46 protein-coding genes, 1 tRNA gene, 1 other RNA gene and 1 pseudogene (1 of these 49 running past the window's edge) are annotated in these 57671 nt (G+C 42.0%); 32 read left to right on the forward strand and 17 right to left on the reverse strand.

The annotated features are described in order from the left end of the window. Positions 1-87 (reverse strand): annotated as a pseudogene (locus tag FQ082_RS11135) (IS1595 family transposase); the annotation flags it as partial. A gap of 133 nt (positions 88-220) precedes the next feature. Between FQ082_RS11135 and FQ082_RS11140 the strand changes: the two are divergent. The 4 genes from FQ082_RS11140 (at position 221) to FQ082_RS11155 (ending at position 6953) form a co-directional block, all read left to right on the forward strand. Next, on the forward strand, positions 221-1861 hold the full coding sequence (locus FQ082_RS11140) for a hypothetical protein (protein ID WP_262498214.1): 1641 nt from the start codon (positions 221-223) through the stop codon (positions 1859-1861). Between the two features lie 188 nt (positions 1862-2049). Then, positions 2050-3072, forward strand: a complete 1023-nt coding sequence (locus FQ082_RS11145; protein WP_149493145.1) for a cell division protein ZipA C-terminal FtsZ-binding domain-containing protein — start codon at positions 2050-2052, stop codon at positions 3070-3072. 185 nt (positions 3073-3257) lie between these two features. Next, on the forward strand, positions 3258-5333 hold the full coding sequence (gene ligA, locus FQ082_RS11150) for an NAD-dependent DNA ligase LigA (RefSeq protein ID WP_149493146.1): 2076 nt from the start codon (positions 3258-3260) through the stop codon (positions 5331-5333). Positions 5334-5336: 3 nt separating this feature from the next. Beyond that, complete coding sequence (locus FQ082_RS11155; protein WP_149493147.1) at positions 5337-6953, forward strand: DUF2971 domain-containing protein; 1617 nt, start codon at positions 5337-5339, stop codon at positions 6951-6953. Between the two features lie 48 nt (positions 6954-7001). Here the strand turns inward: FQ082_RS11155 and FQ082_RS11160 are convergent, their stop codons facing one another. The 4 genes from FQ082_RS11160 to FQ082_RS11175 all read right to left on the reverse strand — a co-directional run bounded on the left by FQ082_RS11160 (position 7002) and on the right by FQ082_RS11175 (position 11657). Further along, on the reverse strand, positions 7002-7532 hold the full coding sequence (locus FQ082_RS11160) for a hypothetical protein (RefSeq protein ID WP_149493148.1): 531 nt from the start codon (positions 7530-7532) through the stop codon (positions 7002-7004). Between the two features lie 273 nt (positions 7533-7805). Continuing rightward, positions 7806-8216, reverse strand: a complete 411-nt coding sequence (locus tag FQ082_RS11165; protein ID WP_149493149.1) for a hypothetical protein — start codon at positions 8214-8216, stop codon at positions 7806-7808. A gap of 334 nt (positions 8217-8550) precedes the next feature. Next, a complete protein-coding gene (locus tag FQ082_RS11170; protein ID WP_149493150.1) occupies positions 8551-10998 on the reverse strand; it encodes a YgiQ family radical SAM protein in 2448 nt (815 codons plus the stop codon). 191 nt (positions 10999-11189) lie between these two features. Next, positions 11190-11657: an Lrp/AsnC family transcriptional regulator gene (locus tag FQ082_RS11175; protein ID WP_011512726.1), complete on the reverse strand. Its 468-nt coding sequence runs from the start codon at positions 11655-11657 to the stop codon at positions 11190-11192. 254 nt (positions 11658-11911) lie between these two features. Here FQ082_RS11175 and rarD point away from each other — a divergent pair, with 254 nt between their 5' ends. Further along, the gene (rarD, locus tag FQ082_RS11180) at positions 11912-12922 is read left to right on the forward strand and encodes an EamA family transporter RarD (RefSeq protein WP_149493151.1); all 1011 of its coding nucleotides are present in this window, start codon (positions 11912-11914) and stop codon (positions 12920-12922) included. A 104-nt stretch (positions 12923-13026) separates the two neighbouring features. Here the strand turns inward: rarD and smpB are convergent, their stop codons facing one another. Continuing rightward, on the reverse strand, positions 13027-13503 hold the full coding sequence (smpB, locus tag FQ082_RS11185; protein WP_011512728.1) for an SsrA-binding protein SmpB: 477 nt from the start codon (positions 13501-13503) through the stop codon (positions 13027-13029). A gap of 254 nt (positions 13504-13757) precedes the next feature. Between smpB and coaD the strand changes: the two genes are divergently transcribed. From coaD to FQ082_RS11250, 13 genes are all read left to right on the forward strand, one after another. Then, positions 13758-14270, forward strand: a complete 513-nt coding sequence (gene coaD / locus FQ082_RS11190; protein WP_020442709.1) for a pantetheine-phosphate adenylyltransferase — start codon at positions 13758-13760, stop codon at positions 14268-14270. Positions 14271-14341: 71 nt separating this feature from the next. Next, complete coding sequence (locus FQ082_RS11195; protein WP_011512730.1) at positions 14342-14590, forward strand: YfhL family 4Fe-4S dicluster ferredoxin; 249 nt, start codon at positions 14342-14344, stop codon at positions 14588-14590. Between the two features lie 55 nt (positions 14591-14645). Beyond that, complete coding sequence (gene bioA / locus FQ082_RS11200) at positions 14646-15950, forward strand: adenosylmethionine--8-amino-7-oxononanoate transaminase (protein WP_149493152.1); 1305 nt, start codon at positions 14646-14648, stop codon at positions 15948-15950. Between the two features lie 2 nt (positions 15951-15952). Then, positions 15953-16672 (forward strand): dethiobiotin synthase, encoded by a 720-nt coding sequence (bioD, locus tag FQ082_RS11205; RefSeq protein WP_149493153.1) that lies wholly within the window; start codon positions 15953-15955, stop codon positions 16670-16672. A 65-nt stretch (positions 16673-16737) separates the two neighbouring features. Next, positions 16738-17101: RNase P RNA component class A (rnpB, locus tag FQ082_RS11210), an RNA gene on the forward strand. A 175-nt stretch (positions 17102-17276) separates the two neighbouring features. Next, a tRNA-Met gene (locus FQ082_RS11215) sits at positions 17277-17353 on the forward strand. A gap of 408 nt (positions 17354-17761) precedes the next feature. Further along, a complete protein-coding gene (lepA, locus tag FQ082_RS11220) occupies positions 17762-19558 on the forward strand; it encodes a translation elongation factor 4 (RefSeq protein ID WP_011512733.1) in 1797 nt (598 codons plus the stop codon). A 55-nt stretch (positions 19559-19613) separates the two neighbouring features. Further along, positions 19614-20516, forward strand: a complete 903-nt coding sequence (gene lepB, locus FQ082_RS11225; RefSeq protein ID WP_149493154.1) for a signal peptidase I — start codon at positions 19614-19616, stop codon at positions 20514-20516. A 159-nt stretch (positions 20517-20675) separates the two neighbouring features. Beyond that, positions 20676-21071 (forward strand): DUF4845 domain-containing protein, encoded by a 396-nt coding sequence (locus tag FQ082_RS11230; RefSeq protein WP_149493155.1) that lies wholly within the window; start codon positions 20676-20678, stop codon positions 21069-21071. Positions 21072-21224: 153 nt separating this feature from the next. Then, complete coding sequence (gene rnc / locus FQ082_RS11235) at positions 21225-22022, forward strand: ribonuclease III (RefSeq protein ID WP_020442714.1); 798 nt, start codon at positions 21225-21227, stop codon at positions 22020-22022. A gap of 304 nt (positions 22023-22326) precedes the next feature. Then, entirely contained in the window at positions 22327-23343 is a 1017-nt protein-coding gene (gene era, locus FQ082_RS11240; RefSeq protein ID WP_011512737.1) for a GTPase Era, read from the forward strand. 56 nt (positions 23344-23399) lie between these two features. Next, complete coding sequence (gene recO, locus FQ082_RS11245; RefSeq protein WP_149493157.1) at positions 23400-24164, forward strand: DNA repair protein RecO; 765 nt, start codon at positions 23400-23402, stop codon at positions 24162-24164. 91 nt (positions 24165-24255) lie between these two features. Then, positions 24256-25050 (forward strand): pyridoxine 5'-phosphate synthase, encoded by a 795-nt coding sequence (locus FQ082_RS11250; RefSeq protein WP_188018950.1) that lies wholly within the window; start codon positions 24256-24258, stop codon positions 25048-25050. Positions 25051-25087: 37 nt separating this feature from the next. On the opposite strand, the gene FQ082_RS11255 is transcribed toward FQ082_RS11250, so the two are convergent. Then, positions 25088-25675 (reverse strand): prepilin-type N-terminal cleavage/methylation domain-containing protein, encoded by a 588-nt coding sequence (locus tag FQ082_RS11255; RefSeq protein ID WP_149493158.1) that lies wholly within the window; start codon positions 25673-25675, stop codon positions 25088-25090. 570 nt (positions 25676-26245) lie between these two features. Here FQ082_RS11255 and FQ082_RS11260 point away from each other — a divergent pair. From FQ082_RS11260 to mscL, 3 genes are all read left to right on the forward strand, one after another. Next, positions 26246-27427 (forward strand): OmpA family protein, encoded by a 1182-nt coding sequence (locus FQ082_RS11260; RefSeq protein WP_149493159.1) that lies wholly within the window; start codon positions 26246-26248, stop codon positions 27425-27427. Between the two features lie 353 nt (positions 27428-27780). Next, positions 27781-29628, forward strand: a complete 1848-nt coding sequence (typA, locus tag FQ082_RS11265; RefSeq protein ID WP_011512742.1) for a translational GTPase TypA — start codon at positions 27781-27783, stop codon at positions 29626-29628. A 256-nt stretch (positions 29629-29884) separates the two neighbouring features. Then, complete coding sequence (mscL, locus tag FQ082_RS11270) at positions 29885-30334, forward strand: large conductance mechanosensitive channel protein MscL (RefSeq protein WP_149493160.1); 450 nt, start codon at positions 29885-29887, stop codon at positions 30332-30334. A gap of 99 nt (positions 30335-30433) precedes the next feature. Here the strand turns inward: mscL and FQ082_RS11275 are convergent, their stop codons facing one another. From FQ082_RS11275 to cysM, 6 genes are all read right to left on the reverse strand, one after another. After that, the gene (locus FQ082_RS11275) at positions 30434-30874 is read right to left on the reverse strand and encodes a hypothetical protein (protein WP_020442721.1); all 441 of its coding nucleotides are present in this window, start codon (positions 30872-30874) and stop codon (positions 30434-30436) included. 300 nt (positions 30875-31174) lie between these two features. Further along, entirely contained in the window at positions 31175-32098 is a 924-nt protein-coding gene (gene mutM, locus FQ082_RS11280) for a bifunctional DNA-formamidopyrimidine glycosylase/DNA-(apurinic or apyrimidinic site) lyase (protein WP_149493161.1), read from the reverse strand. 39 nt (positions 32099-32137) lie between these two features. Then, positions 32138-34678 (reverse strand): RelA/SpoT family protein, encoded by a 2541-nt coding sequence (locus FQ082_RS11285; RefSeq protein WP_149493162.1) that lies wholly within the window; start codon positions 34676-34678, stop codon positions 32138-32140. Between the two features lie 368 nt (positions 34679-35046). Continuing rightward, positions 35047-36588: a 23S rRNA (uracil(1939)-C(5))-methyltransferase RlmD gene (rlmD, locus tag FQ082_RS11290; RefSeq protein ID WP_149493163.1), complete on the reverse strand. Its 1542-nt coding sequence runs from the start codon at positions 36586-36588 to the stop codon at positions 35047-35049. A 158-nt stretch (positions 36589-36746) separates the two neighbouring features. Then, positions 36747-37562: a 3'-5' exonuclease gene (locus tag FQ082_RS11295; RefSeq protein ID WP_149493164.1), complete on the reverse strand. Its 816-nt coding sequence runs from the start codon at positions 37560-37562 to the stop codon at positions 36747-36749. A gap of 87 nt (positions 37563-37649) precedes the next feature. Beyond that, entirely contained in the window at positions 37650-38606 is a 957-nt protein-coding gene (gene cysM / locus FQ082_RS11300) for a cysteine synthase CysM (protein ID WP_149493165.1), read from the reverse strand. Positions 38607-39008: 402 nt separating this feature from the next. On the opposite strand from cysM, the gene FQ082_RS11305 reads away from it, so the two are divergent. The 10 genes from FQ082_RS11305 (at position 39009) to tsf (ending at position 52105) form a co-directional block, all read left to right on the forward strand. Then, entirely contained in the window at positions 39009-42518 is a 3510-nt protein-coding gene (locus FQ082_RS11305) for an ATP-binding protein (protein WP_149493196.1), read from the forward strand. Positions 42519-42644: 126 nt separating this feature from the next. Further along, positions 42645-43457, forward strand: a complete 813-nt coding sequence (locus tag FQ082_RS11310) for a crotonase/enoyl-CoA hydratase family protein (protein ID WP_149493166.1) — start codon at positions 42645-42647, stop codon at positions 43455-43457. A gap of 197 nt (positions 43458-43654) precedes the next feature. Continuing rightward, positions 43655-44914, forward strand: a complete 1260-nt coding sequence (locus tag FQ082_RS11315; protein WP_149493167.1) for a multidrug effflux MFS transporter — start codon at positions 43655-43657, stop codon at positions 44912-44914. Positions 44915-45283: 369 nt separating this feature from the next. Then, positions 45284-46168 (forward strand): substrate-binding periplasmic protein, encoded by an 885-nt coding sequence (locus FQ082_RS11320; protein WP_149493168.1) that lies wholly within the window; start codon positions 45284-45286, stop codon positions 46166-46168. Positions 46169-46241: 73 nt separating this feature from the next. Then, positions 46242-48446 carry an ATP-binding protein gene (locus FQ082_RS11325; protein WP_149493169.1) on the forward strand — a complete coding sequence of 735 codons (2205 nt, stop codon included), beginning with the start codon at positions 46242-46244 and terminating at the stop codon, positions 48444-48446. A 20-nt stretch (positions 48447-48466) separates the two neighbouring features. Next, positions 48467-48829 carry a response regulator gene (locus tag FQ082_RS11330; protein ID WP_011512755.1) on the forward strand — a complete coding sequence of 121 codons (363 nt, stop codon included), beginning with the start codon at positions 48467-48469 and terminating at the stop codon, positions 48827-48829. Positions 48830-48875: 46 nt separating this feature from the next. Then, on the forward strand, positions 48876-49325 hold the full coding sequence (locus FQ082_RS11335; protein ID WP_011512756.1) for a chemotaxis protein CheX: 450 nt from the start codon (positions 48876-48878) through the stop codon (positions 49323-49325). Positions 49326-49366: 41 nt separating this feature from the next. Continuing rightward, positions 49367-49816: a chemotaxis protein CheX gene (locus FQ082_RS11340; RefSeq protein ID WP_020442731.1), complete on the forward strand. Its 450-nt coding sequence runs from the start codon at positions 49367-49369 to the stop codon at positions 49814-49816. A 353-nt stretch (positions 49817-50169) separates the two neighbouring features. After that, a complete protein-coding gene (gene rpsB / locus FQ082_RS11345; RefSeq protein WP_011279657.1) occupies positions 50170-50964 on the forward strand; it encodes a 30S ribosomal protein S2 in 795 nt (264 codons plus the stop codon). 256 nt (positions 50965-51220) lie between these two features. Next, entirely contained in the window at positions 51221-52105 is an 885-nt protein-coding gene (tsf, locus tag FQ082_RS11350; RefSeq protein WP_011512758.1) for a translation elongation factor Ts, read from the forward strand. 135 nt (positions 52106-52240) lie between these two features. Here the strand turns inward: tsf and FQ082_RS11355 are convergent, their stop codons facing one another. The 4 genes from FQ082_RS11355 to hflX all read right to left on the reverse strand — a co-directional run bounded on the left by FQ082_RS11355 (position 52241) and on the right by hflX (position 56565). Further along, positions 52241-53062 (reverse strand): lytic transglycosylase domain-containing protein, encoded by an 822-nt coding sequence (locus tag FQ082_RS11355; protein ID WP_149493170.1) that lies wholly within the window; start codon positions 53060-53062, stop codon positions 52241-52243. A gap of 592 nt (positions 53063-53654) precedes the next feature. Then, a complete protein-coding gene (locus FQ082_RS11360) occupies positions 53655-54344 on the reverse strand; it encodes an LrgB family protein (RefSeq protein ID WP_149493171.1) in 690 nt (229 codons plus the stop codon). A gap of 31 nt (positions 54345-54375) precedes the next feature. Continuing rightward, the gene (locus tag FQ082_RS11365) at positions 54376-54804 is read right to left on the reverse strand and encodes a hypothetical protein (protein WP_011512763.1); all 429 of its coding nucleotides are present in this window, start codon (positions 54802-54804) and stop codon (positions 54376-54378) included. 291 nt (positions 54805-55095) lie between these two features. After that, a complete protein-coding gene (hflX, locus tag FQ082_RS11370; protein ID WP_149493172.1) occupies positions 55096-56565 on the reverse strand; it encodes a ribosome rescue GTPase HflX in 1470 nt (489 codons plus the stop codon). Between the two features lie 413 nt (positions 56566-56978). Here hflX and FQ082_RS11375 point away from each other — a divergent pair, with 413 nt between their 5' ends. Further along, a protein-coding gene (locus tag FQ082_RS11375; RefSeq protein ID WP_020442736.1) for a lysophospholipid acyltransferase family protein crosses the window boundary here: on the forward strand, positions 56979-57671 show its 5' portion. Its footprint extends 108 nt past the window's final position; the window shows 693 of its 801 coding nt (coding positions 1-693); the start codon lies at positions 56979-56981; its stop codon lies off the right edge, out of view.

The following is a 57671-nucleotide window of genomic DNA, read 5'->3' on the forward strand; positions in this document are numbered from 1 at the left end:
GGCTGTTCTAGCGGTTACTTCAGCCGTGAAAAACTCTAACAGTCGTCGCTGTACTTTTTTACTTAGTTTACAACGGGTTATCTTCATAAAAGCAGTCTAGCATAGTGCTTATCTACTACAGCCCCTTAATCTAAGTAAGTTTGCTGGCGCGCAAAATGGTCAAAACGATAGCAATAGTCAATTTTTAACTCAGCGTTTACAGCAGCGCAGCCGTCTGCAAGTGTTAGAAGAGTTGCTTGATGAATTTGAAGCCAAAATCCAAAATCAGCAAAAGGCTATTGCTAATAACCAGCGTAACTATGATGCACTAACGGTTAGCTTAGAAGAAACCCGCGCGCAAGCTGAGCAATTGACCCGTGACCAGCATAAATATCAGCAGCAGCTCACTACTCAACGCGCTAATGCTGAGCGCCTACAAGCAGATAGCCAACGCTTAAGCACTGATAAAATAGCCCTTGAGCAAGAGCAGCAAGAGCTTAAGCAAGAACAACAAACGCTCACTCATGAGCAGCAAGATATTCAAAGCCAGATAGTAGCGTTAACACCGCAAATATCTGATGCTCGAGCGACAACGCAGCAATTACAAGCTGAGCGCAGTGAGTTAAGTCGCACCCGTCAGGCAGACGATGATGATTGGCAAGCATTGCAGCTGCGTATCCAGCAGAGCGAGATACGTGTAGAACATGGCGTAAGCAGCCTTATGCGTGCGACCGAGCAGCACGATAAGTCACTGCAAAGCGAGAAAATTTTACAGGCAAATTATGAACAGCAGCAAAATAAGCTGCCAGAACTGCAAGCAACCCTGCAAACAGTGCAAACGGCGCGTGATGAGCAGCAGACGTTATTAACAGGGCGCGAGACAGCATTAACGGCGCTTAAGCAAGAGTATAATCAGCAGCAGGTCGAGCTAGATACCCTGCAACATAAATTGCAAACTCAGCAAAGCGCGCTTGCCCATCACTCGACCGAGTTGGCACTAAGCGTGGCGAGGTTAGAGGATGCTAGCAGCCATACGCAAGAAGCGCTAGATGTGTACTCTAATGCGAGTCATAAATATAAAGCGCAGTCGGATATCTCTCAGCAGCCACAGCATCAGCAACAAGTGATGAGTGTCTCAAACTTATTGGCAGACTTTATCGCTCATGATCGCCGTGTGCGTCCAGACAAAATCGCAGAATTAGAATCTGAGCGTAATAAGCTTGAGCAGCAATTAAGCAAAATTGGCGCAGTTAATCTCGCCGCGGTGGCAGAATTGGCTGAGGTTAATGAACGTTTAGAGCCACTGGCGCAGCAGACAGCGGACATTGCTGCCAGTATGCAGACGTTGACCGAAGCGATTGCCTCTATTGACGAGACGACCAAGACACTATTTATGCAGACACTTGATGCGGTCAATAATGAGCTTGCTAACTTATTTGCCAAAGTCTTTGGCGGCGGGCAAGCAAGCTTAACGCTAAATACTGAGGATATGCCTGCTAATGCGTCAAAATCAGAACAGTGGCGGGCAGGGTTGACTTTGATGGCACAGCCAAAAGGTAAGCGTAATAGTCGATTAGCCGTGTTATCAGGCGGTGAAAAAACCCTGACCGCGCTGAGCTTAATTTTTGCGATATTTAAGCAGCATCCTGCACCATTTTGCGTGCTTGATGAGGTTGATGCGCCGCTTGATGATGCTAATGTCGCTCGTTTTACCAGTCTCATTCATGAATTAGCAGACGATTTGCAGTTTATCTTTATTAGCCATAATAAATTAACCATGCAAATTGCTGATGAATTAAAAGGTGTTACCATGCCAAGCGCAGGGATTTCTACCTTGGTCAGCGTATCGCTCGATGAAGCCGCACTTTATATTGCTGAATAGCAAAAATAGTGATAACTGGCAGCGATTGTCAGTGGTATAGTTAGGGGTCAGGGCAGAAGGTCACGCAAGTGTGTCAGCCTCACGGTAAACGATGACTATATGGTGACGATGTTAATTAGCCATGCTAGACTATTGCCATTTATTCCCTCTTATGTATTCTCTTTTGTCGTAGATTAGGATTATTTCTCATGACCGCTATTCAGTTTATATTGATCGCCATTGCTGCATTGATTGTGCTTGCTGGGCTAATTATGGTCATGCGTAGCTTTAAGCGTCGCAAAAATGCAGAAGCTGCCGCGGTCAATTATGACAAAAACGGTATTCCTATCATACCGCGTCATGAGCGCAATATCGTCGATCAGCCAGATTTAGACGACACGATCGCTGGCGAAACCAGTATCACGCCTGACCGCAGTTATCTGAATGCAGTCGTTGAAGATGCACCTTTGAGCCAAGCGCGTCAGCAAGACGATGTACAGTTGATGTCTGGATACGATAATGTCAGTAGCGATGTCAACGATAGCTATAGCCAAGTAAATGATGAAGATTATGCGCGCTGGCAGGCAGAGCAGCATAACGATAATAGCGAATTTACCTCTGCTGCTGAGCAAATGCATATTGAACAAGAGCCTGATGCGTTTTCAAGCTTGGTATCGGCAACTGACAGCCTGATGCCATCTATTGATACGGCAGAAGAGCCAAGTTTCAATGATAATAGCCCGATACTTGATCAGCATTTATCAGAGCCGGTCGATGATACGCAAAATGCACCACTTATCAATGCCAAAGACAATATCAATATCACCATCTTGCCGCACCAATATCGTGACCGTCCAGCAGCGTTGATTCGCGGTCGTGATTTATTGGCATTGATCGATAAATATGGTCTGCGTTATGGCGCGATGAATATGTTCCATCGCTATGAGCAAAAAGACGGTACGGGTATGCTATGGTTCAGTATGATGGGCATCACCGATAGTGGTATCGCGCCTTTTGATCCGCATAGCGTGGCGACCAATAGTTATAATGGCGTGGTGGTCTTCTTATCCTTACCGCATCCGCAAGCGCTGCGCAGTTTCGATAGTATGATGAGCATCGCTTATATGATGGCAAGCGATTTGGACGCTGTGATGCTAGATGAAGAGAACGACCCAATCACGCCTGAATACAAGCAACAATTACGCAACCAAGTGCGCGATTATGAAGGTTGATCGCTACCAAAGTTGATTAAAATCGATAAATAGTATCAGTACTAAAAAAGGCAAATAGCGCTTGTGACGTTATTTGCCTTTTTTTATTTTTCCGTTATCCTGTTTTTCTATAAAATTTTATCCGAGCAGCCTGCAAAATTGTTATCATATCGGCATCTTGAATTGTAAAGAAAAAGACACCGACTATGACTGATCCTATCGCACCGCTTACTTCTAAAGATATCCATAATGCCAAATCTACAGGCAATGATGATGCTATCGTCGCTAAAATGCGCTCGCTTATTAAAGCTCTGAAAATACATAATCATGCTTATTACGTACTCGACAATCCACGTATGGAAGACAGCGAATACGATCAGTTGCGTCGCTCATTGCTTGAGCTTGAAGAACAATATCCAGATCTAGTACAGCCAGATAGCCCCATCAATCAAGTCGGTGATATGCCGCTATCTGCTTTTACCCAAGTGACTCATGATATCCCCATGCTCTCGCTTGGTAACGTCTTTGATTATGACGAATTACATGGCTTTATGCGCCGCGTCAACGACCGTCTCAATGACGCGCAGAAGAACCCTGAATATGAGATGGAGCTAAAGCTTGATGGGCTAGCAGTGTCGCTCAAATACGCTTATGGCAAGTTTATGCAAGCGGTCACCCGCGGTGATGGACAAACGGGCGAGGATATTACCCAAAATGCCAAAACCATTCACAACTTACCGAAGTGGCTGCCCACCGCAAGCGATATTGAGCTGTTAGAGGTGCGCGGTGAAGTACTGATACCCAAAGCAGGTTTTGAGCGTTTGAACCGCCTTACTGAAGAAAAGGGCGACAAAACTTTTGCTAATCCACGTAATGCGGCCGCAGGCAGTTTACGTCAATTAGATCCATGCGTGGCGGACAACCGTCCGTTGGCATTCTATGCCTATTCAGTCAATCAAGGTCTTTCTGAGCATATCAAAACCCAATCAGCTGCACTAGAATGGCTAAAATTTCTAGAATTTGAGATCAGTACGGTAGAGGTAGTACAGAATCCACGCGAGGCGCAGGATTATTATGAATATATGGTTGAAACGCGTAACGATTTGCCGTTTGAGATTGATGGCATGGTTATCAAGGTCAATAGCTTGGCGTTGCAGCAGCAGCTTGGGTTTCTATCGCGTGAGCCGCGCTGGGCAACCGCTTATAAATTCCCTGCCGAAACCGTCATGACACGTTTGCACGCTATCGAATGGCAAGTCGGACGTACTGGCGCGATTACGCCAGTTGGTAAATTGCAACCCGTCAAAGTCGGCGGCGTGACCGTGAGCAACGTTACCCTGCATAACTTTGGCGAGATTCAACGATTGGATGTACGTGCAGGAGATATGGTCAGCGTCCATCGGGCGGGCGATGTCATCCCAAAAGTCACTCGCGTCTGGCATGAGCAACGTCCCGCAGATTCAGAACCGGTACAGCTACCGTCGACCTGTCCAGTATGCGACTCACCTGTGGTACTGCCAGAAGATGAAGCGTTGGCGCGTTGTACCGGTGGTTTATTTTGTCCCGCGCAGCAGCAAGAAGCACTTATTCACTTTGTCTCGCGTCGAGCGATGGATATCGATGGCTTGGGCGCAAGTTGGCTGGTTAGTTTCTTTGAGCATGGTTTGGTGAAGACCGTCGCTGATATCTATCAGCTGCATAAGCATCAAGAAGAACTGATTACCCTTGAGAAATTAGGCGAAAAGTCGGTACAGAACATCCTTAGTGCTATCGAAGCCAGTAAGCATACGACATTGGCGAGCTTTATTTATGCGCTGGGTATTCGCGGGGTCGGTGAGACGACAGCGCAGAATTTGGCGCAGCAATTTGGCGACCTCGATAGCCTAATGGCTGCTGATATCGATAAGCTACTGCAAACGCCTGACGTCGGCGCGATCACCGCTGAACTTGCTTACAAATTCTTCCGCGCACCGCATAATATCGAAGTCATCACGGCACTGCGCGAAGCTGGCGTGCATTGGAAAAAGGTTGAGCAAGTAGCGTCAGAGGGATTGCCGCTCGATGGGCAAACATGGGTCATCACCGGTGCGCTCGATAGCATGGCGCGCGATGAAGCTAAAGCCAAACTACAAGCACTGGGTGCCAAAGTCTCAGGTAGCATCTCGGCAAAAACCACTGCGCTACTGGCAGGGGGTAAGGCTGGCTCAAAAATGGCAAAGGCGGAAAAACTAGGCGTTAAGGTTGTGGGTGAAGAAGAGTTTTTGGTGTTGGTTGGGGAGTAGAGTATGAGTGTCGACAATATGGAAAATTTAGACGAAGAAACTCGTAAAAAAATTGAAAAGTTACTTAAGGTGACGCGTGAGAAAGATGGTAATGAGAGTTATGCCAGTGCACAAATTGATAAGGGTTTGATTTATTACAATCTTAATCAGCGTAAACAATCTTATGAATCTTTCAATAATATTAATAAGTCTGATAGCTTGACTCGTTATATGATGGCACAATTTGGTATGGGGGGTATGTTAGCTGGAGACAGTAAGTTTAATGAGGCGTTAAAAGTTTGGAGTAATATAAAAGGGTTAGGAGACTCTTTAGAGACTGCTGGTTTAAAGTTTAGAGTAGGTGTTGCTCTTTTAGAAGATAGTTTTTCTGAGTATGATGAAGCGAAGCAGTATTTTATCGAAGCGATAGAATATTATCCATATGAGTCATATTGTTACCAAAAAATATGTAATTTACTTTCAGATTCACGATTGAAGGTAGCTGGTAAAAAATCTTTGCAGCTATTAAATAAGACGTTGGAAATTGTGGAGATATTAAAGTTAGATTTTGAACCAGATTCTAGTGACAATAAATCCCCTGAGAGAAAACTTGCTCATTATACAAACACTAGTATTACTAACCTTTTATTAGAAAAGAATGAAGATGGTAGCCTACCAAGTTTTTTTCGTCTTAATACTATTAATAATGTTAATGATCCAAGCGAGGGACATTTATTAATAAACTATTTGAAAGGTATAAGAGAAAATTCTTTCTATGCACCAGATTTTGATAAAGATTTACATGCATTCATTAGCTGCTTTACATTCAATCATGATAGCCTTAATCAATTTCGACTATATGGAAAAGAAGCTGATAAAGAAGCTTCAGGTGTCAGTCTTGTATTTAAAAAGGAGTTTTTTCAGCTAGATAATTCTTTAGGAGGGCTATCTTTCCTATCCTTTGAAAGTAACATCCAGAGTGCAAATAGAGATATTTCTACTTTAGTAATTAATAAACATTCAAGTATGAAGGAAAGCTTGAGTAGTAAAACTAGAGTTAGCAAACAACCAGTAATGAGGTGTGTGTATATAGACCCCACTTCTAGTTATATCCAACTAGCTCAGCGAAATCGTATAACTTTTTTTCGTGAATTCGGTAATGAAACTGTAGTAGTACAAAATAGAGAAAAAAGTAAGGCAGAATATGAGTGGGAAGAGTATAAAAAATATATAGATGAGAAAACTGTTGCCTTTAGTGACGCTTTTCGTACTCTAAAAAGTACTTATGAATCTATAATAAAGGAGAAGAAAGCGATAGCAAGTGATGATTTGGAGTCGTCCAATAAAATCGATATATTGATAAACGAGATTCTTCTACCTTTAAAGTACTTAATCAAGCATTCTACTTTTCAAGAAGAGCAAGAGTGTCGAATGGTATATGTGACCTCAATAAATGCGCCTGAAGTTAATATTGCACATAAAAAGCTTCTATTTGTTGAGTACGAAGCTGAAGTAAAAGAGACTCTTAACAAAGTATATATTGCGCCCGCCGCAACTGAATATCAGCTTTACTTAGCTTGGCTACTCCGTAATACTGATGTCAAAATCGAACTCTCAAATAACCCTTATCGCCAAACTTAATATCTTTTAATGGCGTGTGATACGAAATAAAAAACACGCTATTAACTTCTACTCCACCACTTCTCCATGCGCCTTAACCTCACCCTTCTTACCATCAGGTTTAATCTCAATCGGTAACACCAACCCTTTTGCAAAATCCCCTGCCAATACATAATCATAGCTTCCAGCAGCGACATCAGGCGTGGTATGAATGACCATCTTCATATCTTTATCATCAGTCAATTCATGCGAGACATAGCTTTCACTGAGCTGATCCAAGGCTTTCGATAGCGCCTCATTACTAGCCATACTTACGGTCAGATTATGCTGAGCAGTAGCATTATCCACTTTGAAATACTCTGCATAATCGCGGACATTTTGACTATCAAGTGCAAACGGATATTGATAATTAGCGAGATCGGCTGGCTTTTCGCCGCTATCTATAACTGACCAATCTATCGTATTTGCTACCGCTGAGCCCGTTGTCGATACCACTGTATCCGTTTTTTTAGCCGTAGTATCCGTACTATTATCGCAGCCTGACAGCGCCCACATACTGGCAGTCGTAATGATGAGCATAGTTATAAGACGCTTTGGCATCGAGGTATCCTATTTATGATAAGTCATGAGATGTTTTGATAGAGGGGCTATTTTGACAGCTTTCTGTGTGCTTCTCTAGCGAAATGCAAAAAAGGATGCTTTTCACTCTAGCAATTTCTTATTCTAGTAAGTCAGATAAGAAGACGATTTTTCTATAAACCGTTTAACAGAGCAGCCATAAAAAAACAGCCATCTTTCGATGACTGTTTATAGTAATGCTAAGCTCAACAATTATAGATTTATCATTATTAATGAACGATTAAACCGAAATAACTATCTACCTACTTGGCAGTTTACTTGGTATTCTTTACCATTTGCCCATTTCATAGCGAAAATACCTTTGTCGTCTTTCATGTGCCATGCATAGACCACTTCTGTGTTTGATTCATTCACATAGCTTGCTGTATCGCCTTGAACAGCGCCATTCAAGATAATTGGCTGGTTCGCCCAGTTTACTTTAGGTAAAGTGGCATTTAGCATTACTTGCTTCTTATTGATTGACTGCTTTGCCAAGATTTTGCTGCCATCAGTACAGGTATAAGGTGCTGGTGCCATACGGTCATAAGCGGCGTCAGTCACGCTTTCTGAAACAGGTGTATTTGGCGTAGTAGGAGCGGTAGTCGCACAAGCGCTTAATAGGGCAAGTGCAGGTAGAGCAGTAGCAAGTTTGGTTAGGGTATTCATAGCATTCTCCAAAAGTATAAAAGTCATCGTGTATTTGTTATTAACTATGCGTTAAGCATATAGCGCATATAGTATCCAAAACTCACTTTATAGAATGTTAGAAATTGTTTGTTACGTGTTCACTTGGTTACTTAAAAGCTGTTTACTGTAACGATTGATTTAAGGATGCTTAATGAATTTCTGATTTTCTTACTTTCAGCAAGCAGCATAATCAACTTCAAGATCAAATAAAAAAGCGCCTATCAACGTGTGGCTGATAGGCGCTTATCTAATTGGGCATTAGCCAGTAGATACTGTTGATCTACTGTATGACAGCAGATTAATAATGATTTGATTACTTGGTTTTACGTGGTGGTAGACCGGTATGCTGAGTTTGGAAGTTGCCTTTACTCACTGGCTTTTTGCCGCCAGTATTTTTGCCCGCAGCACCTTTATTTGACCAGCTGTCAGCTGTTTTATTGCTACGTTTCACCGAGTCATTACCCAGACGGCTGTTTTTCTTACGCGCTGATTGATAGCTGTCTTGCACCGCATCACGACCTTCTAAGCTGGCATTAAATGGCGGGATTAAGCAGCCGCGATTTTTACCAATCAAATCACCGCGCCCCATATCTTGCAGGGCTTTACGCAGCATTACCCAGTTTTTTGGATCATGATAGCGCAAGAAAGCTTTGTGCAATTTGCGCTGCTTACCTGATTTGACGATATCCATATCACCTTCGTCACGGCTGATTTTATGCAGTGGGTCTTTATGCGTGTGATACATGGTGGTCGCGGTCGCCATTGGGCTTGGGTAAAACGCTTGTACTTGGTCAGCGCGGTAGCCATTGCCTTTTAGCCATAGCGCAAGATTCATCATATCTTCATCTTTGGTACCCGGATGGGCGGCAATAAAGTAAGGAATCAAATACTGCTCTTTGCCCGCTTCTTGGCTGTATTGCTCAAACATGGCTTTAAATTTGTCATAATTACCCATGCCCGGTTTCATCATTTTTGATAAAACGTTTTCTTCTGAATGCTCAGGGGCAATTTTTAGATAACCACCGACATGATGGCTGACCAATTCTTTGACATATTCAGGATCTTTAATCGCCAAATCATAACGTAGACCAGAGGCAATAAGGATTTTCTTCACGCCTTTGATATCACGCGCTTTACGATACAACTGTGTCAAATTGCTGTGATCAGTAATCAGATTTTCACAAATATCAGGATAAACGCAAGACGGTTTACGACAATTTTTCTCAATAGTTTCATCTTTACAGTTTAGACGATACATATTGGCAGTTGGACCACCAAGATCAGAGATAACACCGGTAAAGTTTGGTGCAGTATCACGAATCGCTTCGACTTCACGTAGGATAGATTCTTCTGAGCGATTTTGGATAATGCGTCCTTCGTGCTCGGTGATAGAGCAAAAAGTACAACCGCCAAAACAGCCACGCATGATGTTGACCGAAAACTTAATCATGTCATAAGCAGGGATACGCGCATCGCCATAACTTGGATGCGGCAGGCGAGCGTATGGCAAGTCAAACACGTAATCCATCTCTTCCGTCGATAAAGGAATCGGTGGCGGATTGAGCCACACATCGATAGAGGTATGTGAGTTACCGGCGCCGCTACTATGACGCTGTACCAGTGCGCGTGCATTACCCGGATTGGTCTCAAGATGCAAGATACGGCTAGCATGAGCATAAAGCACAGGGTCAGATTTGACATGCTCATAATCAGGCAGACGAATGACGGTTTTCTCACGCGGTGGCATTTTAATTTTATGCTTACGTGCTGTCATCGGTTTAGTAAAGCCACGCATTTGTACGACTTGCGTCTCTTCATCGACTTGGTCAGTATTCAAGATTTTATTGGTCACTGGTTCAGACACGAATCCTGGATATTGCCCTGACATTCCTGATAATGACTGTCCAACAGGAGAGGCGCTAGGCTTATCTTGTTCAATTGAGCATTGGTCAAGATCTTCAGTCATCACATACGGGTTGATAATCGGATCAACACGACCAACGGTATCGACATCATTACTGGCAACTTCGGTCATGCCTGCTTGCCAATGACGGCGCGTCGGCGTGAGCAAGTACGCTGTACCGCGCAAATTGCTCATTTGCTCAAAGCTATAGCCTTTTGATAGACCATGTACCACATCGACGATGGCACGCTCAGCATTACCATACAATAAAACATCAGCACGGGCATCAAGCAAAATACTACGGCGTACTTTATCTGACCAATAATCATAATGCGCGATACGGCGTAGACTGCCTTCGATGCCGCCTAAGATAATTGGCACATCAGGATAGGCTTCACGGCAGCGCTGACTATATACGATGGCGGCGCGGTCAGGACGTTTGTCCGCGACGTTACCCGGCGAATAAGCGTCATCACTACGGATCTTACGATCAGCCGTATAACGGTTAATCATGCTGTCCATGTTGCCCGCCGTCACGCCATAAGCATAGACAGGTTTGCCAAGTTCCATAAAGGCATCTTTACTCTTCCAATCTGGCTGAGCAATGATACCGACGCGGAAACCTTGTGATTCTAGTAAGCGCCCGATAATAGCCATACCAAAACTTGGGTGATCGACATAAGCATCGCCCGAGATAATGATGACGTCACAGGCATCCCAGCCAAGCTCATCCATCTCTTTGCGGCTCATTGGCAAATAAGGCGCAGGCTCGTAGCAGCTTGCCCAATGTTTGTCGTAGTCGTAAAGGGGTTTGGTGCCTTGTTTAAAGGCGGTGCGGGCGATGGTATCGGCAGACATGGGATAACCTTAATCAGAAAATCAGAAAAAATGCATATATATAATAGCCATTATAGAGAACGGTAGTTGATGGCTAATTTAAAGGCGCTCATTTTAACATGAATAACGTTCATGATGTAATAAACGTATTAGCGATAAGTTATTGATAGCGCAGAATAATCTATGGGTAGCAATTAGGCAAAAAGCAGCTATCAATCTAAATAAATCTTCGTACCACTCTTGGTAAAGTTCATCACAAACTGACTCTTAAAATTACGTACATTATTTTCGTAAGTGAGCAAATTGCGAGTGAACTGATGATAATCCTTCATATTTTTAGCACTCACCATGAGCATAAAGTCAGCATCGCCAGATACTTCATAGCAGCTCATCACTTGCGACTGGGCATTCATCAAACGCTCAAATCGATGCTGCATAGAGTTATTGGAGCGCTCCATCTCTACCATCACCACCGCCGTCAAGCTATAACCAACCTTATGAGGGTCTACTATAGCCACTTGCTTAGTAATCACCCCATTGTCTATCAGCGCTTGCACACGCCGTTGAGCCGTAGCGATAGACACGTTGACGTGTTCTGCAAGGGTTTTTAAGGGCAATGTCGCATCATCTTGCATCAAATTCAAAATGGACTTGTCGGTCTTATCTAATGGCTGATTCATAGGGCTTCGCTTTCAGGTAGAGACATTAACAGAGGATGATTACAACTCACTTACTATAGAGGTATTATCACTATAAATTATAAAGTAATAAATTATTATTAATATAGGCAACTATAAGATAAATATATTCATATTAAGATAAATATAGAGATTTTTTCGCAATCACTAGCTATAAACTAAGCTTTATATATTAGAAAACGATAATAATCTCTATCAAATAGTGTTTTCGCTGCTCATGCAAATAAAGGTGCTTTATGTCTACTTCAACCCTAACCAATACTGTAGCGTCGACTTTGTCACGTTTCCCGATGCCAGCAATGTGGACGAAAGGCAGCGTGCAGCAGCGCACTTTAATAATGGGTGTAGCACTAGCAGTCTTATCCAACGTATTGTTTGGCGTACTGTATGCTTATAGCAGTTTTTTAGCACCGTTATCAGGAACTCAAGTTTTTATCTGGCGGATGCTTGCGATGTGGGCCGCACTGATAGGCTATTTGCTTATCAGCGGGCGTTTAGGTTTTCATATAGATAAACTAAAAGCATTATGCTCTGTTAAACAATGGGCGTGGTTGCTATTGCCTACACCGATATTCTTAAGCCAGTTTTGGCTATTTATGTGGGCACCCGTCAATGGGCAGGGCGTACAGACCGCGATGGGTTATTTTTTATTTCCGCTCATGATGGTGGTGTTTGGCTGTGTCTTTTTTGGCGAAAAGTTAAGCCGTTTGCAATGGTTGGCGGTTGCTTTTGCCGCAGTTGGAGTCGGCAGTGAGATTGTACGTACGCAAAGCGTCTCGTGGGCAACACTATGGGTCTGCGGTACTTATCCTGTTTACTATATTTTGCGCCGTTTGCAAGGTATTGGCGCAGTTACTGGGCTGTTGGTTGATTTAACGATATTCGCACCATTTGCTTTGGCGTACTTATTTTTTATTGCCCCAAGTAGTTTAAGTTTAGTCAGCGGCTCTGGGTTCTTTATTGCGATGCTGGTAGGACTCGGTGTTATGAGCGTGCTGGCCATGAAAACCAACGTCGATGCCAGTCAAATGCTGCCAATGAACGTTTATGGTATGATGAGTTATTTGGAGCCAGCATTACTATTTATCTTAGCAATAACCGTTTTGGGCAATCCTTTTGAATCAGCGATGATCTACAGTTATGGTTTGATTTGGGTCGGGATAGCTTGTCTGATTGTGCATGGTGTACGTCAATTACGCCGCGCCCATCAACAATCGCAAACGACAGAAATTGCACCAGTTATTTGAAAATTAATAAATAAGAGTAATCGAATAAATAAAAACGGACGATTCAACATTATGCTGAATCGTCCGTTTTTTTAAGATTAACACCAATCTGTTGAAAGAGGGCTTTAATCTAAATCCTTCTTAAAGCCACGCTGCTTATCACGTTCCCAATCACGGTCTTTAAGCGTTTTACGTTTGTCATGCTGTTTTTTACCCAGTGCCAAGCCAATTTGACATTTTACCAGCGAGTTTTTCCAATAGCAGGATAATGGCACGCAGGCATAGCCTTTTTGGTTGACTGCACCCATCAACTTTTCGATTTCGCGGCGATTAAGCAGCAGCTTACGAGTACGGATACTATCAGGGCTGACATGCGTCGAGCTAGATAGCAGCGGCTGAATATGCGCGCCAAATAGGAATGCCTCATTATTACGAAAAATAATATAAGCTTCCGTAATGGTCATTTTGCCCGCGCGAATGGCTTTAACTTCCCAACCTTGTAACGACAGACCTGCCTCAAATGTCTCTTCAATAAAGTACTCATGACGAGCCTTTTTATTGGCACAAATTTGATTTTCCGGTTTTTTTGATTTTTTTGACATAATGTCTCCATAAGGACTGCTTAAATATATCTTGTCCCTATATTTCTAGTCTTACTAATTCCTCATCCTAACCCTTAAATGCGAGTTATTTTTTATAAATGCTAAACAGATGAGTCGAACTGGCTATTGTAACAAAGCTTCCGCTGCAAATGTAGCCGCGCTGTTAGGACAAATGTAGCAGATAAGTATTAAGTTTGGATAAAATTTGCTAGCATATAGCTTATTATTTTATCACCAACCACATTGGTCCTGCTATGAGCTCTTCTGCTACTTCTTCAAAATTGCATACCAAGATTCTATACCCTGGCACCTTTGATCCCATTACCAATGGTCATGTGGACTTAGTGACGCGCGCGACCAAATTATTTGACGAGGTGGTGATTGCAGTGGCATCTGGTCACCATAAAAAGCCGTTATTTAACTTTGAAGAGCGTGTGGCTTTGGTCGAGACCGTATTTGTTGATTTGCCGCAGGTATCCGTCATAGGCTTTGAGGGCTTGCTAGTCGATTTTATGCGCGAAAAGAATGCCACTGCTGTCTTGCGTGGTTTGCGTGCGATGTCAGATTTTGAATATGAGTTTCAACTCGCCAATATGAACCGTGAGCTTGATGAAAATTTTGAAGCCGTATTTTTGACGCCTTCACAGAATTACTCATTCATCTCGTCGACCATGATTCGCGAAATTGCTAAGCTCGGCGGTGACGTGACAAAATTTGTGCCGCCTTGTGTCTCTGAAGCTTTTATTCAAAAGCTCGGTAATAAATAGGTCGCGTATCTGTGTTAGATTGCGTATTTCTTAATAAATAGAAATGCCTGATAGAAAAAAAGGAGCAGTCTATGGCGTTGTTAATTACGGATGAATGCATCAACTGCGATGTGTGTGAGCCTGCCTGCCCAAACGAAGCCATCTCAGAGGGTGATGATATCTATGTCATCGACCCTGACTTATGTACCGAATGCGTCGGTCATTTCGATGAGCCGCAATGTGTGGTTATTTGCCCTGTCGATTGTATTCCTCATGATCCCAATCATATCGAAACCGAAAGTGATTTGATGTCTAAATACAAACGCATTACTGGTCAATAAGTGACTCATACACTATTGATAACATCTGGATTTAGAGCGCTTTAGGGACAATGTAATGACGATAAATGCAAGCCAGATAACGAGCGATTTTGATCAGCAACATCTCTGGCATCCGTATGCCAGCCTACCACCGACTTATCCCAATATCGTGATTGACCGTGCCGAAGGTATTTATATCATTACTGAAGATGGTACGCGCCTGATTGATGGTATGTCGTCATGGTGGGCAAGCGTGCACGGCTATAATCATCCCAAATTGAATGCGGCGATGATTGAACAATTGGGCAAAATGGCGCACGTCATGTTTGGTGGTTTAACCCATCAGCCAGCGATAAACTTGGGCAAAAAACTGCTGTCAATTGTGCCTGCCCGACTGGATGCGATATTTTATGCCGATAGTGGCAGTATCGCGGTAGAAGTTGCGCTTAAGATGGCATTGCAATATCAAATTGCCGCCAAGCGTCCAACCAAGCAGCAGTTTGCCTCGACCCATTCAGGTTATTACGGTGATACATGGCATGCGATGAGTGTCTGCGATCCTATTAACGGTATGCACAGTCTCTATGGTAAGCAGTTGCCGATGCAGCATTTTGTCGCAGCGCCACCAATGGGATTTGAGCGTGACTTAACCCAAAGTGAGCGTGAGGCGTTAACGGAGTTTTTTGTTAAAAATAGTGATCAGCTTGCTGGTTTTATCATCGAGCCGATTATCCAGGGCGCAGGCGGCATGCGCTTTTATAGTCCGCAATATTTACAACTATTACGCCAATTATGTGATGAACATAATGTTGTATTAATTGCCGATGAAATTGCCACCGGTTTCGGGCGTAGCGGCAAGTTATTTGCGTGTGAGCATGCGGGCATCAGCCCTGATATTATGACGATTGGGAAGGCATTAACTGGCGGTTATATGACTTTTGCCGCGACTCTATGTACGCGCACTATAGTTGATATGATTAGCCAAAGTGATTATCCAGCATTGATGCATGGTCCTACCTTTATGGGTAATCCGCTGGCTTGTGCGGTTGCTTGTGCCTCTATTGATTTAATCCTGTCTTATGATATTGAAGCGCGCACGGTAAATATGCAAGCCATTATGAATGAGCAGCTTGTGCAAGCTGCGAGTTTAGAAGGTGTTAAGGAAGTGCGCTGTTTGGGTGCAGTTGCCGTCATTGAGCTAAATGATGCGGTTAATATGCCAGTCTTTCAATCCTTACTGATTGAAAACGGCATTTGGGTGCGACCCTTTGGGAAATTGGTTTATATTATGCCGCCCTATGTGATTACCGATGATGAACTTACCACTCTTTGCCAAGCGTTATTAAAAGTGGTCAGTAGTTATTTAACGCGAAAGGATTAATGATGAGCGTGCTCTTTGTTTCAGGAATTGATACCGATATTGGCAAAACTTATGCAACCGGTATGATTGCCAAAGCGTTGATGCAGCAAGGCGTTAATGTCATTACCCAAAAACTGGTGCAAACGGGCGTCGCAAGAGATTTAATTAGCGGCAAAATGGGAATTGCCGATGATATTATTACTCATCGTCAGCTGATGAGTATGCCGCTACAGCCGTGTGATATTGATAGCACCACTTGCCCGTATCGTTATGAGAAACCGGCGTCACCGCATTTATCGGCTGCACTTGCCAGTGAAATTCTTAATACTGATGTGATTGCAAGCGCTACAAAAAATTTGCAAGCGGATTATGAGGTGGTGCTCTTAGAAGGGGCGGGTGGCTTATTAGTGCCGATCACTGAGCAATTATTAACCTTAGATTATATTGCTAAACAAGGCTATCCGGTTATTCTAGTCACATCAGGTCGGCTTGGTAGTATCAACCATACCTTGCTTAGCTTAGAGACGATCAAATCGCGTGATCTAGAAGTTCATAGTGTTATTTATAATCATATTCATGATAATGCTGCTCAGACAGATAAACAGATAGCCGCTAGTACGATAAAATTTTTGCAAAACTATTTAGCTAAGCATCATCCAACGGCGCATTGGTTAGCCTTACCTGTACAAGAGGATGATGGCGGTGGCAATACAGATTTTATACTCCCTAAAAACTTTGTATAAATCAGTGCTAAAAATAAGCTAAAAAACTTTCCGAAAGCGACATTAATTTTGCTATACTAGCGCGCTTGGTAGACTAGGCAATCGCCGCTGCACACTGGCAACAGACATGCAGGGGAGGAAAGTCCGGGCTACATAGGGCAGCGTGCCAGCTAACGGCTGGGCAGGGTAACTTGACGACCAGTGCAGCAGAGAGTAGACCGCCTTTAGTGTCTGACACTATCGGTAAGGGTGAAAGGGTGCGGTAAGAGCGCACCGCGTGGCTGGCAACAGTTCACGGCATGGTAAACTCCACGCGTAGCAAGACCAAATAGGCATCGGCATGGCGCGGCCCGCGTTCGATGCGGGTAGGTTGCTTGAGCGTATTAGCGATGATACGCCTAGAGGAATGATTGTCCACGACAGAACCCGGCTTATCGGTTTACCAACCTTTTTAACAATGTTTTAAACATGTTTCTTTATTAGCTAATTTTTAAAGAAGCACAGCAGTACCGGTTTGGTGTTTTAAAATTGCGCTTATTTTGAATTTAATTCAATTTTTTTGCAAAAAATGCCTTTTAAGGGTTGACGACAGTCACTCATATCGGCATAATACCGAGCCTAAAATGGCGATGTAGCTCAGCTGGTTAGAGCGCATGACTCATAATCGTGAGGTCAAGAGTTCAAGTCTCTTCATCGCCACCATTTTTAGCAAGACCTGTAACATTAAAAATGCCAATCATTATTTGATTGGTTTTTTTTTGCCTATTTTATGGCTAAAAATAAATATCTATTCATAGAATCTATATCAGATCTAACGAAGTAAATATTCTTGATTTAAAGCTTGCTTGTCTACCTTCATTTATAAAACCAAGGCTTGCTGACAAAATCCACTTACTTTATAGTGGAAAACTGCTAGAATACCCTCACGTGCCTGCGCGTAGTTATAACTAATAATCAGCGCTGTAGGCACTTCACTTGCTACAATACGGTTTGCTTAATGTAGTGATATTGGTGTATTGACCAATATCAGCTATGAGTAAGTATTCTATTGTTGCCATCTGACAGCATTTATATTCGTTATTCAATCCTCCATTATTTAGTAGGCGCTTTGTGACTGCATTAGCCAATATTCGTAACTTTTCTATTATTGCCCACATTGATCATGGTAAGTCGACCCTTGCCGATCGTTTTATTCAAATGTGTGGCGCGCTGCAAGATCGCGAGATGCAGGCGCAAGTCCTCGATTCGATGGATATTGAGCGTGAGCGTGGTATCACGATCAAAGCGCAGTCGGTGACGCTGTATTATGACCATCCAAATGGTGAGCGCTATCAGCTGAATTTTATTGATACGCCTGGTCACGTGGATTTTTCTTATGAAGTCTCACGTTCCTTAGCGGCTTGTGAAGGCGCGCTATTGGTTGTTGATGCCGCACAAGGCGTTGAAGCACAGTCGGTTGCTAACTGCTATACCGCGGTCGATCAAGGTCTTGAGGTCATGGCAGTTTTAAATAAAATTGACTTGCCACAAGTTGAGCCTGAGCGGGTGATTCAAGAGATTGAAGACATTATTGGTATTGATGCCGTTGATGCGCCACGCGTGTCGGCAAAATCTGGTCTCGGCGTTGATAAATTGCTTGAGGCGTTGGTTGAATTTATTCCTGCGCCAACGGGTGATCGTGACGCACCGCTGCAAGCGTTGATTATTGACTCATGGTTTGATAATTATTTGGGCGTTGTATCATTAGTCCGTGTACGCCAAGGTACGATAAAAAAAGGTGATAAACTTTATATTAAATCGACCAAAGATGCGCATTTAGTCGGATCAATTGGTGTCTTTACCCCGAAGCCGTTAGATACGGGTATCTTAGAAGCGGGTGAAGTGGGCTTTATTATTGCGGGTATTAAAGACATTGCAGGCGCACCAGTTGGTGATACGATTACGCATGCCAGTACGCCTGACGTCGATCGTATCCCTGGCTTTAAACAGATTACGCCGCAAGTATATGCTGGTATGTTCCCTGTAGAATCTACCGACTTCGAAAAATTCCGTGAAGCACTACAAAAACTGCAGATTAATGATGCGTCATTGTTCTTTGAGCCAGATACCTCAGACGCGCTAGGCTTCGGTTTCCGTTGTGGTTTCCTCGGTATGCTGCATATGGAGATTATCCAAGAGCGCCTAGAGCGTGAGTATGACTTGGATCTGATTACTACTGCACCTTCAGTTATTTATGAGATTGTGAAAAAAGATGGCAGCATTATCTATGTTGATAATCCATCAAGACTGCCTGAACCTAATAATATCGAAGAATTCCGTGAGCCGATTGCTCGTTGTCAGATTTTAGTACCGCAGGATTATCTCGGTAACGTGATGACGCTTTGTATTGAGCGCCGCGGTGTGCAAGTCGATATGCGCTTTATGGGTCGTCAAGTGCAGCTCATTTTTGATATTCCGATGGGTGAAGTGGTCATGGACTTCTTTGACCGCCTAAAATCAGTGTCACGTGGTTTTGCCTCACTTGATTATAATTTTGAGCGTTATCAGGTCGATAAATTGGTTAAAGTTGACGTGCTGATTAACGGTGACAAAGTCGATGCGCTTGCTATGATTGTCCATGAAACTCAGTCGCGCTACCGTGGTAACGCACTGGTGACCAAAATGAAAGAGCTGATTCCGCGTCAAATGTTTGATGTCGCTATTCAAGCGGCAATTGGCAGCCAAATTATCGGGCGTAGTACTGTGAAAGCCATGCGTAAAGATGTCTTGGCTAAGTGTTATGGCGGTGACGTCTCGCGTAAGAAAAAGCTACTGTCTAAGCAAAAGGCCGGTAAAAAACGCATGAAGCAAGTGGGTAACGTCGAGATTCCACAAGAAGCCTTCTTAGCCGTATTGCAGGTAGATTAGATTATTAATGAATGAATCATCATTGGATAAGTAGCTCGCTAATAGGCAATTAAGTATGGATTTTGATTTCAATTTGATTTTAGTGCCATTAACCATAGGTTTGGGTATTATTTGGCTATTAGATAAGCTGACACTTAAACAACGTAAAACACGGGGTCGCGGTAAAGAGAGCTTGCTGGTACGCTGGGCATATGATTTTTTCCCCGTGCTGGCGGTAGTATTAATTGTGCGCTCATTCTTAATTGAGCCGTTTAATATTCCGTCGTCCTCGATGGTGCCAACGCTATATACGGGTGACTTTATTGCCGTCAATAAGTATGCTTATGGTGTTCGTTTGCCACTGACTTATAATAAAGTAATCGATACTGGCACGCCTGAACATGGCGATGTTGCCGTTTTTCGCTATCCAGAGAACCCAAGTATTTATTATATTAAGCGCGTCATTGGCCTGCCGGGTGATACGGTTAGTTATAATCAAGGCACAATTGCGATTAATGACGTGCCTGTTGCTACTCAAGCCATTGATTTTGATGCCAATGCAGAGCTGACGTCACAGTTATATTCGTCAGGGGAAGTTGCTCCGGGTCAAATGCTGACAGAGGAGAATGCTGCTGTAATGGGTCAGCAAGAAGAAAGCGACGCAAAATATTTTAAAGAAACTCAAGGTAAGCATGAGTATGTTGTTCGTTATTTGAATGGTATGAACAGCTCGCAATATGCGCCATTTTTACAGCAACAGTCGCCAGAAGTGGTGAGCTCAGAAGGCAATGAATGGCGTATTAATGTGCCTGAAGGTCAGTATTTTGTGATGGGCGATAACCGTGATCGCAGTGCAGATGGACGCTTTTGGGGCTTTGTACCTGATGATAATTTAGCAGGAAAAGCAGTATATATTTGGATGCATAAGCCGCCAGGTCTACAGCTACCTACTTTTAAACGTAATGGTGCTATCGATTAATGACATCAATGTTCTATAGATACATTTACCGACAAACGTTTTGTGCTAATATTATGGCTATTCAATGCAATGATATCTAGCTTATAAACATGCACTAAGAAATAGTGTTTTCTAAGCTAGATCAATTACAAATATAGCTATTTTTCGTTGAGAGGTATTATGGTGCAACAGTTATCTGGCTTATCTACACAGCGCGGTGCTAGTGTCACGAGTATCGTTTTTATTATCATCGCTTTGGGTGTTGCTATTAAATTGATTGTTGCCATTGTGCCAGCACAAATTGGCGATTATCAACTGACTAAAACCTTGAGTGCGCAGCTTCAAGAGTCTAATAACAAGAAAGAGACTGCCAAACAGTTCGTTGAGCGTGTTGATAAGCAGTTGTCTATCAATGCTGATTACGATACCAAAGCAGAGGATGTGTTTACCTTTAAAGATAAAAAAACAGGTCAGTTGGCTATCTATAAAAAATATGAAAAAACCAATACGCTCTTTGGAAATATTGATATTGTGAATCGCTTTGAAGGCGATATTGATCCTACAATAGCAGAGTAATTCGATTTTCTAAAATACGAGCAGCAACGATATAACAAGCCAGTACTCTAGAAAACAGTTCTTTATGAGCTGGTTTTTTGTATTTAATATTTTTAAACGTTACTATTTAATGACCTTAAATAGTACAACAAAAGGGATAATCATAAGCCACGCATGAAACCAACTTCGCAGTATCCTCAGGCGGTTCCTAATCCACCAAAAAATAGCCTGTCTGATGACACGCTTGTTATTAGCTCAGAATTTATTCAACGCTTAGCAGTATTAACGCGAAAGTTGGGTTATGTGTTTAATGATTTAAGTCTACCTAAGCTGGCACTCACGCATCGCTCGTTTGATAGTAAAAAGAACTATGAACGCTTAGAGTTTTTGGGTGATGCATTGCTAGGTATGATAGTCGGTGAAGCGCTATATCATCGTTATCCAACCCAAAATGAAGGTCGTCTGACCCGCATGCGAGCGACACTCGTGAGGCAAGAATCCTTGGTCATTATCGCTCAAAATCTAGAGCTGTCTAATCAGCTAATATTGGGTGTGGGTGAGCGTAAAGGTGGCGGACGCAATCGTGCTTCTATATTGGCGGATGCCGTCGAATCCTTGATTGGTGCTATTTATCTAGACAGTCAAGATATGAATATCACACGAGAATGTGTATTGTCTTGGTACGGTGATTTGATTGATAATGTCAATGACCAAAAAGCCCTGAAAGATGCCAAGAGCCGTCTACAAGAATGGCTGCAGTCGAAACAATTCGACTTACCACATTATGAGTTGATGGAAACACGCGGTAATGCCCCGCATCAGATATTTGTGGTACGCTGTCAGGTAAACATTCTTAATTGTCCTGATATTACCGAATCCGGTGAAAGCCGCCGTATTGCTGAGCAAAAAGCAGCAGAATTGATGATTAATCAACTTCATAAGCTGCCAAGTGTGCCTAAAAAACGCAGCTAATGGCTTTTGTAAAATTACCCTGATTTTATATTGCTGACTTGATAGTAATGCCTTCAACACTATCATTTCTATATTTTAAAAATGCTCATTTTTTAACGAATTAGTATTGCAACATCAAATATTCTTAACTTGATAACAGTGCTGCTATTTATGTCATATGCGCATACAGCAGTTTAACTGATGACAAACCCCACAGGATTACCCTATGAGCAATCATACTGACTTGCCATTAAATAATGAAGATAATGCCACAAATATGACCGAAAATACTGACCTAAATATAAGTACAAACAATGCAGTAGACATGAGTGAAGTAGAAATCAACGAAACAGAAAACAATGCAGTAGATAACGATTCAGCAATCGAAGATTTCTTTTCACCAAATAATGGCGCGCTTGCTGCTGAAGGTTTTAAAACTGGCTATGTCGCCATTGTTGGTCGTCCAAATGTCGGCAAATCAACGCTGATGAACCATTTATTGGGTCAAAAGCTGTCCATCACCTCACGTAAACCACAAACGACGCGTCATCGTATCCATGGTATCTTGTCTAATGATGAGATGCAGGCAGTATTTGTCGATACCCCCGGTATTCACCGCAACGAAGTACGTGCTATCAATGAACGCATGAATAAAGCGGCCGTCTCTGCATTGGTAGATGTAGACTTAGTATTGTTTGTCGTTGATTCTGATCAATGGCGTGACGATGATTTACTGGTTCTACAAAAGCTTGGTGATACCAATTTAAATGTGGTTTTAGTGATTAATAAAGCCGATACCTTAAAAGATAAAGGCAGTGTTTTACCGTTAATGGAAACCTTTAATGATAGTTTTGATTTTGCTGATATCGTTCCCGTTTCTGCATTGAAGAATCAAAACTTGGATCGTCTGCAAGAAGTAATCGCATCACATTTGCCAGTCGCTGCGCCAATTTATGATACAGAACAAATCACTGATCGCTCAGAGCGTTTCTTAGCCAGTGAAATTATTCGTGAAAAAATCATGCGCAGTGCCGGTGATGAAGTACCTTACGATTTAACGGTACAAATTGACGGCTTTAAAGATGAAGCGGCTCATACTGACCCAAAAACTGGTCGTCCACGTAAAGCCTGTACCTTTATCGATGCCACTATTTATGTCGAGCGTAGCGGGCAAAAAGCGATTGTGATTGGTGACAAAGGGCAACGTATCAAACAAGTGGGTATGGATGCTCGTAAAGATATGGAGCAGCTGTTTGATAAAAAAATCATGTTAACGCTGTGGGTAAAAGTTAAGCGCGGTTGGTCGGATGACGAGCGAGCTTTGACCAGTTTAGGCTATTAAAAATATTAATAGCCACTCTCTTTTATATTGAGTGAACTATAGCTGAGGTAATAATCATGCGTAACGAAGCGTTAATCGGTTATTTATTACATCAGCGCCCTTATCAAGAAAAGCGCGCCTTATATTATTTATTTTCTCAGCAGCATGGGGTGATACATGGTATTGGTAAAAAAGGCGCGCCACTATTTATGCCTTTACAACTCTTTGCTACTGGCAAACGTGATCTCAAAACATTCAGTCAAATCAATATAGCCTCTTTTAGTTCAGTCCATACACAAGCTGTCCAAGATGATAATGCCGCAAATGTAGATATACGACATCAAGAAAGCATTACAGGTCAGCATCAATATGCGGCCTTGTATTTGAACGAGATATTGTGGCGATTGTTGCCTACTGAAGATCCTATGCCCATATTATGGCAACATTATCAAAATAGCCTAGATGCGCTCAAAAACCCCCTAACCGCTGACGAGCTACGTCTGTGCTTGCGCCAGTTTGAGAGCTATCTATTTGATGAGTTGGGATTTTCACTGACGTTACATCAAGACAGCCTTGAAAACCCTATTGAGCCTGAACAGGTTTACCGATTCTTACCCGATATGGGCTTAGTGCCGACTTTGCATACAGAACATGGCGAAAGTATGGTTGGTCATGCGGTTTTTAAAGGGAATGATATTTTGATAATGGTAGAGCAAGGGTTGTCCGTTAGTACGCTGAACGCATGGTCGCGTTTACATCGGCAGTTGATTGATCATATGCTTGATTATCAACCGCTACAAAGTCGTCTGCTTTGGCAGCAGCAACAGCGTTATCAACTATAAAGCGTATTTAACAATAGAATATGTTCACAACTACTTATCATCAATAAGCTATTTTTAGTAAATGATCTAACTATTAATAAAAGGATTTTTTATGACGGATACAGCGCAGATTTTGCCGACTACATTAGAGCAAAATCTACAAAATACTTCAAAAAAACCACTCTTAGGTGTCAACGTTGACCATGTGGCAACCTTACGTCAAGCACGCGGTGTGGGCTATCCAAGCCCACTAGCTGCAGCTCTTTTGTGTGAGAAAGCAGGTGCTGACGGTATCACTATTCATTTGCGTGAAGATCGCCGTCATATTCAAGATGCCGATGTATATGAGATGGCAGGGCAGCTGACCACAAGAATGAATCTAGAGATGGCAGCAACGACTGAAATGCTAGACATAGCCTGTCAAGTCAAACCATATTGGGTATGCCTAGTGCCGGAAAAACGTGCTGAACTGACTACAGAAGGGGGGCTTGATGTGGCAGGGCAGCTAGCCTCATTGACAGATTATGTCAGTCAGTTACAAGCAGCAGGTATCAAAGTCTCTTTGTTTATTGATCCAGAAGATAAGCAGATCGAGGCAGCAGTTAATTGTAGCGCTGACGCAATCGAATTACACACAGGTTCTTATGCTGAAGCAGGTCTGGCAGGTAAAACAGATAGGGTAAATGTAGAGCTTGAACGTATTAAAAATGCAGTGATTACCGCTAAACGAGTTGATAGTAAACTGTTGGTCAATGCTGGTCACGGTCTAACACGTGATAATGTTCATGCGATTGCCCAAATTGACGGTATGTATGAGCTAAATATTGGTCATGCTTTGATAGCAGATGCGCTATTTGTGGGGATAGAGCAGGCGGTTATTATGATGAAAACAGCGATGCACCGATAGCTACGACAGTTTATTCTTAGCTTATATTGCTATTTCATTATGTACCACATCCGGTCGGATGGTTTTCGTTAGGTTTGTAGGTAATACCGCCTGTCTGATTAAAAGAGATTTGGTACATGGTGTGATTATAGGTTGAGGTTGGACAGTATTTAATATGTCCGAAATGCCCACGAGGACTGCCACTATCGCCCCAAAATTTAGTGTAGTGACGGTTATCACCGACCCGTAAATATAAAGTACTGTATTTTGGGTTCAGCGCTTGGTCTTCTAATAAATCATCAATACCAACATCAAAATTGTTATTATTATTTTTATCTGAGAATAATAATAACTTTTTAAAGCTGTCTCTATGGCAAAGACCACCACCATTAGATAAGCAAACCAGTAAATCTTGTCTTCTAATATGACTCTCAGCTTTTGCCAAAGTCAAGGTAGTTTCTATTTGACTTGCAATACGTTTGGCTTCCATACTTGCCAACTGAGTCAAAATATAAGGTGTGGCAATCATTAATATAATAGCTAAGATAGCAATGGTTACGATTAATTCTACTAAATTAAACCCATGCTCATCATGCCGTCTAAAACCCTTCGAGCATATTGAAAGTATTCTATATGATATAGCCATAATGGACTGCTACCTGTATAAAAGGGATAGCTAAGATGGTTTTAAATGTTTATTGTATTTTTAAATCTATTGTTCGTGTCACCATTTGTTTTATCAAGTTGCATTACTACTATAGTGAATATCAAAAAAAGCCATTAATCGGAATAAGTGGAATATTATTTGGTTTATATAATAGTAAATATAAACCAAATATATGTCTACTGTCAAAGAATGTTTCAATTCGTGAATAGATGCTTTTAATAATAGAGAAAATTAACTACTTGTATTAAAATGAGTTGCAACAATAGGTAAGAATCGTTTCATCATCTATTGCGACCTAACATACAAAAGATAAAGAGTGTAAAGTGTGTTAGCTCTCAGTAAGTTAAGCAGGCTAATGTGTTTTAGTTATGACATTATCGTGTAATAATGTGTAGCTGGTTTACGAAAAAAGTTGTAAACTGAATTGATAATCGCTAAGCTACGTCTTAATTGGTTTTGCTTTGTAATTTTAAGTTCGTAAATGATGTTTGTTTTTGAGCAATAGTTTTGCTTAATGCACTACTAAAATTATCCTTTGGAGGAAGTTTCATGAAATTAAATAAAATTGCTTTGGCTTTGTTTGCCATCACAGCAGCCCCACTAGCAGCTAACGCTGGCGTAACTATCAGCCCATTACTACTTGGTTATCATTACAGCGAAGGTGCTGACGACGAGCAGCGCGAATTATTACAAAACTATAATGATGGCACCGAAAACTTTTATAAAGAAAATGGTCTTTATACTGGTGCTGCGCTAGGTATTGAATTGACTCCATCTACTCAGTTTCAAGTAGAGTATGGTGTATCAAATACTGATGCAATAAGCAATAAAGGTGGATCTTTCGATACAGAACAAGAAATGATCTCTGGTAACTTCTTGATCGGTACTGAGCAATTTACTGGTTATACTGATAACGCATTCAAACCGTATGTCTTGGTTGGTGCTGGTCAATCTAAAATTGAAATCGAAGACGCAGCTGGTACTGAAGTTACAAGCACTAAAGATACAATCGGTAACCTAGGTCTAGGTGCTATGTATCGTATCAACAACGCGCTAAGCCTACGTGGTGAAGCTCGTGCGATTCATAACTTTGATCAAAACTGGTGGGAAGGCATGGCTTTGGCCGGTCTAGAAGTGGTACTTGGTGGTCATTTAGCACCTGCAGTAGCTGTTCCACCGATGCAAGAGCCTAACGTTCAGACTCCACCAATCGTTGTTGTAGAATCTGATCTTGATTCAGACGGCGATGGCGTACCTGATAGCATCGATGCTTGCCCAGGTACTCCAATGAATGTTGTTGTAGATGAGCGCGGTTGTCCAGTACCAGTAGATATTACTGATGAATTGAAAATGGAACTACGTGTATTCTTTGATAACGATAAATCAGCTATCAAAACTCAGTACAAACCTGAAATCGCTAAAGTAGCAGAGAAGATGCGCGAGTATCCTAACTCTACCGCTCGTGTTGAAGGTCATGCTTCTAAAACTGGTCCATCAGCACGTTATAACCAACGTCTGTCTGAAGCCCGTGCTGTTGCTGTGAAATCTATGTTGACTAACGAATTTGGTATTGCTCCAAACCGTCTATCAACCGTTGGTTATGGTTATGATCAACCAATCGCTGACAACAACACTGAAGAAGGTCGTGCTATGAACCGTCGTGTTTATGCCATCATCACTGGTGACAAAACAATGACTGTTGAACAAACTAAAGATATGGTTGTTCAATAAGTAATAGCTACTAGTTATGTAAGAAGCTAATTAGTTACAAAAAAAGTCATCCAATGGGTGGCTTTTTTTTATTTATGTATCGAGAAAAGTAAGTTATTACATAAATTTATGATTTAATAATGCTATACTAGCCACCCAAACACTTTGTAAACTGACAAAGTGTAATTAGCATAGCTATCTGTACGATGGATTCATCACCATAAGTCTATGTTTTACTTCTATTAATTATCTAGCTGTACCTATTGTATGGTTGTTTAATCATAGCGTAATACTACTTATCTGGTTAATGGCAAAAGTTTATCCAGCGGTGCTTACTGCTACTGCATTTTTTTAAGACGAAACGAGCATTTTATATGGCGAACGATATCAAACACCTGCGTAACATTGCAATTATTGCCCACGTTGATCACGGTAAAACAACTTTGGTTGATAAGCTATTACATCAGTCTGGTACTTTTGGCGACCGTGCAAATATTGCTGAGCGTGCAATGGATTCAGGTGATATTGAGCAAGAACGTGGTATTACTATTTTGGCGAAAAATACAGCCATTCGTTGGACAGATAACACTGACGGTACTGAGTATCGTATTAATATTGTGGATACCCCTGGTCACGCCGATTTCGGTGGTGAAGTTGAACGTGTAATGTCTATGGTTGACTGTGTACTTCTAGTAGTTGATGCTGTTGATGGTCCAATGCCACAAACTCGTTTCGTAACGCAAAAAGCGTTCGAGCAAGGTCTAAAGCCTATTGTTGTTATCAACAAAATTGACCGTCCTGGTTCACGTCCTGATTGGGTAATGGATCAAATTTTTGATTTGTTCGATAATCTGGGTGCGACTGATGAGCAGCTTGATTTCCCAGTGGTATATGCCTCAGCATTGAATGGTATTGCAGGTTTAGAAGCTGATGATTTAGCTGATGACATGACGCCACTGTTCAAAACTATCGTTGATGTTGTACAGGCTCCACAGGTTGATGCAGATGCACCATTCCGTATGCAAATCTCAAGTCTTGACTACAATAGTTTCGTTGGTGTTATCGGTATTGGTCGTATTCAGCGTGGTAAAGTAAAAACCAATACACAAGTAACTGTCATTGATAAAAATGGCAATACCCGTAATGGCCGTATCCTAAAAATCATGGGCTATCATGGTCTTGATCGTATTGATGTTGAAGATGCACAAGCTGGTGACATCGTTTGTATTACTGGTATTGATTCGCTTAATATCTCAGATACGATTTGTGATCCTAGTGCTGTCGAAGCATTACCAGCATTAACGGTTGATGAACCTACCGTTTCTATGAACTTCCAAGTAAATAACTCACCTTTTGCTGGTCGTGATGGTAAGTTTGTGACCTCACGTAATATTCGTGAGCGTCTTGAGCGTGAATTGATTCATAACGTAGCATTACGTGTAGAAGATACAGAATCTCCTGATAAATTTAAAGTATCAGGTCGTGGTGAGTTGCATTTATCTGTATTGATCGAAAACATGCGCCGTGAAGGTTTCGAGATGGGCGTTTCAGGTCCAGAAGTTATCGTCAAAGAAGTTGATGGTAAGCTACAAGAGCCGTATGAAAATGTTGTCTTCGATATCGAAGATGCGCATCAAGGTCCTATCATGGAGCAGGTTGGCTTGCGTAAAGGCGAGATGACCAATATGGAGCTTGATGGTAAAGGTCGTATGCGTATCGAAGCGACAATGCCTGCCCGTGGTTTGATTGGTTTCCGCTCTGAGTTCTTAACCCTGACTTCAGGTACAGGTATCATGACTTCAAGCTTTTCACATTATGGTCCACAGAAAGTTGGTGAGGTTGGTGCTCGCTCAAACGGTGTTTTGGTTTCTATGGCGAAAGGTGTTTGCTTAGGTTTTGCTTTATTTAACCTACAAAAACGCGGTAAATTATTTGCTGAGCCACAGCTTGAAGTGTACGAAGGTATGATTATTGGTCTTAACTCACGTAATGATGACATGGCAGTGAACCCGACGACTGGTAAGCAGTTAACCAACGTTCGCGCTAGTGGTACTGATGAAGCATTGACACTGACTCCAGCGGTTAAGTTTACGCTTGAGCAAGCACTTGAATTCATTCAAGATGATGAATTGGTAGAAGTAACGCCAAAAGCAATACGTATTCGTAAGCGCTATTTGACTGAAAGTGAGCGTAAACGTTATGGTCGTAAGAAAGGTGCGTAATATTGAACAATAAATAGTGGTTATCCATTATTTGGTTCTGCATTAAAGATATCTAGTGAGCAGCATAGAATAGTGGTATACCAACTATTCTATGCTGCTTTTTTTTGTGTTGCATTTTATATAGAATAAAAAGACAATAGTCGGATATCACTTACTAAAAAAACGAGTAATCTTACGGTTATTATTAAAATCCCAAGTTGGATGCATCATTTATACGCTTATCTTATGGTCAATAAGATTTTTGAGGAGATAAATCATGAGTATGGTATCTGAGTTTAAAGAATTTGCTTTAAAAGGTAATGTGATGGATCTGGCCGTCGGTGTGATCATCGGTGGAGCATTCGCTACGATCACAAAGTCTTTAGTAGAGGACGTGATCATGCCCATTGTTGCTTTTATCGTCGGCGGCGAAATTAATTTCAAGAATATGTTTTTGATATTGGGTGATGCGCCAGAAGGTGTGGCACGAACCAATGATGCCCTCAAAGCTGCTGGCATTCCTGTATTGGCTTACGGTAGCTTCATTACGGTACTGATTAACTTTCTAATCTTGGCGTTTATTATTTTTATAATGGTAAAAATGGTCAACAGATTGCGCCGTGCAGATGAGGTAGAAGAAGCAATAGAAGAAGCAATAGAAGAGCCGTCAGAAGAGGTGCAATTGCTTCGTGAAATTAGTGCTAAGCTTGGCAATATTAATAAGTAAACACATTTTAATGATCGTCAGATTAAAAAATAAAAAAGGCTAACGTCATGTTAGCCTCTTTTTATTGGATTTTTTATAACTACTTAATGGTAGTTATGTTTAGGGTCTAACGACAACATAGTCATTGGTATTAATAATAATTTCTGATGGTTGATCAACGACGATACGCACAACGTTATTATCAACGATTTGCGATTTGTAATAGTTGTCTTCAGCAACCGTACAGCCTAAACAGCGACTCATGGCGTTCCATGGTTCAACAAAGAGCTTCTGCTGTGCTTGGTCAGCATTACCGCCGATCAAAGAGAAGGGCAAACTGACGATGTAAGCGGCTGTACCTGCGACAGCTGCTATCAACTGTAATGGCTTGCCGACAACGGTATCTACAGCCATAGTCTCATAAGAGGGACCAAAATCTGTTTCATCAATTTCTATCGCTGCCAAAGCAGGTTGCATACTTGCAAAAGCTAAGCTGGCACTTATCAATACAGTTAATAGCTTATACTTTGCGGTGCATTTGGTGTTAGCTTGAGCAGTCATAATGATATCCTAAAACTCATAAATAGAATGATAAATGGCTGTTGCTATTTCTCCACAGAAATAGAGATATCGCGGCAACGAGAAATAGCCTATATATTACAGGTAAATAAATGGTTTGCATTATTTATGTAAGTGCAAGCACTATTAAAGCAATATGTGGATCAATAAGCAACAAAAATGCGCAGCATATAAGGATATGTTTATGAATTGCTCTATTTTAATGACAAGTAGTTAAAGAGTGGCGAACTGGTCTATTTAAGTGAATATTGGATAAAAAAATTAATATTGGAAAATCCAGATCTAATTAATTGGCTGACAAACAGGGCAGTAGACACTGGCACGTCCATTGAGCTTGATATTCTCTAAAACTGAATCACAGTGCGGACAAGTTTCACCTTGTCTACCATAGACGTTCAAAGTTTGTTGGAAATAGCCTGTTTGACCATCAGCAACCGTAAAATCACGTAGTGTTGAACCACCTAGCTTGATAGCTTTCTGTAAAATCGTTTTGATATGGGCGACTAAAATTACTATTTGGTCATAGGATATCTTATTCGCTGGAGTAGCAGGATGGATGCCTGAAAGGTATAAGCTCTCAGTGGCATAGATATTACCAACGCCGACCACAGCTTGCTGCTCCATAATAACTGACTTGATGGCTCGTTTGATAGGCTGCTTTTTAAACGATTTGCTGTTTTGAGTCTGGATGGATTGTTCACTACGTTGGATAAGATAATACAAATACTCTGCTGTGAACGCATCTGATAATGGCTCAGGTCCTAAATGGTTTAGTAGTTTATCCCCGTAATCCTCAAGCCATAAGATAGAGCCGAAACGTCTAGGGTCATAATAATGTAGCTGAGTTTGAGTGTCGTCAGCGCCGATAAAACTCATGATCAAATGATCATGTTTGCGCTTATCGCTAGTATGATGATGTTGTTGCAAGCTACCTGACATTCCAAGATGAATCAGAAGCTGTTTCGGCTGTAAATTCCTAAGTTCAATAGAAGATGAAATGCCATCATCAGCTAGCGGTATAAAATTGAGGATTAAATACTTTGCCCGTCGCTCAACGCTGTCCAATGTATAATCAATCAAATCTGCTAAATTATCAGGCATCGACCAACGCAGCTTGGGTTGAAAGACTTGTACGTTGGTGACTTTTTGTCCTAACAAAGGCGTCAGACTGGTTTTTGTCGTTTCTACTTCTGGTAACTCAGGCATAATATTTTATAAAATCTCTATTAAGAATTAAAGGTATTATCAGGCAACAGCGCGGCGAGCATGTAAGATACCATGCTGCTGTTCAAGCTTAGCAAGTAACTTGGATAAATGTGCCAGCCCCGACACTTCAATATGAAACTTTAAAAATGCAATATTATCATCATTGCTCAGGGTTTGAACTTGACGAATATTGACGTTTTCTTTATCAATAATTTGGGTTAAATCGCGTAATAAACCACGCCTATCATAGGCTTCTATATGAATATCAACTGGCTGATAGCGACCAGATTTAATTTTCCAAGCTGCCTTGATTTCGCGTTCAGGATCACGTTCAATCAGGCGCAGATATTCAGGGCAACCGCGATTGTGGACACTGACACCACGCGATAAAGTAATGTAGCCCGCGATAGGCTCACCGTGCACAGGGTGACAGCAGCCTGCCAAACCAACTTCGATATTATCCAAGCCATCGATTTGGATTTTGTAAGCATCAAGCTTACCTGAATCTCTTTTATCGATAATAGGGGCAAAATCTTCTTCAGATCTTTCAGGCTCTAGATGCAGCTGACGAGAGATATGACTGGTAAGCTGATTTAGACCAATTTCTCCCGTCACCAAACCAACCACAATATCGTCGGTATTGTTGACATTAAAATGTTGCGTATAATCGTTTAAATCGATGCTGTTCGGATGTACCGATAGACGTTCAAGCTCTTTACTGAGCATCTGACGCCCGATTTCGATATTCTTATCGCGATCTTGTTTGTTAAACCATTGACGCAGTTTTGAGCGGGCACGATTGGTATGAATATAGCCTAGTGAAGCCACTAGCCAGTCGCGATTGGGCTCACGTGAAGATTTGGTAATAATCTCAACTTGCTCGCCGGTTTTGAGCTGATAAGTTAGTGGTACATAACGCTGATTGACACGCGCTGCTTGGGCGCGGTTACCGACCTGCGTATGAACATAATAGGCAAAATCCAGCACAGTCGCGCCTTTTGGCAACTCCGTAATATCGCCATCACGACTAAATATGTAAATACGTTCGAGTTCATCAAAATCAACCAATTGCTCTTCGTCATCATATTCAACTTCCTCTAATTCATCACCGGTTGATAAAGATGAGCGCGGCTGATTATTGATAGACAGCAGTTGACGTAAAGAACTGATTCGCTGATTAAGGTAATTGTCCTTTTTATTTTTGAGCCCTTCTTTGTAGTTGACATGGGCACACATGCCAAGCTCAGCTTCAAAGTGCATCTCTTGAGTACGAATCTGTACTTCAAGCGATTTGTTCTCAGCGATGACCGCAGTATGGAGTGAGCGATAACCGTTAGATTTTGGATTGGTAATATAATCGTCAAATTGCTCAGGAATATAACGCCATAACCCGTGTACCAATCCTAGCACGTGGTAACAGTCTGAAGGAGTGGTCACCAATACTCGCAGCGCACGGATATCGTACAGCTGATCAAAAGACAATCCTTTAAGCTTCATTTTTCGATAAATAGAATAAATGTGCTTTACGCGTCCTGAAACTTCGCCTTCAATACCAGATTCTGCTAAAGACTCGTTCAGTCTATCTTGTACACGCTGGATATAAGACTCACGCTCGCTACGCTTTTCTGATAATAGTTTGGCAATTTCTTTATAACGATCAGGGGCAAGGTAGCGAAAGGCTAAATCTTCAAGCTCCCATTTCAGCTGGGCAATACCCAAACGATGTGCCAATGGCGCATAAATAGTCATGACTTCACGCGCCACGCGAGCTTGCCGAATTTCATTGGAAAAGGTCAGCTCGCGCATAGCAAAAGTGCGTTCAGCAAGCTTAATCAGCACTACTCGAACATCGTTGGTGACTGAGATCAGCATGCTATAAATATTTGATAATTGATCCCGTTGATTATTTACGAAGTGATCTTCTAAGCGCTTATTGCTTTCGATAATCTCAGACAGCTGTCCCATCGCCAAGGTATCTTTAACCAAGGTTGAGATATCAGTGCCAAACTTTTTTTCGATTTCGCTAAGACTAATAATCGATTTGCGCGCACTGCGATAGAGCATGGCAGCGACAAGGGCATCTTCATCTTGATAAAGGTAAGTTAAGATATCAGTCATGCCGATACCAGTCACGTAAGCGCCCGAACGCTCCGATTCACTGGTATTCATGTGATTACGGACGAATGCACAGGCAGCGCTAAGATTGGGTACTGAATCTTGCCCAATACGCTTGGCAACATTATCAAGCCAAGTAGGTACATCAATATTGATTTGATTTAAATCTAACGCTTCAAGCTCTTGCTGTGAAAACGCCTCGGATTCATCAAGGATTTTATCCCTTAGATAGTCATTTTCAAGATTTGAGTCATGACTGTAGTAGGCGTAATTAACAGAGCGATCAAAGGTAGTATGGAGTTTATGAGTGGCAAGTTGATACTTGATATCTAGTGGGATTTGAGCATAGCTATTGGCAGACTGGTGCGAGCGTTGACTCGCGACCAGTTGCGCTGCCAAAGTTGCACTGTCGGCTTGCGTGGTTTGTCCATCTACCAGCGGTAATCCTTCACGAATTTTTACCATTGCCCACTCCTCTTAGCTATTTTGACTTGATAATAACGCCATCTACAATGCTAGAGCTAAACATGAGCTTGCTATCGATAAATGGTCAGTTATAAATCAATACAGCCGCTAAAAAATCCATTTTTTAGCAGCTATAAAATCAATTATAGGGATCTTGCATAGAATTATGAGCGCTTAGACTCACTATGTTTTATAAATAATAAAAACAGTGACTATTATTATCGCATGTTGCGATGACAAATCAAGCAAGGCTCTGTAATGATAGCGTTAGCCGCATATGCGAGTAACGCAGATATCATTCTTAAATTGCAGCTATTAACGCCTCTAAAAATCATAGGTTAATACTACACTCTGCCATTACATACGGTTTAAGCAGATATTTTTTCAAAGCGCGCGATGGACTCAACGTGACCAGTATGACAAAACATATCCATGACGCCAGCGTGAGTCAAACGATAACCTTGTTCAAGCAATGCTTTGGTATCGCGAGCAAGTGTAGCAGGATTACAGGAGACATAGACAATCCGCTCGGCGTTAAACTTAGGCAAATATTGCATAATCTCCCACGCGCCAGAACGCGGTGGATCGATAAGCAGCGCATCAAACCCTTGGTTAGCCCACGGTTTGTCCGTACAGTCATGCGTCAAATCTTGGCTATAAAACTCAGTGTTATTAATGCCATTACGGCGCGCGTTATCAGCGGCACGTGCAGTCATAGCTTCACTGCCTTCAACACCAACGACCGAGCCGGTTTCACCAACCAAACGCGCGAGAGGCAGGCTAAAATTGCCTAAACCGCTAAATAAATCTAGAACGCGTTCACCTGCTTTTAAATCAAGCAAGTCACAAGCAAGCTTGGTCATCTGACGATTCACCGACAGATTAACTTGGGTAAAATCGGTAGGAATAAATTCAAACGTCAAATCATACTCTGGTAATTGATAATACAAACGTCCAAACTGTTCGCTTAAATCATCTGTATCCTTCAAGGCAATACGTTGGATACTATCCGCACCCTTTGATTGTAGATACAGCTGCCAATGACGTGCTGCAAAAAATACTTTTAGCTTATCAACATCGCCATCTGATAACGGTTCAAGATTACGCACAATTAGCGCGACTGGCTGATCGCCATCAGGCAGCTCTGGTAAATGCTCGCCCATTGCCAACTCAAGCTGAGCAATCTTGTCACGGCTATCTAAAGTACTAATAAGGGTTTTTAAGTTTTCAATCTCAAAGCCAATACGTGGATCTAAGATATGACATTCATTTAACTCTGCTAAGAAATTACTTGAACGCTCGCGAAAGCCAACCAAAGCAGTTTCCTTTTTGACCACATAACGTACGCCCAGTCGGGCCTTAGTGCGATAGCCAAGGCGATCACCGATTACTGGCTCAAGCCAGTGATCAGGTGCCACATTGGCTTGATGGACCAACATCTCAGCAAGGACAGATTGCTTAAATGTAATTTGTGCATCTGGCTGCCAATGCTGCAAATTACAGCCACCGCAAACACCAAAGTGTGGGCAGGGTGGTACCACGCGCTCAGGGTTTGAATTGGCAGTGATGCTAACGGCATCACCCTCTTCAAAGCTCGTGCGGCTATTAGTAATCTTGACCAACGCACTTTCACCTGGCAGGGCAAAGCTGACAAAGATTTTTTTGCCATGCTTGTCTGTGATATGACCATCAGTTTCACCAAAGCCATTACCGTATACCGCAACGCCGCGCCCATCATGTGACAAGCCATCGATAGTAAAGGGGAGTGGCTCAGCATCTTTTAGACGACGACGCGTCTTTGATGATGGCTTAGATTTTTTCTTATTAGGCGGAATCGTAATGGTTTGCGTCTCATTTGCCTGTTCGGTTGCATCTACGTTGGTAAGCGTCTTTGAATCGGTGGGTTGCATAAACCTGCCTATAAAATGAAGGTGTTAAAAATAATAGCAATTTTAACATATAAAGCGACTAAGGTATTAGGCGCTCACAAAGTAAAAAAGCGGTGATTATAAAACTATAATCACCGCTTACATGTATCGTTCATCAATATATCAACTGGCTAAAATTGCTAGCTGATAAGCCAGTCATTCAAAAACGCCTGATGACGTGGCGTGCCATCTACTTGGGTAAATTTGGTTAAATAATCACGGCTTTGCTGCTGCCAAACGGCAAAATCTGGTAAGGATAGCTGACCGGTCAGGCGCAGCCAACGCAGATATATTAGCCAAGTATTCATCACATCAGACTCGCAATATATTGACAGCGTTTGCCAGTCATTATTGCTGACAAGCTCGCCGACCATACTGCCATCAACATCTGTCTTACCGGGCAAGCCATATAAGCTAGCAACGACATCCATAGCCTCGCGGCGGCTGGCACCGTATTGGCTAAATCGATCCATCAAGTCAATATGGCGCGTATGAAAGCGATTGACATAGTTATCAAAACGCATGTTTTTGATACGCTCACCTTCTTCAAACAACCAAGGCGCTGCCAAATCATATTGCATGGCACGATAAATAAGCACAGGAATATCAAAACCTGAACCATTCCAGCTAATCAATTTAGGCAGTTTTGCAATATCACTAAAGGCGCGAAAAAACTTGGCAAGAATCTCTTCTTCGCTAAATTTGTCTGCAGTGAGGGAAAATAATGAAAAAGTACCATCCTTAATATATAGAGCAGAGATACAGACAATGCGCTGTAATGGCAAACGCATAAAATCATGCCCGACTTCTTGTATACGAATGGCAGTTAACGCACTGAGTGTATCTGCATCATTGAGCTTAGCCAATTGCGGATAGATACGGCGTGCAGCATCGGTATCTGCAACCGTCTCAATATCAAAGACCAAAATAGGGTCAGACGAAAAAGCTTGTGACATAGAGGTTTCTACCTGATTATTGTCTTACTACACTGCATTAAACGCACTGACCGCATAAACGGCATTGTCAGCGATTTATAAATTATCTTAGTTTACATTATCTAAGCTATCATCAACATTATATAAGCCGGTCGATAAATAACGATCACCGCGATCGCAGACAATAAAGGCAATGACGGCATCAGGATTTGCTTTAGCAACTTGTGTGGCTGCCCATGCTGCTGCACCTGATGAGACGCCCGCAAAAATCCCTTCGGTTTTAGCAAGCTTACGCATATAAACCTCAGCGACGCGCTGATCGATATCCATAATCTCATCGACTAATTCGGCATCAAAAATCCCTGGCATATAAGCGGCAGGCCAGCGGCGGATACCAGCGATAGCTGCATCCTCATCAGGCTGTAAACCTATGATTTGTATATCAGGGTTTTGCTCTTTTAAATATTGTGCCACGCCGGTAATGGTGCCTGTGGTACCCATAGAGCTGATAAAATGTGTGATTTTACCGTCTGTTTGCGCCCACAGCTCAGGACCTGTAGTCAGATAATGCGCCTGTTTATTATCAGGATTATTAAACTGATCTAAGACAATACCTTTACCGTCCGTTTGCATTTGTAATGCCATGTCGCGCGCGGCTTCTATCCCTTCTTCTACCTCAATCAGCGTCGCACCATAAGCCGTCATGGCATCTTTACGCTCTTGGGTTGAGTTGCTTGGCATAAACAAGGTAATCGGATAGCCACGCATCGCCGCTACCATGGCTAATGCAATACCAGTATTGCCACTGGTTGCCTCAATCAACATGTCACCTAGCTTAATATCACCGCGTAGCTCCGCTTGATAAATCATATTAAAAGCAGGGCGGTCTTTGACAGAACCAGCAGGATTATTACCTTCAAGCTTGGCTAGCATGATAGCACCATTGTCAATCTGCTCTTGTTCAGGTAAGCGCTGCAATTTGACTAACGGCGTTTGACCGACGCAATCAGCAAGGTCAGTAATTTGAGTAATAAAATTGGCGTTTGACTGAGCTGTAGCGGACATAAAGTATCCTTAATAGTATCTATTTTTAAAGTAGTTTAACGCTATAGTAAAGTGCTATATATTCGGCAATACTTTGAGGTAACGGCAGCGTTTTTATTATTTGATAAGATTATGGTATTAAAGTGTTAAATAACCATGTTTTTATAAATGCGTCAATAATAAGTCAATACATCGTGACTGTCAGGTATTTATTATGGAAAATAAAAATTTGCGACATTGTATCATCTTGTTTTTGATGGCGCTTAACGCAGATAGCTTTATCGATGATTGTCTAACAGCGGCTAATGGAATCCTGTTAAGATAATCACAAGCTATATAGTCGTTAATAAATGATACCTAAGCGGTCAGTAAAAGCATTGTAAAATGCCAGTAACAAAAACAGTAGTGGAGATGGTGCCCAGTATGGCTTACAAAAAACGTTTTGATACCAGTAGTGCCTATGGTCAGCTGGTCATATTGGTATTTTTGCCCATCTGTTTACTCGCAGCAGTGGGCGGTATCTTGGTGTTTTATGAAACCATGCGTGCCAGTAATTCAGAGCAAGCAGTGTTGGCTGAGGCGGTACTTATCCGCTATTCACCTACGATTACAGAGATAATACCTGAGCTATTAGAGCAAGATGCTGCCAAGATACAGACTTCAGAAAATAATAATGAAAACGCTAATGACAATAATAATAAAGTCTCGAAAGCTGCGATTGCAAAGTTAGAAGGTATCCAAGATAAACTCAGGCGTATGCGGGCAGAGCAACATGTTCAGCGTATCGCTATTGTCAATCAGAGTAACGACATACTTGCGACAGTTGGCTATGGTACGGAAGAGGCGTGGCCTGCAATCGATCCATCAGAGCGTTTTTTAGCGCAAAAATCCACTCCTATCGGTACCGCTTACGGCAGTATATTAGGTGAATTTGAGGGTCAGACACTGTGGTTATTAGTCGATATGGATAGTGAGCCGCTTTATATTGCGCGCTATCGTATCGCTATGGCATTGGTGATTACCGGTTTGTTTACGTTATTAATTCTACTACTAAGTTTAAACATTTATTCAAAACGTTGGATTGCGCCGATTTATGAGCTGCGGCTGCAATTACAGCGTACTCACGTCGATAATCTTTATCAGCCTATCCCTGTTGAATCGAATGGTGAGCTAAATCTATTACAACAAGACTTGGTGAGAACATTACGTCGTTTGTATGTCAGTTTTCAAGAGCTGAAAGAGCATGCGGAGCAGACCGAAGATGATTTGCGTCTGGCTTTTGATGAGATGGAGATGCAAAACATCTCTATTCGTAATGCGCGTGATGCGGCAATCTCAACCAGCCAAGCCAAATCAGCGTTTTTAGCCAATATCAGTCATGAGCTGCGTACGCCGCTCAATAGTATTGATGGTTTTATTAATTTGCTCGCGCGTCACGGTGAGCTCAATCCTGAGCAAGACTTGTATGTACAAACCATCCGCAAATCGTCTGCGCACTTATTGGCATTGGTCAATGATGTACTTGATTTCTCTAAAATCGAAGCGGGCAAGTTGGTACTAGATCGACATGAGTTTGATCTTTATGACACTATCTATGATGTGGTCGATATGCTGTCGCCAGTGTCTGCAGAAAAAGGTCTGCGCATGGCGGTATTGTTTTACAACGATGTGCCAATGCGTATCAATGGTGATGCGCTGCGCCTCAAACAAGTACTAACCAATATTGTTGGTAATGCGATTAAATTTACTGATAGCGGTGACGTGGTGGTGCGCGTCAGTTTAGATGACTATCAAGACAATTATTTGATGATTAGCGTGCAAGACAGTGGTAAAGGCATCTCGCTGTCTGATCAAAAAATGCTCTTTCAAAGCTTTAGTCAAGGAGACCCATCCATCACGCGTCAGTATGGTGGTACAGGATTGGGACTGGTCATCTCTAAACAATTAACACGGCTGATGGGCGGCGATATTGGTTTTTATGACAATATGCAAGAGAATATTTCCAATCAAGGCGCGACGTTTTGGTTTCGTATGCCAGCCCATGTTGATGTGGTAGAGGCAGCGACAGGACAAACCATTGAGCTGCCCGTATTGGCACCATTGGCAAGTGCAACCGATGAGTTTAATGTCCTTATTTGGATTAATCATACCGCGTCTATACAAGTACTGAAAGCTAGTCTGCATCATTTGCCTATTAAGCTAACCCAAGCCAATTCTTTGCCAGGTTTGCTTGAATCGTTAAAAGAGCGTGGTAATTATTGGGACTGGGTCATCGTTGATGATGATACCCAAGACGATATGATGGCGCTGCTTAAGCAAATCCGTCTACATTATCAAGGTAAACTGGCCGTCTTTGGTTATCAGGTTGCCGCTGATCAAGCACTACTCAATCGTTACCATGCCAATATCTTGTATGAGCCATTAGACAAGAGACAGTTATATGCGATGCTAGATACGCAAAAGCGTAGTGTACCTACTGGTATGGCAGAACCACGTTGGAAAGGCGTTACCGTATTGGCAGTTGACGATCATTTGCCAAACTTACTGGTGCTTGATGCGCTGCTGAGCGAGCTTGGTATTCATGTTATTACGGCCAGTAACGGATTTGATGCGATAGAGCTAATCAGTAAACAGCAAGCGAAAAATATCAAAGCCACCAAAACTGAAAAACAAAGCCTGTCGAAAAAAACTCAAATCTCAAAAGCGGTCACGCGAGATGATGTCAGTAAATCAGCGGTTAGCACGTTACATATCGAAGACGTAACGATAGAAGAAAAGGGTAACGCACAAACTAAAGATAGGATCGATCTTATCTTTATGGATATTCAAATGCCACGTATGTCAGGGCATGAGGCGGCGCGACAAATCCGTAAGATTGAAGCAGCAGATAGTCATATTCCCATTATTGCACTGACTGCACATGGGCTGGCAGACGAGCGGGATAAATTAGTCGCTAGTGGTATCAATGATTATGTTGGTAAGCCTATTAGCCAGCCGCAGCTGCTACAAGTATTACAAAAATGGCTTGGACGTAATGCCTCGTCATCACCATTAACGGCAGAAAATGATGAGCATCCACAAAATCTTGGCATAGCAGGTGACTTACAAGTATTAGAGTCAAAAACCATTGACGCTCAAAATTCTGATGTACCAAATATGATGCTGCAACCTTCCTCATCTGCGCCTAAAAATGCAGCGCCGCCTACCTATCAAATGATTCGAAGCGAGCAGGTTCAGAGTTATAAACCTACCAAGATGAGCAATGAGAAAAGAGTGAAGCGACCTCTGTCACTGAAAAAAATCCGTGATGACTACCTGCGTGACAGTCAACCACGTGAAGACTATCGGCGTGAAAACCTGCGCGAAACGCAGCCACGCTATGAAAACCTGCGTTTTCAAGAACAAGGGCAGGCGGTATTTGGTACGCGTTCTATTCAAACGCTCGATGATAATAAAGATGAACTATCAGTCAGTACTGTGTATTTGCAAAACGACAATAACTTAAATGCCTCTGTATTTAATACCTTGGATATTCTAGATTGGCAAGATGCATTGACGCGATCAGCCAATAAGCCAGATCTTGCTGCCAAGCTAATCATTATGATGCTTGATACCATTAATGAGGAAAAACAAGCATTGACGCAAGCATGGGAGACACACAATCGCAGTATGCTCGCGCAAATCGCTCATCGTATATTGGGCGGCAGTCGTTATACGGGCGTGCCACAACTGCGCCAAGCCAGCCAAGATTTAGAAGATAAGTGTTTATTAAATATCCAGCATACCACGCCTGCACAGTTTGCAATGTTAGCGCCTTATTATGAGGCTTTATTAACCGCTTTGAACAATCTACAAACGCTTGATTTGTCTGCTTATCCGCAGCTTAATTACCATCGTCTAAGTGAGAACGATATGACTTGGAAAATGATTTAAGGAAAAGTTTTATGATACTAAGAGGTAACGATATCGTGGCAGTCAGTTATTGATAAGGTAGGAGATAGGCAAGGCTGTTAATATCACTCTATATATAAGCTATTATTTCAATTATTAAGGATGATTATGCACACTATCGCCACCTACCAGTATGAAACACTACAAGTTAGCGCGACTGATGATATTTTAACCGTGACAATCAATCGACCTGAGAAAAAAAACGCCATGAGCTTCAAAGTGGTCGAAGAGTTGATAGCAGTGGCAGCACGCATTAGTAAAGACAAAACGATACGTGCGGTGATTTTAAATGGCGCTGAAGGCACCTTCTGCGCAGGTATCGATTTGGGCGACTTAAACCACCCAAAAAACCAAGCTTTTGCGCTATGGGAGCTGATCAAACCTTGGCAAAGCTCATTTCAGCGGGTTTGCTTGGTGTGGCGCGATGTCCCAGTACCTGTCATTGCCGTACTTGAAGGATATTGTATCGGTGCAGGCTTACAGCTGGCGCTGGCATGTGATATTCGTATCAGCCATCCTGATTGTAAATTGGCTATTATGGAAGCGAAATGGGGACTAGTACCAGATATGGGCTTGACGCAATCTGGTTTTGGCGTGGTACGCGCTGATATCCTAAAAGAGCTGGCAATGACAGCCCGTATCGTTAGTGCAGAGCAGGGTAAAGAGCTAGGATTGGTCAGTCATTGCAGTGAGACGCCACTTGAGCAAGCGCAGCAACTTGCTGCTGAATTTGCTGAACGGTCACCAGATGCCGTGCTGGCAAGTAAACGCGTTATCAATGCCATGTTTGAACAATCTGCAACTACTTTATATATAGAAAAAGTCTGGCAATTAAAGATGATGTTCGGGCGCAATCGTAAACTTGCCCTTAGAAAAGCGAAGCAAGCCAGTACTGTATTTGGCAAGCGCCAGTTCCGTTAATACAGTTTAGATAGCTTATTGTTTTAAATGACTTCATCTTATTTCAAACGAACCATTGTTTTATTGATTAAAGTTTGTTTTATTAACGTGATACCTCTATTGAAATATAGGCAGACAGTGCGATATAAGACTGTCTGCTTGCGTAGCGGTTCGTCGATAAAAATAAAATAACAATCACTAGATCAAATGGTTTAACTATGTCTGCTCCAAAATCCCCCCTTCCTAATAAACCGCTTGCTGCTGACCGCGTGCGCTCTGCCGATTTACCTGTCGCATGGATTATGATGCTGGGTCTTATCGTTGCGGTAGGACCTTTATCTATTGATATGTATCTGCCAGCATTACCATCGATGGCGGATGACTTTGGTGTGTCGACTGCCTTTATGGCAAACTCCGTACCTGCTTACTTTGTTGGATTGGTATTTGGTCAATTGTTTTATGGTCCCTTTAGTGACCGCGTTGGCCGCGTCAAGCCTTTGTATATAGGCATGGTCTTATATGTGATTGCCTCTATTATTTGTGCAACCACCAACAATGAATACGTATTGTTCGCTGGTCGTACCTTGCAAGCGCTCGGTGCTTGCGTAGGGGCAGTTGTTACCCGTGCTGCGATTCGAGACCGTCTAACCGCTAAGCAAACGGCAAAAGCGTTTTCTATCATGATTTTGGTAATGGGCTTAGCGCCGATATTAGCGCCATCACTTGGCGCAGTGTTTTTGCAGTATTTTAGCTGGCATTCTATCTTTTGGTTTTTGGCGGCTTTTGGCACGTTAAATTTATTACTGACCAAATTTTTCTTTTTTGAGACCCTTAGCGAAGAAAACCGCAATGTGCGTCCTGCCAAAGAGATACTCAGTCAATATTGGGATTTGCTTAGAGATCCCACCTTTAACTATCCGGCGATTGGCGGCGGGTTATTGATGGGCGCAATGTTCGTTTATATCAGCTCAGCCTCTGAACTTATCATGGATACCTATGGCATGTCAGCCACACATTTTGGCTGGCTCTTTGGTATGAATGCCGCAGGCTTTGTGGCATTGACGCAGCTTAACCAATGGCTGACCAATCGCTTCCGTATTTTGAGTATTTTACGTTTTGGTGCGATGATGCAGGTCATCTCAGCGGGGGCTCTATTTACCCTCGGTATTGTATTTGGCACGGATGCTTGGTTGCCATTGGTCTTAGTCTGTATTTTCTTTTGTATCTCAGGTCTAGGTTTGACACAGCCCAACGCTTCAGCGATTGCGCTTGCTTTTCAAAAGCGCCGTGCTGGTATGGCCAGTGCGCTACAAGGCTCGCTTATGTTCTCAGTAGGTATCTTTGGTGGATTGTTATTAAACTTATTCCCCGTCAATCCGGTATTGAAAATCGGTATCGCAATGTTTGCACTGATGAGTCTTGGTTGCTATTTAATTTGGCAGATAGACCGTAATTTGGATTTAGATAATGCAGATTAATTAACTGACAAATTCTATTTATTAATATTCATAATTGAAAAAGCATTCAGTACGTATTCATCGTCTGAATGCTTTTTTTTATGCTTTTTTTATTCATTGTTAATAATATCTATTTTTGGTACAAGCCTCAGTACGCTTAGCTTGATAGATAAAAATCTTGAACCTGATTTATATATTGTATATACATTTATAGCTATATATAAACAATTGTTTGTCTTGGCAAAACAAAGTGATTGCAATGACTGAGTTGCTCAATTATTATCCAAGGTAATTTTCTGTAATCAAGTATTTTTTATACCTTGCTTAAACTTACAGAATTGTTTTTATAACTGATTTATTTGGAATAAAATCGAGGCTTAAGGATAAGAGATGAAACTATTATATCGAGCATTACCGATTATATTGAGTGTGGGCTTGTTTGGGTGTGGAAATTCTTCTACCCAAGACAACGCTAATGCAGCTGGCGCAACAGTAACGGAACATAAAGACAGTTTTGTCAGTAAGCTGCCTGATTCAGCACCAGTAATTAAAGTTGGAACTGAGGCAAATTACGCACCTTATGAGTTTAAAGATGAGTATGGAAATGTAACTGGTTTTGATATAGAGCTTATGCAGTATATAGGGGAGGATCAAGGTTTTAAGGTTGAAGTCTATAATGATCCTTGGGAAGGATTATTTGATAACCTAGACAGTAAAAATCGTGACATGATAGCTGCTGGCCTGACATATAGTACTGAGAGAGCCAATAAATATCTCCTCTCTGATGCTTATGCCCCTCTTCCTACAAGCCTTGTATATTTAGATGAATCCTTAAATATACAATCATTAAATGATCTTAGTCGATTACGAGTTGGTGTGTTAAGTAATTCAGAACCGTATGAATACTTTATGGAAGGAAATTATCAACTTGGTGCTTTAGAACAATATCCCACAACATTTGCAGCAGTAGAGGCGATGGCACAAGATAAGGTCGATGCTGTTGTAGATGATTCAGGTGTGTTGCGCTACACATTGAATGATCTACCAAGCCTCAAGCCACAATATTTTGATTATGAAGATATTAAGGCAAATGGTGCTCGTAAAGTATTTTTAATTAATAAAAACCAACCCGATTTACTTAAAAAAGTGAATTTAGGACTAAAAGAACTAAGAGAAGATGGTACTTATGCAAAGCTAACTACCAAATGGTTCGGGACAGATCTAACCAAAGCTTCATTACAACAGCAAGCGATACTACAAAAACCACAAGTGTAATGGGTTATGGAACGTATTATCTTTAAATAAACAGTAAATATAAATTTATCTATTAAATTCAAAGGAATATGCTATGACTGTCTTAAATCCAAGCGGTAACTCCCGTTATCGTGGCTTGATTTTATCAATTGCTGCCTTTTTGGCGTTGATTGGAATATTACTTGCATTTACATTTTATACTTCAAGTGTTCTTGAGCGTAATACTACGCTAGTAAATATATCTAATAAAACTGCTAATAATGCACAATCTATTATTAAGGATTTATTTGATTTACAAAGTAGTATAGGCGAGCATATAAACTCCCCTCATCAAAAGCGTGTGAGAGAAAGGCTAGATTATAACACTAAAGAGATTGATCAACTGCTGGTCAGCATGCGTGAGGGTTCAGAGTATACTGATGTCGCTGGGAATGTATATCAGATTCCAAGTATCAAAACGCCCACTGAATTAGCAGCTTTAGAAGAAGCCCAGCAAGATTGGAGTATTCTAAAACCACTAATTACTAATTATCTTAAAGATGCGAGCGAAATTAGAGTTGATTCTTCAGACGAGTTGGCATTAGCTTATGAGCAAGCAAAAACTTCTAGTTTGCGTATGAACGATGCATTAGAACAGCTAACAAATGAAGTTTATGAAGAAACGGCACGCCAAGCAAGTACTATCCGACTTATTCAGGTATTGGGTGTTGCAGCTATCTTTGCTTACTTCTTAATTTTCGTCTTTTTCTTTGTACGTCGTCTGCGTGATACCGATGCTGAAGCGTTGGCCGCTCGTCGTGAAACGCAAGAAATTATGGAAACGGTTAATACCGGCCTGTTCTTGTTGGATAAGGACTTGAATATTGGTCAGCAGCATTCTCGCGCGCTTAACGGCATTATTGGTGAGGATAGGTTGGCAGGAGAAAACTTTGCTGATGTACTGCGTGGCCGTATTTCAGACAAGGATTTGAGAACCACCCGTCAGTTTATCGAGCAGTTATACAACCCACGTGTCAAAGAAAAGCTGGTTGATTCTTTGAATCCTTTGCATAAAGTCATGCTACACAATGCGTCTGGAGAAGAGAGTACCACCAGTCGCTTCTTAGACTTTAAGTTTTCACGTGTTTATGAAGATAAAGACATTGCCCGTATTTTGGTCAACGTCAATGACGTCTCAGATGCCGTTTATTTAGAGCAGCGCCTAGAAAAAGAACGCTCGCAAAATGATATGCAGATTGAGATGTTGACGACCATCTTAAACGTGAATCCAAAAATTATTAATGAGTTTATTAGTAATACCAAAGCTCACATCGATAAGATGAACAATATCTTGAAAAATCCTGGTAGCTCGCAATTTGAGTTAGAAGGGAAGCTAAAAGCGATTTATCGTGAAATGCATAGCCTAAAAGGTGAGGCATCTGCGCTTAAACTGCATAGCTTTACCAAAATCGCATCAGACGCTGAAGACAAGCTTGATGCGCTGCAAAATCAAGGCAAGCTGTCGGGTAATAACTTCTTACCGCTCGCCGTGCATTTGGATGACTTATTGAGCCTATCGAATACCATTGAAACGCTAGGTGAACGTATCAATCAGGCAGCGCCAAAAGCTAACAATAATGCAAAACCTGTAATGCCAGTAAAGACTGCACCACAACCAAGTGTTGTCCAAGCTCAAGTAGCGGACGTTGCTACCACTAACATAAATGTCGATGGCGGTAATGAAATCGATTTGAGCGATGAGTCAGATGATGAGCATCTATCTTATTACCAAGATTTTGCTAAAGACATTGCTGTTAGACAGGGCAAGAAAATACAGCTTAACGGCCATAATTTAGCATATATAAATATCCCTGAACGTCTCAAACAACCGATCAAAGAAATCAGTATTCAGTTGCTACGTAATGCAGTGGTACATGGTATCGAATCACCTGAAGTGCGTCAGTCAGCGGGCAAGTCTGCCATCGGTAGCATTGATTTAGAGATGCAACGTGACAGTCAAAACTTAATCATCGCACTGCAAGATGATGGTCAAGGTATTGATTATGAAGGCATTCGTCATAAGCTGATTGCTGATGGTCGCTTCATGCAAGAAGAGGCAAGTCAGATGACTCATGGTGATCTGCTCAAAACCTTGTTTGCTTCTGGTTTCTCGACCAAAGAACATGCCGATGAAGATGGCGGTCGCGGTGTGGGCTTAGACGTTATCAAGGCGTTGGTCAAAGAGCACAACGGTAAGCTGAATGTAAATACTGAGCTTGGAAAAATGACCCGTTTTGTCATCACCTTGCCTGCTGCGTAATTAAGGACAATAAAAAATCTATGTATAAATTAATGATCGTCGATGACTCAAATATCATTCGAAACCGTATTCAGCGCGCTTATGACTCGGGTCAATTCATGTTGGTTGCTACGGCAACCAGCGGGGTTCAAGCGCTTGAAAAGTTCAATATCCATCGTCCAGATGTGGTGACCATGGATTTGACCATGCCACAAATGGACGGTCTTGAATGTATTGAAAAAATCATTGCTATCGACCCTGACGTTCGTATCTTGGTGGTCTCAGCCTTGTCTGACAAATCTACTGGCATTGAAGCGTTATCATTGGGCGCGAGTGGGTTCTTGTGCAAGCCTTTTTCAGAAGAAGAGCTGGTAGAGTCTTTGTATGAGTTGGTACAAGACTAATATTGTCCAATAATTTTAATAAATACCTTATTAAAGAACACACATTATGAAAGAGCAAAATTTACAAATTTTTGTGAGTATCATTACCAACTATTTTACTCAGTTTGGTAATGATGAGTTGGTGGTCGATACGCCTTACTTGTTAGAAAACCAACAGCCAAAAGTCCATGATTATACGGGCGTCATCGGTATATCAGGGGTGCAAAAAGGGGTGGTTTATTTTACGGCGACCACGGCGCTATTGAGCAGTATTCTAGACAGTATGGGCGAGATAGATAAAAGTGAGGACAATCTGGTCGATTTAGCAGGCGAGGTTGCCAATACGGTTTCGGGTAATGCTCGTCACGAGTTTGGTCCAGAATTTCATATCTCTGTCCCGTTTGTCTTTAAAGGCTCGCCGCAAAGTATCATTTTGCCTAAAAGTGGACGTTCTTTTATCATTCCAGTGAGTTGGCGCAGTCAAATCGGAGAGATTGTGGTTTGTTTGCAAGATTGAATACACAACCCCGTGATGATAACTATGGACGATGAACAATTATGGTTAATGTAGAAAAGTTAGGCGTCTTTTTAAGTTCAATCAGTGCATTTTTTGCGCAGATTGATGCTGAGGCAGTGGTCATTGATACGCCTTACCTAAACAGTAATAAAAATGCTGTTGGTTATGATTATAGTGGCATGATTAAAATATCTGGACCGCTTGAAGGCTGTGTCTATGTCAGTGCCCCAAGCAATATGTTGCGTGAAGTTATCAAAGTGATGGGCGAGCCCGACTCTTCCATGACGATGATGAAAGACTTGTTGGGTGAGATGGCAAATACCATCTCTGGCAACGCTCGTACCGAGTTTGGTGCCGATTTTATTATCTCACCTCCTAAGATTATTGAAGGGATACCCAGCATCCCTTATCTGCCAAAAGACCGCCAAAGCTATGTCACGCCATTTACGTGGCGAGGCTATAAAGCAGTCATCGGTATCAGTATCGCTTAATCTTATTCTAAATTGATTAAAAAAACGACGTCTCACCGTCGTTTTTTTATGCATTATCATCCACTTAAACCTTATAATAGCGCTAGCAGTCCCTAAGCGTTATATGATAAAATACAGCCCAGCTATTTTTTATCATATAGTATTCTGTACGTTCAAATCGTAGCTCAGTTTTTTAACCAACCCATCAACCAATGACACACACATCATGGCAAAAAATTGCTGGGTGTTTGGCGACTTGATTAATTTGCTTCACGGCTAGGTACTTTATTTCATCTAACTCATAGCAGATGCGTGTCGCTAGATAGGCAGTTTTTGTGATGTGGAGGCATAACCCAACCAACAGGACATTTAACATGGCTACAAAGAATCCAACCAAAATCGAAATGCGCGACCTATTACAAGCCGGCGCTCACTTTGGTCACCAAACACGTTTTTGGAATCCAAAAATGGGTCCATATATTTTTGGTGCCCGTAACAAGATTCATATCATCAACCTTGAGCACACTGTAAAAGCGTTCAACGAAGCATTGACTTACGTTAACGGCTTAGCTGCTAAGAAAAACAAAGTATTATTTGTTGGTACTAAGCGCGCAGCTAGCGGCGTTATCGCTGAGCAAGCAGCACGTGCTGGCATGCCATACGTTGACCATCGCTGGTTAGGTGGTATGTTGACTAACTGGAAAACACTACGCCAGTCAATCAATCGTCTAAAAGAGCTAGAAAAACAAGCTGAAGACGGTACTTTCGCTAAGCTTACCAAGCGTGAAGCGTTAGAGCGTACTCGCGATATGGAAAAACTTGAGCGTTCATTGGGCGGTATCAAAGACATGGGCGGTCTACCTGACGCAATCTTCGTTGTAGACGTAGATCATGAAGCAATTGCTATCAAAGAAGCCAAGAACCTAGGTATCCCAGTTATCGGTATCGTTGATACTAACTCTAACCCTGATAACGTTGATTACATCATCCCAGCAAACGATGATGCTATCCGTGCTGTGACTTTGTACGTAACTTCTATGGCTGATGCAATCATCGCTGGTAAAGAATACGCACAAACTCAAGCTGGTGGTAAAGCTGAGCAAGAAGCACCTGCTACTGAAGAAGCAGCTGATGCTCAAACTGAAGAAGCTGCTACTCCAGCAGAATAAATCGCTGAGTGATACGGTTTGATGTTGTAAGGCTGCCTTGATAGTTTGTCTATTGGTAGCCATATAACATGACTTATAGTATAGACAGCATAAAGACAAACAATAGGCATGATGTAGTATTACTCGTCATGCCTTATTGTTAAAGCGGATTTGTTAAAGTGGCGTTGTTAAGCCGCTATACAGAATTTAAGTGCGTTTAGATATTGTGCACTCCCATATATAATAATGCTCACCTACATAATAAAAGGTAACTCTTATGTCAGAAGTAAAAGTATCTGCCAAAATGGTAAAAGAATTGCGTGACCGTACTGGTCTTGGCATGATGGAATGTAAAAAAGCGTTAGAAGAATCAAACGGTGATGTCGAAACTGCCATTGATAACCTACGTAAATCTGGTCAAGCGAAAGCGGCTAAAAAAGCGGGTAACATCGCAGCTGACGGCGCTATCATCATCGCTCAAGGCGACAGCAAAGCATTCTTGTTAGAAGTTAACTGCCAAACTGACTTCGTTGCAAAAGATGAAAACTTCGCAGCCTTTGCAGAAACAGTCGCGAACCTTGCATTAGAAAACAATGTGACTGACGTCGCTGCTATCGCTGAATTGCCATATGGCAATGGTCAAACAGTTGAAGAAGCACGTGTATCTCTAGTACAAAAAATCGGTGAGAATATCCAAATCCGCCGTGTTGAAGTACTTGAAGGCGCTAACATTGCTGCATACCGCCATGGTCTACGTATCGGCGTAGTGGTATCTTATGAAGGCGGCAGTGCAGAAACTGGTAAAAATCTTGCTATGCACATCGCTGCGTTCAACCCAGTTGCTGTTGCTGATGAAGACGTCGCTGCTGATCTATTAGCGCGGGAAAAAGACATCATTGAAGCAAAAGCACGTGAGTCTGGCAAGCCTGACAACATCGTTGAAAAAATGATCGAAGGTGGTCTACGTAAGTATCTAGAAGAAGTTACTTTATTACGTCAGCCATACGTTATGGACAATGAGAAAAAAGTTGGTGACGTACTAAAAGCTGAAGGCGTAAAAGTACTTGGTTTCAAACGTCTAGAAGTCGGTGAAGGCATTGAGAAGAAGCAAGAAGACTTCGCTGCTGAAGTTGCTGCTACTCAAGCACTAGCTAACAAGTAAGTTTTAAAATGCAGTAAGTACTGAGTTTGTTTTTGCTCAGTACTTATAGATTGTTTGACATAAGAAGCAATCAAACATAAAAAAGCCCGTTATTTATTTAACGGGTTTTTTTATGTCTGTGATTTTTATTTTGGATTAACGCAATGCCAAATAAGCAGAGTTGGCATAGCTTGCGCTATTACTGTTGCTACTCGTGCCATAACTAACGTTTTGCATGCCACCGCCATTACTGGTATTGGCAGTATTGCTATTATTAGCATTCATCGTATTACCAGATAGCCCTGAATCATTTTTATACAGGCTATGATATCGGCTCATCACACTTTTGACATAGTTACGCGTTTCTTTAAACGGTGGAATGCCATTATATTTATCGACGTTACCTTCACCTGCATTATAACCCGCGACCGCAAACTCGACGTTGTTGTTAAAGCGGCGCATCAGCCAAGCGATATATTTGGCAGAACCTTCAATATTATCAGCAGGATTCCAAGGATTGCTCACTTTAAATCGACGTGCTGTAGCTGGCATTAGCTGCATTAAACCCTGCGCACCGACTGGTGAGCGAGCATTGGGATTAAAGGCTGACTCAGTATGCATCATGGCTTTCATAAGTCCTGGATCGACACCGTGGCGCTGCGCTGAAGCCAAAATATAGCTATCATAAGAGTTACGACTACCGCTGCTGCTTGCAGAGCTGCTCCCATAGTCATTGCTATTACTGCTGCTACCACCATCATACAGACTAGAATCTTTATAATAAGTGACTTTTACTTTTTTAGTAAATTTATCAAAATTACCACTGGGATTGACGTTGGTGAGAAGTACTTGTCCGCCTTTGTCTTTATAGATATACATATTGCCTGCTTGAGCAGCGATAGGTAGGCTAGATAGTGCAACGGCGGTGAGTAAAACGGGAGACAAGCAGCGGGTTATGAAAGGTGCAACATTTATCATAGGGTTATCACTTTTTATCGAGTAGTAGCAAATTGCCTTGCTTATGGACGCATTGGTTTGCGCAATAAAGCGGTTATCCTGTCTGCAATATTTCATAGTCACTAAGCTTAAGTACTACAACGCAGAACCACGGTTAACAAAACCAATTGCAATAGATACAAAAAATAATAGTTGCTTACTATAACATATAATAACTTTTTACTACATCTGATTGCCCTGAGAAGCTGGCCAAATAAACATTTAAATTGTAAAAATTTTTAATAAAATCAATATGGTATTGCAATGTACCTTATTAAGTGCGAGGTCAGAAGTAGCCACAGACCATTTACAGTAAAGGCAAAATAGAGGAGGGCTATTATCACTAATATTTGCCAAAAAGCATTGAAATACACGATGCATCTAAATATTCGCAGCTGTACTATAGTGAATTCAGTATTAAAGCGATACAGTAGGACTGGGATGAATTTTACGCAGCCTCTGTCGGCGTAGGCACAGCACGCCAGAAAAATTTATACCAGTACTGCGTTGGGATACAAGGTATCTGTTTTATTTGGAATTAACTATAGAATAGCAGCACTGTATTAAAGGACTATTAAGCAGACAGTGCCGTGACAAATATAGGTACCCAAACAGCAGTGACCAAACCATTCACTGCCAAGCCAAACGCAGCATATCTGCCCGCTGTATGACTGATTTGCCATGCTTCTACGGTGCCAAACGCATGAGCAACTAAGCCAAGCGCTAAGCCTTTGGCACGGTCATCTTCAATGCCAATAAATAAGAAACGCGCTAATGTCCCGCCAATGAGACCTGAAACGATAATAATCAGGTTTGCCATCGCCAGAGGTGCTTTGATTAAATCTGCGATGCTAAGACCAATCGGCGTGGTCACTGAACGACTGGCAAATGCTAATATCGTATCGTGACTGAGAGAAAATAGATAGGCTAATGACATCGGTAATAATGCGCCAATCAAACTCGCCATCGCCACAATCAAGACAAGTTTCTTGATGGGTAAACCTTTGAAATTCATGGCAGCCAAAGGTATTGCCAATAAGACAGTGACATAACCTAATAGATGGTCAAAAACGGGTTTGGCAACGGCGTAATAATTATTGTAATCCCATTGGAAAATGAATAGAAATATAACGACCAATACTAGTGCGGTAATGACCATCGGTAACCATGAAAGTTTGCGTGCCAATATGCGCGCAATTACATGGGCTGCTAAAGTCAGTAATATCGCCGCAAAGGTTGCCACAAACACATTATCAAAACTCATAAGATTCCTTTATTCATACTACTCAAGGCTGTCATTTTTGCTCATTAATAGTAGTGTTGCCGTTCATATCATTATTACGGTTCAGCCAACGATTGGATAACACGGCAAATCCCCAAATGGGTATCAGCGTACTAATCAGTATGGTAAGCATAAAGCCCCATAGCTCATCTCCTAAAGCAAATAACAGCAAGCCTGCACCGGCTGAAACTGGCAAAAAAGCAAAGCCACTATCGACAAGTAAAGTATTACTCGCTTGGGTAAGCCAGCCTGGAATACCTTTGATAAATCGCCAAATCATCAGAATAAAAAACATGGTCAGTAAGCCGACGATATTGGCCGCTTTTTCAATACCCGCTAACTGACAGACAAATACTGCCGACTCACGCACAGTAACGACAATGGTGAGCGTCAGGAGTAATGCCATCCATAAGGGCATTTTTGAAGAATGGGTAGACTTCATAAGCAAGTGGACCACGTCAGGGATAGATAAAAGAGTAAAAAGATGAGTGAGAGGAGAATCACGAGTGCAGTATATAAAAGATTATATATAGAGTATCGCAACTAATAAAGCGTATCGGTCAATAGTGACCATATAGTCTGTAAGTAGTAAAATCGATACATCAATATATCGATATATAGCTATTATTAATACGAGTTTCTCCTGTGCGTTATGTTGATTCAGCATTAAAAAGGACACTATTAATAAATAGCGTCCTTTTTAATTTTGTTCAAAGTATTTTAAGTAAATGACTTATTTTTGCAAATCAGATGTTTGAGTATTTTCTATCAGCAAGTCTTCCGCTACTCTCTCAGCTTCAGCATTTAACGCCTCAAATTCAGAAAACGCTTTTTCTTCAGCATCCGTCATCGTTTGTTCTTCCACATCATCAGGCTGCTCAAACTCTTCAAGTATCGGCATCAGCAATGTTGCTTGCGCTAATGGCAATACATCTAAAGGCTCTAAGTTGGCTTGACCAAGTAACTGTCTCAGTCTATCGCTTGGCAAACGAATCGTTAAGCACTCATGACCACTGTCATCATAGCTTTCTTCTTGAATAACGCCGAGCTCATACAAAGCATTTTTTAACTGCCCTGCACTATAAGGTAGCGTCAAATCAAAGGTGGTCAGTGTGCCCGTGAGTAACTGCTGCACGGCTAATGACAACTCTTCCATGCCTAAGTTTTCTCTTGAAGAGACATAGACGCGGTTGGGTTGACCTTCGCTAGCATAACCGATACGTGCAGGCTCATCGGTCAAATCAATCTTGTTGTAGACATTAAGCACAGGCACATCATTATCAATTTCAGCCAGTACGTCTTTCACCGCCTGAATTTGCTCATGCATATCTTCGCTCGAAGAATCGATGACATGGAGCAATAGGTCTGCTTCAAGTGTCTCTTCTAAGGTCGCATGGAAAGATTCAACCAATTCATGTGGAAGATGACGGACAAAACCGACCGTATCGACCAGTACCACACGTCCTACACCTTGCCAGTCTAAACGGCGTAGCGTTGGGTCAAGTGTCGCAAACAGTTTGTCGGCCGCATAAATGTTTTCATCGACCAAGCGATTAAACAAAGTAGACTTACCAGCATTGGTATAACCCACAAGCGAAATAGTCGGTACATCTGATTTTTGACGGCGAGCTCGACCTTGCGCACGCGTCTGTCTGACTTTTTCGATTCTACTTTTGAGCTGCATGACTCGCACTTGTAGCAAGCGACGATCCGTCTCAAGCTGGGTTTCACCGGGTCCACGTAGACCAATACCCCCTTTTTGACGTTCCAAATGCGTCCAACCACGCACCAAACGTGTCGACAAATGGTTAAGCTGTGCCAGCTCTACTTGTAGCTTACCTTCGTAAGTACGTGCACGCTGCGCGAAAATGTCCAAAATCAGACCCGTGCGATCAAGTACGCGGCATTGTACCAAGGCTTCAATGTTACGCTCTTGTGAAGGCGATAAGCTGTGGTTAAAAAGAACGATGTCCGCATCATGCTCGCGCACCAGTTCTGCTATCTCTTCTGCTTTGCCGCTACCAACAAAATATCTGGCGTCAGGGCGTGCACGTGAGCCTGTGACCAGTGCCAAGCGGTCTGCGCCTGCTGAGTCTGCTAATAATTCAAATTCCCCTAAATCATCAGGATCTTGAATTTGGCGGATGTCTAAATGTACGATGATGGCGCGCTCGCCACCGGTATGTCTTTCAAAATATTCCAAAGAGTATCACCTATCCATAAAGTAAATAAATCGCAACGCTGCCTATTCTAAATATCACTTCTAAATATTTGGGTTTTATTCAACATATTGAGTAAATTACCAAGCTTATCTAAATAGAATAACCATCATAGTTACGTTCAGATAACCATTTATATGTGGTCTTATCAGTTGATATTAAAGCGTATTCACACAATTAGCGATGATTTTATGTTACAGCGTTCATTAAGTAGGATTTTATCTTGGCAGCGTAATATTCTTTCTAAAATGAATCAGTTAGAGACATTAGCAGCAAATTACTCACAAAACCTATTCATAAATCAGTGAACAAGTAGTCACTGACTGCATAAACTTTGTTATACTCATTGCGTTTGTTTACCATATATAATCATAAGTTTTAATTACGAGGGACACAGATGAGCCAACCCAAGACAGGCTTTTCAATCAAACAGCAATTGGGGCGCGGCAAACAGATTGCTGGTATGACCACCACAATTGCTGGTGGGCTACGCGCTGCCCAACGTATCGGGGCATTCAAACAGCCACCACGCGAAACACTGCCGCGCTACATTCAAGCTTTTTGTCGCAAAATGGCAGGCTCTTTTGGCGTCAAGGTTATCGCCGTTGAGCGCGTAGAGCAACATCACGGGCTATGGGTTTCTAACCATGTATCGTGGATGGATATCCCTGTGGTCGGTACAGTGAGCCCTGCTTTTTTCTTATCCAAAGCCGAAATAGGTGAGTGGCCTATCTTTGGTAAGCTGGCACACGCAGCAGGCACAGTATTTATCGAGCGTGGTTCCGGTGATGTGGGTTCAGTTGCGTCGCAGATTGCTAACTTTTTAACCAAAGGCTTCTCGGTTATCTTTTTCCCTGAAGCGACCACCACAGATGGCAAAAAAATCAAACGTATTCATGGCACATTGCTACAAGCGGCGATAGATGCTGATGTACCTGTGCGCCCGCTAGTGATTGCGTATGTCAATAAAGACGGTACCTTAAGTGAAGAACTGCCTTATTACGGCAAGCTGACGATGAAAGACAGTTTGAAAAAGGTTTTAGATAGTAAAGATGTCACCGCTTACGTCTTACCACTAGAAGCGATCGAT

It is taken from the genome of Psychrobacter sp. ANT_H56B, from assembly GCF_008369245.1.
GTDB classification, from domain to species: domain Bacteria; phylum Pseudomonadota; class Gammaproteobacteria; order Pseudomonadales; family Moraxellaceae; genus Psychrobacter; species Psychrobacter cryohalolentis.

Bases quoted from the DNA above. Each gene is read 5' to 3' on its own strand.
- FQ082_RS11145 (WP_149493145.1), top strand. From the start codon at position 2,050: ATGACCGCTATTCAGTTTATATTGATCGCCATTGCTGCATTGATTGTG.
- ligA (WP_149493146.1), top strand. From the start codon at position 3,258: ATGACTGATCCTATCGCACCGCTTACTTCTAAAGATATCCATAATGCC.
- FQ082_RS11155 (WP_149493147.1), top strand. From the start codon at position 5,337: ATGAGTGTCGACAATATGGAAAATTTAGACGAAGAAACTCGTAAAAAA.
- FQ082_RS11160 (WP_149493148.1), bottom strand. From the start codon at position 7,532: ATGCCAAAGCGTCTTATAACTATGCTCATCATTACGACTGCCAGTATG.
- FQ082_RS11165 (WP_149493149.1), bottom strand. From the start codon at position 8,216: ATGAATACCCTAACCAAACTTGCTACTGCTCTACCTGCACTTGCCCTA.
- FQ082_RS11170 (WP_149493150.1), bottom strand. From the start codon at position 10,998: ATGTCTGCCGATACCATCGCCCGCACCGCCTTTAAACAAGGCACCAAA.
- FQ082_RS11175 (WP_011512726.1), bottom strand. From the start codon at position 11,657: ATGAATCAGCCATTAGATAAGACCGACAAGTCCATTTTGAATTTGATG.
- rarD (WP_149493151.1), top strand. From the start codon at position 11,912: ATGTCTACTTCAACCCTAACCAATACTGTAGCGTCGACTTTGTCACGT.
- smpB (WP_011512728.1), bottom strand. From the start codon at position 13,503: ATGTCAAAAAAATCAAAAAAACCGGAAAATCAAATTTGTGCCAATAAA.
- coaD (WP_020442709.1), top strand. From the start codon at position 13,758: ATGAGCTCTTCTGCTACTTCTTCAAAATTGCATACCAAGATTCTATAC.
- FQ082_RS11195 (WP_011512730.1), top strand. From the start codon at position 14,342: ATGGCGTTGTTAATTACGGATGAATGCATCAACTGCGATGTGTGTGAG.
- bioA (WP_149493152.1), top strand. From the start codon at position 14,646: ATGACGATAAATGCAAGCCAGATAACGAGCGATTTTGATCAGCAACAT.
- bioD (WP_149493153.1), top strand. From the start codon at position 15,953: ATGAGCGTGCTCTTTGTTTCAGGAATTGATACCGATATTGGCAAAACT.
- lepB (WP_149493154.1), top strand. From the start codon at position 19,614: ATGGATTTTGATTTCAATTTGATTTTAGTGCCATTAACCATAGGTTTG.
- FQ082_RS11230 (WP_149493155.1), top strand. From the start codon at position 20,676: ATGGTGCAACAGTTATCTGGCTTATCTACACAGCGCGGTGCTAGTGTC.
- rnc (WP_020442714.1), top strand. From the start codon at position 21,225: ATGAAACCAACTTCGCAGTATCCTCAGGCGGTTCCTAATCCACCAAAA.
- era (WP_011512737.1), top strand. From the start codon at position 22,327: ATGAGTGAAGTAGAAATCAACGAAACAGAAAACAATGCAGTAGATAAC.
- recO (WP_149493157.1), top strand. From the start codon at position 23,400: ATGCGTAACGAAGCGTTAATCGGTTATTTATTACATCAGCGCCCTTAT.
- FQ082_RS11250 (WP_188018950.1), top strand. From the start codon at position 24,256: ATGACGGATACAGCGCAGATTTTGCCGACTACATTAGAGCAAAATCTA.
- FQ082_RS11255 (WP_149493158.1), bottom strand. From the start codon at position 25,675: ATGGCTATATCATATAGAATACTTTCAATATGCTCGAAGGGTTTTAGA.
- FQ082_RS11260 (WP_149493159.1), top strand. From the start codon at position 26,246: ATGAAATTAAATAAAATTGCTTTGGCTTTGTTTGCCATCACAGCAGCC.
- typA (WP_011512742.1), top strand. From the start codon at position 27,781: ATGGCGAACGATATCAAACACCTGCGTAACATTGCAATTATTGCCCAC.
- mscL (WP_149493160.1), top strand. From the start codon at position 29,885: ATGAGTATGGTATCTGAGTTTAAAGAATTTGCTTTAAAAGGTAATGTG.
- FQ082_RS11275 (WP_020442721.1), bottom strand. From the start codon at position 30,874: ATGACTGCTCAAGCTAACACCAAATGCACCGCAAAGTATAAGCTATTA.
- mutM (WP_149493161.1), bottom strand. From the start codon at position 32,098: ATGCCTGAGTTACCAGAAGTAGAAACGACAAAAACCAGTCTGACGCCT.
- FQ082_RS11285 (WP_149493162.1), bottom strand. From the start codon at position 34,678: ATGGTAAAAATTCGTGAAGGATTACCGCTGGTAGATGGACAAACCACG.
- rlmD (WP_149493163.1), bottom strand. From the start codon at position 36,588: ATGCAACCCACCGATTCAAAGACGCTTACCAACGTAGATGCAACCGAA.
- FQ082_RS11295 (WP_149493164.1), bottom strand. From the start codon at position 37,562: ATGTCACAAGCTTTTTCGTCTGACCCTATTTTGGTCTTTGATATTGAG.
- cysM (WP_149493165.1), bottom strand. From the start codon at position 38,606: ATGTCCGCTACAGCTCAGTCAAACGCCAATTTTATTACTCAAATTACT.
- FQ082_RS11305 (WP_149493196.1), top strand. From the start codon at position 39,009: ATGGCTTACAAAAAACGTTTTGATACCAGTAGTGCCTATGGTCAGCTG.
- FQ082_RS11310 (WP_149493166.1), top strand. From the start codon at position 42,645: ATGCACACTATCGCCACCTACCAGTATGAAACACTACAAGTTAGCGCG.
- FQ082_RS11315 (WP_149493167.1), top strand. From the start codon at position 43,655: ATGTCTGCTCCAAAATCCCCCCTTCCTAATAAACCGCTTGCTGCTGAC.
- FQ082_RS11320 (WP_149493168.1), top strand. From the start codon at position 45,284: ATGAAACTATTATATCGAGCATTACCGATTATATTGAGTGTGGGCTTG.
- FQ082_RS11325 (WP_149493169.1), top strand. From the start codon at position 46,242: ATGACTGTCTTAAATCCAAGCGGTAACTCCCGTTATCGTGGCTTGATT.
- FQ082_RS11330 (WP_011512755.1), top strand. From the start codon at position 48,467: ATGTATAAATTAATGATCGTCGATGACTCAAATATCATTCGAAACCGT.
- FQ082_RS11335 (WP_011512756.1), top strand. From the start codon at position 48,876: ATGAAAGAGCAAAATTTACAAATTTTTGTGAGTATCATTACCAACTAT.
- FQ082_RS11340 (WP_020442731.1), top strand. From the start codon at position 49,367: ATGGTTAATGTAGAAAAGTTAGGCGTCTTTTTAAGTTCAATCAGTGCA.
- rpsB (WP_011279657.1), top strand. From the start codon at position 50,170: ATGGCTACAAAGAATCCAACCAAAATCGAAATGCGCGACCTATTACAA.
- tsf (WP_011512758.1), top strand. From the start codon at position 51,221: ATGTCAGAAGTAAAAGTATCTGCCAAAATGGTAAAAGAATTGCGTGAC.
- FQ082_RS11355 (WP_149493170.1), bottom strand. From the start codon at position 53,062: ATGATAAATGTTGCACCTTTCATAACCCGCTGCTTGTCTCCCGTTTTA.
- FQ082_RS11360 (WP_149493171.1), bottom strand. From the start codon at position 54,344: ATGAGTTTTGATAATGTGTTTGTGGCAACCTTTGCGGCGATATTACTG.
- FQ082_RS11365 (WP_011512763.1), bottom strand. From the start codon at position 54,804: ATGAAGTCTACCCATTCTTCAAAAATGCCCTTATGGATGGCATTACTC.